Here is a 54,389-nt window from a genome sequence, read left to right as displayed (position 1 = left end):
TGTGCCGGCACTTCTTGCAGGTAATACCGTGGTATTTAAGCCATCAGAGCAGACTCCTTGGACGGGTGAGTTTGCCATGAAGCTTTGGCAACAAGCAGGGTTACCTGACGGTGTGATTAACTTAGTGCAAGGGGCGAAAGAGACAGGGATTGCTCTCGCTGAATCAAAAGGCATTGATGGCCTCTTGTTTACAGGCAGCGCAAATACGGGCCATATTCTCCACCGCCAATTTGCGGGGCAACCCGATAAGATGCTGGCTTTAGAGATGGGGGGTAATAACCCTATGGTTATCTCTGAGCAGTTTGGTGACCTTGATGCGACCGTTTATACCATTATTCAGTCAGCATTTATTAGTGCCGGGCAGCGCTGTACTTGTGCACGTCGTTTGTATGTACCAAGTAGTGAGAAGGGCGACCAATTGTTGGCGAAATTGGTCGAAGCTACGCGCAATATTCGTGTCGACCAACCATTTGCCGAACCTGCTCCATTTATGGGGCCGCAAATCTCTCAAGCCGCCGCTGAGTTTATCTTGAATGCGCAAACCCATCTGCAATCGTTGGGGGGAGAGAGCTTGGTTGAAGCAAAAGGTGGCGAAGCCGCGTTTGTTAGCCCAGGGATTATCGACGTCACCGCTATTGAACAGCTGCCAGATGAAGAATACTTTGGCCCATTACTACAAGTGATTCGTTATCAAGGTTTAGAGCAGGCGGTTGAGCTTGCCAACGATACCCGCTTTGGTTTATCGGCAGGGTTAGTGTCTACCGATGACAGTGAGTGGGAATACTTCGTTGATCATATTCGCGCTGGCATTGTAAATCGAAACCGACAGCTAACTGGAGCCAGTGGCGATGCGCCATTTGGTGGGCCTGGAGCCTCGGGTAACTTGCGCCCAAGTGCTTACTACGCTGCGGATTATTGTGCTTACCCAATGGCTTCGATGGAAGGTTCAGAGACTTTGCTACCCGCGACACTTAGCCCGGGTTTAACACTATAACAGCGAATCATAGTTAACATTTTACTACGTCACAGGTTGAAGGCCATCTCTTCTTAGCCGAGTGAGATGGCCTCTACTATCCTTAATTACACAACAAGAATATTGATACCGATAACAAAACCCAACACCAAGGAGGCGTTATGACGCCAGACCTACTGTTTCAGTCACTCTGGGACGACTACACAGAACGTTTGTGTCCGTCAGCAGGTAATGTTCATCGACTGCTGAAAGAAGATGATCCACTGATCAATGACCATATTGCTCTACGTACTTTCAACCTTGAACCAGTTAACTTATCCGTTTTAGCGACACCTTTTTTACAACTGGGCTATCAAGAAGCAGGTGATTACCTGTTTGAAAGTAAAAAGCTGGTTGCCAAACATTATGAGCATCCTGACCCACGCCAACCAAAAGTGTTCATCAGTGAGCTCAAAGTCGAAGAGTGTTCAGAACAGTTGCAAACCTTGGTGAAAAAGCTTGTGGCTGAAGTGGATGCCTCTCAATTGAAAGGGTTTGATTTCTTGTTTTCGGGAAGGCCTTGGTCGCTCGAGCATCGAGATTACCAATTGTTGGCCGAAGAGAGTGAATATGCCTCTTGGGTTGCCGCGCATGGCTACGGTGCTAATCACTTTACCGTAAGCGTAAATCAGCTTAACCAGTTTGAAGAAGTGCAACAGGTCAATGATCATCTGAGCGCCGCAGGTTTTTTGATTAACCAATCGGGTGGGGAAGTAAAAGGTTCGCCAGAGGTATTGTTAGAACAATCGGCAACCATGGCCGATAAAGTAAAAGTCGACTTCGATGATGGCGTGTATCAAATCCCAGGTGGTTTTTATGAGTTCGCGAAACGCTATCCAATGGCAAATGGAGAACTCTATTCAGGATTTGTCGCAGCATCCGCAGACAAGATATTTGAAAGTACCAACAACTAGATTTTTGCTTTCCACCTAAAAACAAAAAGCCACCCAATGGGTGGCTTTGAAATTTTCTCGATTTCTAATAACTAGAAATTAGCGAGTACCGTAAACAACAATCGTCTTACCGTGAGCAGAGATTAGGTTCTGCTCTTCTAGCATTTTCAAGATACGACCTACTGTTTCACGAGAACAACCAACAATTTGGCCAATCTCTTGACGAGTGATCTTGATTTGCATGCCGTCTGGGTGAGTCATCGCGTCAGGTTGTTTCGCTAGGTTTAGTAGCGTTTGAGCGATACGACCAGTTACGTCTAGGAACGCTAGGTCACCTACTTTTTGGCTTGTCACTTGTAGGCGACGAGCCATCTGAGAAGATAGACGCATCAGGATGTCAGGGTTTACTTGGATAAGCTGACGGAATTTCTTGAATGAGATTTCCGCTACTTCACAAGGAGACTTGGCACGAACCCAAGCTGTACGCTCTTGGTCTTCTTCGAATAGACCAAGTTCACCGATGAAATCACCTTGGTTTAGGTAAGAAAGGATCATTTCCTTACCTTCTTCGTCTTTAATAAGAACCGCTACAGAACCTTTAACGATGTAGTATAAAGTTTCTGCTTTTTCGCCCGCGTGGATCAGCGTGCTTTTTGATGGGTACTTATGAATATGACAGTGTGAAAGGAACCACTCTAATGTTGGGTCGGTTTGAGGTTTACCTAGAACCATAATATCTCACTTCCTCTGCAGGGTACGCTTGCCGCTTTCCATGTTTTAGCTAAGCCCAAATGGGATAGCCAGAATAAGAGCACTTTAGTCATGCTGCAAGCTATCTTGTGTTTCGGTTACAAATAGTATCCTTTTTCCCGAACGATTTCTTGATTTTAATCGGGTCCAAGATGCTATTTTTTAAGCAAAAACGTGCACATGATCACGGTATGAAAAGTAATCGTGTTCTAGCGACTTGGTTTAACCAATTTTTCCGGTTTCGATTAACTGTTGAAGAATCGGTCTTACGATGAGCTCCATGGCGAAACTCATTTTCCCGCCAGGCACTACGAGCGTGTTATGGCGCGACATAAATGAGCCATCTATCATTGCGAGCAAGTACGGATAATCAACGTTTTTGAAGCCGCGCAAACGTATAACAACGAAGCTTTCATCCAAACTCGGGATACCTTTGGCATCTAATGGGTTGGAGGTATCGACAGTTGGCACACGCTGAAAGTTGATATGAGTACGTGAAAACTGCGGGGTGATGTAGTTGAGGTAGTCATCCATTGAACGCACGATCGAATCCATCACCGCTTCACGGGAGTGGCCGCGGTCACGAGTATCACGGACGAATTTTTGAATCCATTCAAGGTTTACAATCGGCACCATGCCAATCAAAAAGTCGACATGCTGCGCTGCGTTAACATCGCCGTCGACCACGCCACCATGTAATCCTTCATAAAACAGTACATCGCTGTTTTCCGGTAGATCTTGCCATGGGGTGAATGTACCGGGCATTTGATTATAAGGCACGGCTTCATCAAAGGTGTGAAGGTAGCGGCGTACTTGGCCTGTGCCATCATTACCGTATTGACGGAAGAACTCAGCAAGCCCAGGGAAGTCATTGGCTTGTGGCCCAAAGTAGCTGATGTGACGCCCTTGCTCGCGCGCTTTACGAATTTCGACATCCATTTCAGGGCGAGTGAATCGGTGGAAGCTATCGCCTTCAACCCATGCAGGTTTAATGTCCATCATATTGAACATTTTGCGGAAGGCTTCAGAAGTAGTCGTGGTACCGGCTCCAGAAGAACCCGTTACCGCTATGATCGGATGTTTTGCTGACATGACAAACCTTGTCTCTAGATAACTTACCTGTTTGGACTGTTATGAGTTAACGGTATAACAGCCTAGAAACAACAATATAACACGGTTTGTTAGATAGCGAGCAGTCGAAATGTGTGCGCAGATCTAGAACTTGGCTTTAACTTGAATGTCGACGGTTTCATGCAGCTCGGAATAGACCACCACCGCTTCACCTGTTTCGATTTGCTTGCGAACTTGCTCTACTTTGCTCTGCAGTGACATTTCTTGCGCGCCGTAATCGGTGCCTTCGCGTAGTACGAATTCGCGAATTAGGTTATCTAATGTTTCTGAATCGATTTGTTGCCAAGGAACAATCATAAATACCTCTTTATTCTATGACGTTTAACCATGGGTAATGGTAGGAGCACTATTATGCCGACTTCAAACACTGATAGTAAGCAGGAAGTGTCTCTTCTAACCAAAAGCGAGGTTTCAAAACAGAACCACTCACAAAGCCGACATGACCGCCTTGCTCAAGTAAACGATAGTCGATGTTATCTGGTAGCACAAATTGTGGGATCACTGCATCCGTCATAAATGGATCGTCTTTGGCGTGAATGATTTGCGTCGGTAAACGGATCTCTTGTAGGCGATGAATACCTGAGCAGCGCTGATAGTAATCTTCGGCATCTTTAAAACCATGCAAAGGTGCGGTGATCAGATCGTCAAACTCGTATAATCGAGTCACACGCTTGATCGACTGATAACTTAAATCCAGTTCGCCTTTTAATAGATGATGCTTGCGCAGTGCGTTGCGTTTTAACGAGTTGAGCAGGTAGGCTTTGTAGAGTTTGGAGAAGCCTTGTTCGATTCGTTCAGAGCATGCTGATAAGTCGAGTGGCGCTGAGACAATCGATGCTGCATCAAGTAGTGGCTCATCCGCGTACTCGGCCAAATAGTTCGCTAGCATATTGCCGCCAAGCGATATACCCACCGCCACTTTCTTTTGCTGTGGAAAGATCTGGTTTAGATATTCTAAAAACAGACGAGCATCTTTCACTTCACCTGAGTGATAAGCACGAGCGAGCTTGTTTGGTTTACCGCTACAGCCGCGAAAGTGCATCATGACCGATAGCCAACCTTGTTTGGCAAACGCATTCATTAAGCCATTGGCATACGGGCTATAAAAGCAGCCTTCTAGGCCATGAAACAAAACAAACAGCGGTTTGTTTTTGGCGGCTTCTGCGTCTTTATTTTCACTCCACGCTAAATCAAGGAAGTCACCATCCGGCGTATCCAAAGTTTGCCAAATCGGTTCAAACAGGGCTTTTTTACGGATAAAGCGCGGCGCGAGAGTTTGTAGGTGTGGGTTGGATAGCCCAGTCGCGGCAGTGAATTGAGTCATGTTTATTGAGGTGGGTCGGTAGGTTCAAAGGGCAAAGCGAAGATATCGTAAAGGTGTTCTCCGCCTAATTGACGACAGTAACGTAGAGTTAGCGCTTCACCAGTGGCATTACTCAACGTAAAGCTGTTCACACAATCCACCAGATCGGATTGTTGCTGCTTTTCGAGCTGGAGTTCAAATTGCAGCGCTTCACGGTACAAGGTGTCTGATAAGTTGAATTTTAGCTTTCGTCTTAACTCACGAAAGCTATTAAGCAGCGATTCCGAACGGCCAAGGCACTCTTCTACCTTATGCCAATCTTGCTCATCAATGGTCACTTGCTGCTCATCAAGCCATTTAAGTAGCAGCAGCAAGTTAACATTACCTTTGAATTGATTTTGTAAGTTCAAGCACGCTTCTTTTACCTCTCGCACACTGTAGTACTGCAAGCTAAATTGCCATAGACGTTCTAGTGTGAGGGAAACTCTTACGTGCTCTATACTCATAAATCGCTGAATTCCTGTTCCATTTGCTCAAGTTCTTCTTGCAGCGCCATCCAATCCATTTCAACTTCTTCAAGTTCAGATTTACTGTTGGCTTGTAGCGCGAGTACCTGATTAAGTTTAGCTTTGTTTTCGGCTTCATACAGAGAGTTATCAGACAATTGCGTCTCTGCATCGGCTAATGATTCACCCAACTTATCCATTTTCTGTTCAAGTTGTGTCAGTTTTTTGCGAATTGGCGCGGTCTGCTTACGAAACTCTGCTTCGCGTCGCTTTTGTTCTTTTTTCGCCGCAGCGCTGTTAGCCGAGTTTTTCTCTGGCTGCTCTGCTTGAGCTTCGCGACGTTCTGCTTTTTGTTGCTCAGTCAGCCATTTATAGTAATCATTTAAATCACCATCGAATGGCGCGACTTGGCGATCATGCACGAGGTAAAGATCATCGGTGGTGGCACGTAGCAAGTAACGGTCGTGCGATACGATTACCATCGCACCTTCAAAGGTTTGCAGCGCCATCGTCAATGCTTGGCGCATATCCAAATCAAGGTGGTTGGTTGGTTCATCGAGCAGCAATAGGTTTGGTTTTTGCCATACCACTAACGCTAATACTAAGCGGGCTTTCTCACCGCCGGAAAACGGCGCTACTTTTTCTAGTGCTTTATCACCGTTAAAACCAAAGCTGCCTAAATAGTTACGCAGTTCTAGTTCGTTCTTGTCTGGGGCAATTTGCATCATGTGTTGCAGTGGGGTTTCTTCTGGGTGCAGCGTTTCTAGCTGATGCTGCGCGAAGTAACCAATTTTGACCCCTTGCGAGTAGGTAAGATCGCCACCTTGCGGCTTTAGCTCACCAGAGAGTAATTTGATTAGAGTCGATTTACCCGCACCATTGCGGCCAAGTAGACCAATGCGACTGCCCGGTACAAGGTTCAAACGGATTTTGTCTAGGATGAGGTTGTCATCGTAACCTGCCGACACGTCATCCATCATGATGATTGGGTTTGGTAGCGTGTCAGGCTCGCGGAACTCGAAGCTAAATGGGTTATCAAACTGCGCAGGTAGCACTTTTTCCATGCGTTCTAGCGCTTTAATACGGCTTTGCGCTTGGCGTGCTTTTGATGCTTTGTAGCGGAAGCGGTCAATATAGCTTTGCATGTGCGCCATTTGTTTCTGCTGCTTTTGGTACTGAGCTTGTTGCAGAATAAGCTTTTGCGCGCGCTGGTCTTCAAACGATGAGTAGTTACCGGTGTATTCGTTAAGCAGTTGGTTCTCAACGTGGATAACGCGATTCACAATTGGATCGAGGAAGTCGCGGTCGTGAGAAATAAGCACCAACGTACCAGGGTAGTTTTGTAGCCAACGTTCTAACCACATTACCGCATCAAGGTCTAAGTGGTTGGTTGGCTCATCGAGCAATAACAGGTCTGAGCGGCAAAGTAGGGCTTGAGCTAGGTTAAGGCGCATACGCCAACCACCTGAGAACTGAGTTAAGTTCCAACCCATCTGAACTTGGCTAAAACCAAGACCATCTAGCAGCTCAGCCGCGCGTGCGCGAATGCTGTAACCACCGATAGTTTCAATTTTGCCATGAATGTCTGCGACTAAAGTGCCGTTGTCGTCTTGTTCTGCTTGTTGCAGTTGACGCTCTAACTCGCGGTACTCGCGATCACCATCTATCACATATTCCAATGCAGCACGCTCTAGTGCTGGGGTCTCCTGTGCAACCCAAGCCATCTCCCAATGAGAGGGTTTGCTAAAATTACCAGCATCGATAGAGAGTTCATCTTTGATCAAGGCGAATAGGGTGGATTTACCACAACCGTTTTTGCCAACAAGGCCTACTTTATCGCCGGGATGAATCGTCGCTGAAGCTTGGTCAAGAAGCGGTTTTCCGCCACGAAGGAGCTGGATGTCAGAGAAGGTAATCATAGTTCTGCTTTATCTTTAATCGTTTCGCCACGCATAGTAGGGGGAATATCTGGAAAAGTCGATCATTGCGTTATTGGTACTAAGCGCGTATAACAAACTGATAACGAAAATAAGGTCTTGTTCTGTTTCACTATTGATAACAGCGATAAAGACTCTCATAAAAAGGCGGATGTTCAAGGAATGATGTCACCTGCTCAAAGTCAGAAAAAAGTGTTAGTTATCTATGCCCACCCGGAGTCTCAAACTTCGGTGGCTAATCAAGTGATGATCAAAAAGATCGAATCTCTTGAACATGTCACTGTGCACGATCTTTACGCCCACTATCCCGATTTCTTTATTGATGTGAATGCTGAACATGAGCGCTTACTGGCTCATGATGTGATCGTATTTCAGCATCCAATGTATCTTTATTCTTGTCCTGCTTTGCTGAAAGAATGGCTTGACCGTGTGTTAGGCAAAGGCTTTGCCTATGGTGACGGTAGCGCGCTAGCCAATAAGTATTGGCGCAGTGTGATTACCACCGGCGGTAATCAAGAGGCATTTGGTGAACACGGCTATAACAAATATCCACTTGAGCAAATCTTACAACCGTTTGAACTGACTGCGGCATTGTGTCGTATGACTTGGATTGAGCCATTAGTGCTCTATTGGGCGCGCAATATTTCGGACGTCGAGCGCTATCAGCATGCCGAAATCTACCGCCAATGGTTGAACAACCCAGTTCCAATGCAAGGAGGACAAGATGGCACTTGAAAGTGACTTCCTCCAAAGCAGTGCAATATTTCTTACTGCAGCCGTAGTTGCGGTGCCCTTGGCTCAGCGCTTGGGCTTAGGTTCCGTTCTTGGTTACCTACTTGCGGGTGTTGCTATTGGCCCATGGGGTTTAGGGCTTATCCGCGATGTGGATGCGATCCTCCATTTCGCTGAGTTTGGCGTGGTGCTGCTGCTGTTTCTGATTGGCCTTGAGCTGAATCCCAAAAAACTGTGGCAAATGCGTGGGCCTATTCTTGGCTTAGGTGGCGCGCAGGTAGTAATTACCACGGCACTGTTATCTTCCGTAGTGAGTTTGCTTGGATTGAGTTGGCAAGTGAGCCTCGTTATCGGTATGGGTTTAGCCCTGTCCTCAACGGCCATTGCATTAAAAGTGATAGAAGAGCAAGGGCTTGCCGGCAGTGAAACCGGACAGTCCGGTTTTGCTGTGTTGCTATTCCAAGACATTGCGGTGATTCCAATGTTGGCTTTGCTGCCATTACTGGCCGGTAATACCTCTGGTAACTGGAATGATGCACTATGGATGCTTGGCGGCGTGATTGGTTTGCTCGTCGGCGGTCATTTCCTGCTAAGGCCACTATTCCGCTATGTAGTGATGAGTGGGGTTCGTGAGCTATTTACCGTTGCCGCGCTGCTGTTAGTGATTGGCATTGCGTTGGTGATGAAGCAACTGGGCCTTTCAATGGCATTAGGCGCTTTCCTTGCCGGTGTGCTGTTAGCTGAAAGTGAATATCGCCATGAGTTAGAGATTGCGATTGAGCCATTTAAAGGGTTACTGCTAGGCCTGTTCTTTATCGCCGTAGGTATGGCGGTCAATTTGGGGTTATTAGCTCATCATCCGTTTACCATTTTGGTGTGCGTGTTTGCGCTTGTGGCGGCAAAGGGGATGGTGTTGTATCTGTTGGCTCGCTTATCTGGCAGTAGACCAAAATCGCGCAGCCGAATGGCGGCTATTTTGAGTCAAGGCGGTGAGTTCGCTTTTGTAATATTTACCGCGGCGCTAAGCCAAGGCATTTTGACGTCAGAGCAGACTGCCTTTCTTTTGGTTGTAGTTAGCTTATCTATGGTGACGACTCCGCTGTTATTGATGGGGCAGAGAAAGTGGTACGCACGCTGGTTGAATGTATCTGATGAGGCCAATCTCGATACTGACATTATCAATAAGCAGCCGAGAGTCATCATTGCTGGCTTTGGTCGTTTTGGTCAGATTGTTGGCCGCTTGATGTATGCCAATAAGATAAAACTGACGGTATTAGAGAGTGACGCGAGCCAAATTCATTTGCTACGTAAATATGGTTATAAAGTGTTTTATGGTGATGCGACCCAGCTTGATTTATTAAGAGCCGCAGGCGCTGATAAGGCAGAGGCCATGGTGCTATGTACGGATTCTCCCGATGAAATCATGCAGATCGTTGATATCTGTAAGCAGCATTTTCCCAACCTAAAACTGATGGCGCGTGCGCGCAGCCGTGTGGAAGCGTACCAATTGCTCAGCCATGGGGTGGATAAATACTCGCGTGAAACCTTCTTAGGCGCATTAGATTTAGGTAAGCAGGTTTTAGTCGAACTTGGTATGCACCCGTATCAAGCCCATCGAGCAGAAGCGCATTTTAGAAAACTCGATAACGCTATGCTTAAAGAGTTATTACCCCAACACAATGAAGATAAACAATTGGCCTTAAGAGCCAAAGAAGCCCGTAAAGAACTGGAAGAGATCTTTGGCCGAGAGATGGAAAACGACCAGCAAGCCAAAAACTTCTGGGATTAGGCGAATAACCCCTTTGAATCAGCCCAATAATGAAGTGAAGTTAATGAAGAAGAGATTTATCGCAGGCGCCAGTTGCCCAAAGTGCAATCAACAAGACACATTACGCTGGTGGATAGAGAATAATATTGAGCTTGTCGAGTGTGTCGACTGTAGCTATCAAGAACAACGCAAACCGCAATCTGTAGAGAAAACTGAACGGGGTGGTGAAGAAATGATCGGGATTTTTAAACCTGATTGATTGAGTTTCATTATTTAATCCCCATAATACCAAGGTTATTGATTTATTCCTGAATGTGTTATTCGGGATCTTAAGCGCCTTGGAGCAATTATGAAAATTGAAAAGAATGTAGTCGTAAGTCTAGCGTACCAAGTGAAACTAGAAGACGGCGTAGTTGTTGACCAATCAACAGCTGAAGCACCTCTAGATTACCTTCACGGTAACAACAACCTAATCACTGGCCTAGAAAAAGAGCTAGAAGGTAAAGTAGCTGGCGACAAATTCTCTGCAACAGTTTCTCCTGAAGAAGCATACGGCGAGCACAACGACGCACTTGTTCAACGCGTGCCTGCTAACGTATTCCAAGGTGTGGATGAAATCGAAGTTGGTATGCGCTTCCTAGCGGACACTGACCAAGGTCCAATCCCTGTAGAAGTAACAGAAGTAGACGGCGACGAAGTTGTTGTAGACGGCAACCACATGCTTGCTGGTCAAACACTGACTTTCGACGTTGAAGTTGTTGCAGTACGTGAAGCGACTGAAGAAGAAATTCAACACGGCCACGTTCACCAAGCTGGCGGTTGTGGTCACGACCACGATCACGAAGGTGGCTGCTGTGGTGGCGAAGGCCACGGTCACGACCACGAAGAGAAAGAAGGCGGCTGCTGCGGTGGCGGCGGTTGCGGTTCTCACTAATATTGAGATTGCCTGAGTTATCAGGTAATTCATGCTAAATTAAAGGCGTTGCTTAGTGCTAAGTGACGCCTTTTTTGTATCCATTGTTTGAGGTTTATATGAGTCATCCTTTTGCGATCGCCATTCATGGTGGTGCTGGCACTATTCTGCGAGAAAACATGAGTGAAGAACTGCAAGCGGCAATTTGCCAAGACCTTCAAACCGCAGTTAATGCGGGTCATCAGTTATTGCAACAAGGCCAAGATGCATTAGAGGCGGCGATCGCTGCGGTGAAAGTGCTAGAAGATTCTCCGCATTTCAACGCGGGTAAAGGCTCAGTGTTAACCCATAAAGAAATGGTCGAGATGGATGCATCTGTTATGCATGGTGCCAACTGCCAAGCAGGTGCTATCGCAGGAGTTAAACATATTAAAAATCCAGTACAACTGGCGTTTGATGTGATGAAGCAATCTGAGCATGTCTTTTTGGTTGGCGAAGGAGCGGAAGAGTTCGCTTTTAAACATGGTCATGAGTTTGTCGAGCAAGACTACTTCTTTACTGACCGTCGTTATGACCAACTGCAACTGATGAAAGCGCGCGGCCAGTTTGCCTTGTCGGAAGCGAAATACAGTGAGTTTCCTGACGATGAAAAGCATGGCACAGTCGGTGCGGTAGCATTAGATCAGTACGGCAACCTAGCAGCAGCCACAAGTACTGGTGGGATTACCAATAAGCAATATGGCCGAGTGGGTGACTCTGCAGTTATTGGTGCGGGTACCTTTGCTGAAAATGGTAATGTCGCCATTTCAGCCACTGGCATGGGTGAATTGTTTATTCGTAAGCAAGTGGCTGGGGACATCGCAGCGCGAATGCGTTACCTAAAAGAGGATGTTGCTACTGCCAGTGAAACTGTGGTGCAAGGTGAGTTAAAACAGCTTGGTGGAGAAGGCGGCGTGATTGCGCTTGATGCTAAAGGAAATATCCATTTTGCTCTCAATTGTTCCGGAATGTATCGCGCATCAATGGATGTCGATGGGCGTACTAGTATAAAAATCTATGCGGAAGATTAAGCCTGATAGCATTAGCGCTTTGTTAAGTTACTCAACGGCTTATTGCTTTGTGACACTTGTATGATTAAAAAATGACTGCAAGTCGCGTCATTCAGTGCTAGAATCCATTTTTAATCAGCAATCAGACTTGGAAAGATGGGAAATAACGTAGTCGTTCTAGGCACCCAATGGGGTGACGAAGGTAAAGGTAAAATCGTAGACCTTTTAACTGAAGATGCAAAATATGTGGTTCGCTACCAAGGCGGTCACAACGCAGGCCACACTCTAGTAATTGACGGTGAAAAAACCGTTCTTCACTTAATTCCATCAGGTATCCTTCGCGATAACGTAAAATGTGTTATCGGTAACGGTGTAGTTCTATCACCTGAAGCTCTACTGAAAGAAATGAAGCCTCTTGAAGAGCGCGGTATCCCTGTACGCGAGCGTCTTTTCATTTCTGAAGCATGTCCTCTAATTCTTCCTTACCACGTTGCTATGGACCAAGCGCGCGAAATCGCTCGCGGTAAAAAAGCAATTGGTACAACGGGTCGTGGTATTGGTCCAGCTTACGAAGATAAAGTGGCTCGTCGCGGCCTACGTGTTGGCGATCTATTTGATAAAGAAGCTTTCGCAGAAAAACTAAAAGAAGTAATGGAATACCATAACTTCCAACTAGTTCACTTCTACAAAGCTGAGCCAGTAAGCTACGAAGAAGTACTTGAGCAAGCAATGGGTTACGCAGATCTACTAACTTCAATGGTTATCGACGTAACTGACGAACTAGATGCAGCACGTAAGCGCGGCGACAAGATCATGTTCGAAGGCGCTCAAGGTACTCTACTAGATATCGACCACGGTACTTACCCGTACGTAACTTCTTCTAACACGACTGCTGGTGGTGTTGCTGCAGGTTCTGGTTTCGGTCCTCGTCACATCGGTTACATCCTTGGTATTGCTAAAGCGTACTGTACTCGTGTTGGTGCTGGTCCATTCCCGACTGAGCTATACGATGGTCTAGATAAGCAAGACCCAGTAGGTAAGCACCTAGGTGACGTTGGTCATGAGTTCGGCGCGACAACTGGTCGTCTACGCCGTACTGGTTGGTTCGATGCTGTTGCTATGCGTCGTGCAATCCAAATCAACTCTGTTACTGGTTTCTGTCTAACTAAACTAGACGTACTAGATGGCCTAGAAGAACTGAAAATCTGTACTGGTTACAAGATGGACGATGGTTCTATCCTAGAAGTTTCGCCAATGGCTGCTGAAGCATTCGAAAAAGCGACGCCTATCTACGAAACTATGCCAGGTTGGTCTGAGAACACATTTGGTGCGAAATCAATTGATGACCTACCAAAGGCAGCACTTGACTACATCAAGCGTATTGAAGAATTGACAGGCGTACCGGTAGACATCATCTCTACAGGTCCAGACCGTAACGAAACAATCATCAAGGTTCACCCATTTAACGCTTAATGATTGATTTCTAAAGATTCTAAAAACCGGCTCAATGAGTCGGTTTTTTTATGCCTGTTTGATGGTGGATTTTTCATCACACTATGGCAAACTGTTGCCAACACGCGGCAAATTTTGTCTAAAGAGTTTGCGTTTATTGCCGATAAAGTTATCAAACCTGCCTAAGTTCCCGTGGCTCATTGCGTCTAACTGGGAAGGGTAGGCCGTCGGAATCAATAAAGAGTGCAGGTATGAAGCTACGAACAGTAGCAGTTTCGTTGATGCTGACATTGAGCTCATCACTGGCCCATGCAAGTGTGGCCGATATTGGTGAGCCGGTGCCCATATACTCCGAAGCTGAACTGATAAAACTGATTGAACAGAATAAACATTTAGAACGAGTAAAGGCAGATAACTGCCAGTTAGTAGAAGATATCGTGGCGCGCGCTACGCGTATTAGCCTACCTGCGTATGAGTTCCTCTACGGAGATATGTTGGCTTGGGGCGTATGTGTTGACCAAGATGTCGAACTCGGTCTTTATTATATGGAAAACGCTGCCCATCAAGGTTTGCCTACGGCGCTTGAACAATTGGGTCGTTATTACTCGCGTGGCACTTTGGTGCAGCAAGATAAAGAGCGTGCGATTCCATACCTTCGTGAGGCGGCAGCAATGGGCAATTTGAATGCCCGTATCCATCTCGCAGAACTCTTACTACGCGACTACGGTAGTCCACTCGATTACGAGGATGCTTATCGCTGGCTGTATAACACGGTCACCGCAGATCAGCGTCAACACAAACGTATTTCCCGTTTGAGGCATGGCTTAGAACAGCGAATGCCCGATAACATCATCGCTCGAGCGAAACGCCGCGATACTTTCTGGTAGCCAATCCAGAGAACATTCAACCTGCACATACAAAAATGCCCAGCACTTGCTGGGCATTTGTTTTATATAAACTCTATTGGGGAGCGAGGTTACTGAACCACTTCACCCGATTCAATCACAGTTTTACGAACCACCTCGGTAAACTCTAGCGCTTCTTTTCGAATCGCTTCTTCATCTACTGTCAGCATTTCGCGGTCTTGCATTAGGATTTTACCGTCGACAATCGAGTGACGAACGTTGCCAGAGTTTGCTGAGTAAACTAAGGCTGAGTATGGGTTGTAAACCGGTACCATATTTGGCGCTTTAGTATCGATAACAATGATATCCGCCAGTTTACCTGCTTCTAATGAACCAACTTTATCTTCCATACGTAGTGCTTTTGCTGCGCCCATGGTTGCCATATCAATCACTTTGATTGGTGGCATGGCTGCGCGGTCTTTATTAACCAGTTTGTGCACTTTCGCCACTTGGTTGAATTCATCAATAGTACTTAGCGTGTTACCTGACATTGGGCCATCAGTACCTAGGCCGATGCGCACGTCTTGGTCATACATTTTCAGCGCTGGTGATACGCCTTTTGCAGATTTGATGTTAGCGCTCATGTTGTGCGCTACACCCATACCGGATTCTTTTACCAACTCGATATCTTGGTCATCGACCAAAATCATGTGCGCGCCAACTAGGTTCTCGTTTAGTGCGCCAATGCTGTTCATGTATTCGACTGGCGACATACCATCAGCACGTTTTGCAATCTTCTCTTCTTCACGGTGAGATTCTGCTAGGTGAATTAACACTGGCACATCTTTCTCTAACGAAAGCTTAGCGATTTTCTGCAACGTTTCAGTGGTGTTAGTATAAGGCGCGTGCGGTGCAAACGCTGGTGTAATACGAGGATGGTCTTTGTATTCTTCAATAAAGTTAAGCGCGTATTGGATGCCTTCATCAGCATTTGCGGCATCAGCAACCGGGAACTTAATCACTGTTTCACCTAGGATGGCACGCATACCAATCTTATCGACCGTCTTAGCAACTTCATCTTCAAAGTAATACATGTCAGCGTAAGTGGTGACACCACCTTTGATCATCTCAACGTTACCTAAGTTGGCGCCGATACGAACCATATCGCGAGAAACTAACTTAGCTTCCAGTGGGAATATGTAGCGATGTAAGCGGTCAGGCACATCATCAGCCAATGAGCGGAACACGGTCATTGAGACGTGAGTATGAGTATTAATGAGTCCTGGCATTACAATATCGCCATCGACATCTAAAGTCTTGTTAGCTTTGTATTGCTTCGCTAGTGACTCATCACCAACGGCTAGGATCTTGTTGTCCTTGACTACTACAGTACCACTCTCATAAACCGTTTTATCTTGGTTCATGGTCAGTACCATTGCGTCTGTGATCATCAAATCGACATTTTCAACAGCGAATGATTGAGCAGAGAAAAGGCCAAGGCTAGCAATCGCAGAGGCGATAAGAGAGCGCTTAATACTCATAGGAAACCTTATTGTTTGAATGGAATAGGAAAACGCCCTGAATATGGCAATTTGCGTGTTACATTGCAAACGTTTGCTTGGGTGTTTGCAAGGAACTGTGATCTAAGTCTTTGGCTGTGAAGCTTTGTATAAAGAGGTGCTAAGTTATGAAAATTACAGCCTTATTTTGGGTTTTTGTAGCGGGTTAACTGTAGCTTAGTTAATGACTCGGATATAATAGCTTTATACCTTCCTTAATTGGGCTTGCTTATGTCAGACCAAATCCAAAACGATCCATTTGCTGATCGTGAATCTAAAAATTATGAGAATCCGATTCCTAGCCGAGAATTCATTTTAGAATTTCTTGAAAAGGCAGGAGTGCCTCTCAATCGCAACGATCTATTTGATGCGCTTCAACTTGATGGCGAGGATCAATATGAAGGATTGCGTCGTCGACTAAGAGCAATGGAGCGAGATGGCCAGTTAGTGTTCACTCGTCGCCAGTGTTATGCCTTACCTGCAAAACTAGAAATGGTTAAAGGCTATGTGATTGGTCACAAAGACGGTCATGGCTGGGTAAGACCAGAAGGAAGTGTCGGTAAAGATAACGACATCGTGCTGCCACACCATCAAATGAAGAACATCATTCATGGTGACTTTGTATTAGTGCAGCCAACGGATAACTCGAAACGAGGTCGTAAGGAAGGCCGTTTAGTTCGTGTGCTAGAAGAGCGTAAGAGCCAGATTGTTGGCCGTTTCTTCCTTGAGTATGGCTACTCATATGTTGTGCCGGATGACTCACGTATTAGCCAAGATATTCTTATCCCTAATGAGCACAAAGGCAGCGCTCGCATGGGTAATGTGGTGGTGATTGAAATTACCGATCGTGGTTCGCGCTCGCGTGGCATGATGGGTAAAGTTATCGAAGTGCTAGGCGAGAACATGGCGCCGGGCATGGAAACACAAATTGCGATTCGTACTCACCAAATCCCCCATGAGTGGCCAGAAGCAGTAGACAAGCAAATCGCAAACCTAGGTGAAGAAGTGCCTGAAGAAGCGAAAGCAGGCCGTGTTGATTTACGTGACTTACCATTAGTCACCATTGATGGTGAAGATGCACGTGACTTTGATGATGCGGTTTACTGTCAAGCGAAGAAGAGCGGTGGCTGGCGCTTATGGGTAGCGATTGCTGATGTAAGTTACTATGTTCGCCCTGATACAGCGCTAGATAAAGAAGCCATCAACCGTGGTAACTCGGTTTATTTCCCATCGCAAGTGGTGCCGATGTTGCCAGAAGTGCTTTCTAATGGCCTGTGTTCACTCAACCCGCAAGTGGATCGCTTGTGTATGGTGTGTGAGATGACCATTTCTGAAAGCGGTAAGCTATCAGGTTATAAACACTATGAAGCGGTAATGAACTCTCACGCTCGTCTCACCTACAACAAAGTAGGCGCGATTTTGGATGGTGATGAAGAGTTACGCCAGCGCTACGAGCCGCTTGTACCGGATCTTGAAGAGCTGCATAAGATGTACAAAGTGCTTAAGCATGCTCGTGATAATCGTGGTGCCATCGAGTTTGAAACGATAGAAACCAAGTTTATCTTTAACGCAGAACGCAAAATTGACCGTATTGAACCGGTTATCCGTAATGATGCACACAAGATTATCGAAGAGTGTATGATTCTGGCGAACATCGCATCTGCTTCTTTGGTTGAAAAAGCCAAAGAGCCAGCCTTGTTCCGTATTCACGAATCGCCGGGTGAACTTCGCCTGCAAGGTTTCCGCGATTTCTTAGGTGAGTTAGGTCTACACCTAAACGGTGGTCTAGAACCATCGCCAACTGACTATGCGGATCTGGTAAAACAAATCGCAGAGCGTCAGGACAAAGAACTGATTCAAACCATGCTGCTACGTTCAATGAAACAGGCAGTGTATAACGCTGACAACTGCGGGCACTTTGGTTTGGCGCTAAAACGCTATGCGCACTTTACTTCACCAATTCGTCGTTACCCTGACTTGTTGCTTCACCGTGCAATCAAATATCTAATTGCCAAAGAGGAAGGTCGTAACCAAGATCGTTGGACACCAACGGGTGGTTTCCATTACTCATTCGATGATATGGATGTGTATGGCGAGCAATGCTCAATGACCGAGCGTCGTGCTGATGATGCAACGCGCGAAGTATCTGATTGGCTCAAATGTGAATACATGCAAGACCATGTTGGCGATGAACTTGATGGCGTGATTGCCAATGTCACTAGTTTTGGCTTCTTTGTTCGTCTAACCGAGCTTCATATTGATGGCTTAGTGCATATTTCATCACTAGCGAATGACTACTACCAGTTTGATCCGATTGGTCAACGACTTATCGGCGAAAGCTTTGGTGCGATTTATCGTTTAGGTGATGCGGTGAAAGTGAAAGTGCTTTCCGTTAACTTAGATGATCGCCAAATTGACTTTGAATTAGTCGAAACAAGTCGTAAGCTACGCGGCAAAGGCAAGACCGCGAAGAAGCGAGCAGCGGAAGCACAGAAAAAAGCCAAAGAGAAAAAGCGCGGTATTAAAGCAAACAAACCGGGTCGCCAGGCTTCACCAAACGTAGAGCCGACTAAACGACCAGATGGTACTCCTGTTGAAAGCAACAATGACGGGAAAGGTAAGAAACCTAAAGTTCGCAAGGCAACTAAGAAGAAGCCAAACAGTCGTCCGAGAAAGACTAAGCGAACTAAAAAGCCATCAGCTGAATAAAGAAACAGGTTAACTAATGAGTAACGAATTTATTTACGGCATTCACGCAGTTAAAGCAGTGCTTGCTCGTGAGCCAGAGCGTTTCATCGAAGCGTTTGTATTGAAAGGTCGTCAAGATGACCGCCTAATGCTAATTCTAAATGAATTGCAGATGGTCGGTGTATCGATCCAGCAAATGGGGCGTAAAGCTCTAGATGACAAAGCACGTGGTACAAACCACCAAGGTATCATCGCACGTGTTAAGCCGGCTAAGCAGCTTAATGAAAATGACCTAGATGACATTATCGCTAAGCATGAGTCCCCACTTCTGCTAGTGCTCGATGGTGTGACTGATCCGCATAACTTAGGCGCTTGCTTACGTAACGCAGATGCTGCGGGTGTTGCTGCGGTTATCGTACCAAAAGATAAGTCAGCACCTATGACAGCGACGGTAAGTAAAGTCGCGTGTGGTGCAGCTGAAACTGTGCCACTGGTTCGTGTAACTAACTTGGCGCGTACAATGCGTGCATTGCAAGATCAGGGCATTTGGTTTGTGGGTACGGCAGGTGAAGCAACACATGATATATATCAAGCTAAGCTGACTGGCCCGCTAGCTATCGTGATGGGCGCTGAAGGTGACGGTATGCGTCGTCTAACTCGTGAAACGTGTGATGACCTGATTAAAATCCCAATGGCGGGTAGCGTATCGAGCTTAAATGTATCGGTAGCATCGGGAGTGTGTTTATTTGAAGCGGTTCGCCAACGTCTCGCGAAATAATCAACAATCCCTCTCTATATATAGTTACAACGCAGGCTGATTGTTCAGCCTGCGTTTTGTTTTTATATCACTGCGTATATGAGCGTCGGGACTAATACTCAGATTAATGCATGAGAGTGGAAAATCCTTCGTTTATTTTCTGCTCAGACCTTGCAGATAAAACTGTGATCTGTATAATGCAGCGCACTGGTTAAGCCAGTTGTGAACCAATGAGCGGCGAGGAGCCGATTTATCTTATTGATATGTCGGGTAATGTAGACTCAGCTTATGTTCGCGGTTAATACAATTAGCTATCTTTTCTTCGGAAAAACTATCCCCAAAGGTGACTTTGGTATGTAGGGATAGTTAATCGAAAATTAACTGACAATGCGTCCTAATCTTGGATGCTACGGTTTCACATAAATCAATCGGCATTCTCTCGTCTTGTACGGGTTTGAGTGGCGATATTGTTTGTGTAATTTTTAATTATTGGAGCTCTGTCTCATGCAGAACCAACGTATCCGTATCCGCCTAAAAGCATTCGATTACAAACTAATCGACGCTTCTACAGCGGAAATCGTTGAAACAGCTAAGCGCACAGGCGCACAGGTTCGTGGTCCAATCCCACTACCTACTCGTAAAGAGCGTTTCACAGTTCTTATCTCTCCACACGTTAACAAAGATGCACGTGACCAGTACGAAATCCGTACTCACAAGCGTTTAATCGACATCGTTGAGCCAACAGACAAAACTGTTGATGCACTGATGCGTCTAGACCTTGCAGCGGGCGTTGACGTTCAAATTAGCCTAGGTTAAGGGAGATTAGAATAATGATTGGTCTAATCGGTCGTAAAGTGGGCATGACCCGCGTATTTACTGAAGAAGGCGTTTCTATCCCAGTAACTGTTGTTGAAGTAGAAGCTAACCGTGTATCTCAAGTTAAAACTCTTGAGACTGATGGTTACGCAGCTATCCAGGTTACTGCTGGTTCAAAGAAAGCTAGCCGTGTAAACAAAGCAGAAGCAGGTCACTTTGCTAAAGCTGGTGTTGAAGCTGGTCGCGGTCTTTGGGAATTCCGTCTAGAAAACGGCGAAGAGTTCGCAGTTGGCGCTGAGCTAACAGTTGAACTATTCAACGAAACTAAGAAAGTAGACGTTACTGGTACATCTAAGGGTAAAGGTTTCCAAGGCGCTGTTAAGCGTTGGAACTTCCGTACTCAAGATATGACTCACGGTAACTCATTGTCTCACCGTGCTCCTGGTTCTATTGGCCAATGTCAAACTCCAGGTCGCGTATTTAAAGGCAAGAAAATGGCAGGTCACATGGGTGCTGAGCGTGTAACGACTCAAAACCTAGAGATCGTACGTGTTGACGCTGAGCGCAATCTGCTTCTTATTAAAGGTGCAGTACCAGGCTCAACAGGCGGCAACGTGATCGTTAAACCAGCTGTTAAAGCATAACGTCTCAGGAGTAAGTAATGGAACTAATGGTTAAAGGTGCTGATGCACTAACTGTTTCCGAAACTACTTTCGGACGTGAGTTTAACGAAGCTCTTGTACACCAAGTAGTTGTTGCGTTTGCAGCAGGTGCTCGTCAAGGTACACGCGCTCAAAAAACACGTTCAGAAGTTTCTGGCGGTGGCGCTAAGCCATGGCGTCAAAAAGGTACTGGCCGTGCACGTGCTGGTACAATTCGTAGCCCAATCTGGCGTACAGGTGGTGTTACTTTTGCTGCGAAACCACAAGATCACAGCCAAAAAGTAAACAAGAAAATGTACCGCGGTGCTATGAAGAGCATTCTTTCTGAGCTAGTTCGTCAAGAGCGTCTAATCGTTGTTGATAACTTCTCTGTAGAAGCACCAAAGACTAAAGAGCTTGTAGCTAAGCTTAAAGAGCTTGAGCTAACTGACGCGCTAATCGTGACTAGCGAAGTAGATGAGAATCTATTCCTAGCAGCTCGTAACCTATACAAAGTTGACGCACGTGACGTTGCTGGTATCGACCCAGTTTCACTAATCGCGTTCGACAAAGTTGTAATTACTGCTGAAGCAGTTAAGCAAGTTGAGGAGATGCTAGCATGATCACTGAAGAGCGTATCCTAAAAGTTCTACGTGCTCCGCACATCTCTGAAAAAGCAACTATGGCAGCTGAGAAAGCGAACACTATCGTTTTCAAAGTAGCTAAAGATGCAACTAAAAAAGAGATCAAAGCAGCTGTAGAAAAGCTTTTTGAAGTTGAAGTTAAGTCTGTAAATACTCTTATCACTAAGGGTAAGACCAAACGTCAAGGTCTACGCCAGGGTCGCCGCAGCGACGTTAAGAAAGCGTACGTTACTTTGGCTGAAGGTCAAGATCTTGACTTTGTTGGCGGCGCGGAATAACAGGAGTAGTTGAGAAATGGCTATTGTTAAATGTAAGCCGACTTCGGCTGGTCGTCGTCACGTTGTTAAAGTTGTAAACGCTGACCTACACAAAGGTAAGCCTTACGCACCACTTCTAGAGAAAAACTCTAAGAACGGTGGTCGTAACAACAACGGTCGCATCACAGTACGTCACATCGGCGGTGGTCACAAGCACCACTACCGTGTAATTGACTTCAAACGTACTAAAGACGGTATCCCAGCGAAAGTTGAGCGTCTAGAATACGATCCAAACCGTAGCGCGAACATCGCACTTGTGCTGTACGCAGACGGTGAGCGTCGTTACATCCTTGCACCTAAAGGTGTTGTAGCTGGTGATGCTATCCAGTCTGGTGCAGACGCACCTATCAAAGCTGGTAACGCACTTCCAATGCGTAACATCCCAGTAGGTTCAACTGTACACAACGTTGAACTTAAGCCTGGTAAAGGTGGTCAGCTAGCTCGTTCGGCTGGTGCATATGCTCAAATCGTTGCTCGCGACGGTTCATATGTAACTATCCGTCTACGTTCTGGCGAAATGCGCAAAGTTCTTTCTGAAGGTCGTGCAACGATCGGTGAAGTTGGTAACTCTGAGCACATGCTACGTGAACTTGGTAAAGCTGGTGCTAACCGCTGGCGCGGTGTTCGTCCAACCGTTCGCGGTGTGGTAATGAACCCAGTTGATCACCCACACGGTGGTGGTGAAGGTCGTACATCAGGCGGTCGTCACCCAGTATCACCTTGGGGTATGCCTACTAAAGGCTTCAAGACTCGTAAGAACAAACGCACTGACAAGTACATCGTACGTCGTCGTAACAAGTAATCTATATAAAGAGGAATCGCCATGCCACGTTCTCTCAAGAAAGGTCCATTTATTGACCTACACTTGCTGAAGAAGGTAGAGAAAGCGGTGGAAAGCGGAGACAAAAAGCCTATTAAGACTTGGTCCCGTCGCTCAATGATCATCCCTACGATGATCGGTTTGACCATCGCTGTCCATAATGGTCGTCAGCACGTACCAGTTTTCGTTACCGAAGAAATGATCGGTCACAAACTGGGTGAATTCGCACCAACTCGTACTTACCGCGGTCACGCTGCGGATAAGAAAGCTAAGAAGCGTTAAGGAGTAGATGATGGAAGCATTAGCTAAACATAACTTTGCTCGCATTTCGCCTCAGAAAGCTCGCTTAGTTGCAGATCAAATTCGTGGTAAATCAGTTGACCAAGCTCTAGAAATCTTGACTTTCAGCAACAAAAAAGCTGCTGAGCTAATCAAGAAAGTTCTTGAGTCAGCTATCGCGAACGCGGAGCACAACGAAGGTGCAGATATCGACGATCTTAATGTCGCTAAAATCTTCGTAGATGAAGGCCCTATCATGAAGCGTATTATGCCTCGTGCTAAAGGCCGTGCGGACCGTATCTTGAAGCGTTCAAGCCACATCACTGTTGTTGTAGCAGACGCTTAAGACTAGGAGAGTAAGCAATGGGTCAGAAAGTACATCCAAATGGTATTCGTCTTGGCATCGTTAAGCCTTGGAATGCTACATGGTTTGCTAACACCAAAGATTTCGCTGACAACCTAGACGGCGACTTCAAGGTACGTCAGTTCCTTACAAGCGAACTGAAAAAAGCGTCACTATCACGCATCGTTATCGAACGTCCTGCTAAGAGCATCCGTGTGACTATTCACACTGCTCGTCCAGGCGTTGTAATCGGTAAGAAAGGTGAAGACGTTGAGAAGCTACGCACAGCTGTAGCTAAAATTGCAGGTGTACCAGCGCAAATTAACATCGCTGAAGTACGTAAGCCTGAACTAGATGCGCAACTTGTTGGTGACAGCATCGCGTCTCAGCTAGAGCGTCGTGTGATGTTCCGTCGTGCTATGAAGCGCGCGGTACAAAACGCAATGCGTCTAGGTGCTAAAGGTATCAAAGTGGAAGTAAGCGGTCGTCTAGGCGGCGCTGAAATCGCACGTTCAGAGTGGTACCGTGAAGGCCGTGTGCCTCTACACACTCTACGTGCTGACATTGATTACGCAACTTCTTCGGCTCACACTCAATACGGTGTGATCGGCATCAAGACTTGGATCTTCAAAGGTGAGATCCTAGGCGGCATGCCAGCAGCTAACGCTGTAGAGCCTAAAGGCGATAAGCCTAAGAAGCAGCGCAAAGGCCGTAAGTAAGGAGTCGACAGATGCTACAACCTAAACGTACTAAGTTCCGTAAGGTTCAGACTGGTCGTAACCGTGGTCTAGCTAAAGGTACTGATGTAAGCTTCGGCGAATTCGGTCTTAAAGCTGTTGGCCGTGGTCGTCTAACTGCTCGTCAAATTGAAGCGGCACGTCGTGCAATGACACGTCACGTTAAGCGTCAAGGTAAAATCTGGATCCGTGTGTTCCCAGACAAACCAATCACAGAAAAACCACTTGAAGTTCGTCAAGGTAAGGGTAAAGGTAACGTTGAGTACTGGGTAGCCCAAATCCAACCTGGTAAGGTTATGTACGAAATGGGTGGTGTACCTGAAGAATTGGCACGTGAAGCGTTCCGCCTAGCGGCTCGTAAACTGCCATTCAAGACTACATTTGTAACTAAGCAGGTGATGTGATGAAAGCACAAGATCTACGCGAAAAAAGCGTTGAAGAGCTTAATGCAGAGCTTTTGAATTTGCTACGTGAACAGTTCAACTTGCGCATGCAAGCTGCAACTGGTCAACTACAGCAAACTCACACTCTGAAAGCTGTACGCCGTGATATCGCACGTGTGAAAACTGTTTTGACTGAGAAGGCAGGCGCATAATGAGCGAACAAAAACGTACTCAACAAGGTCGTGTTGTTAGCGACAAGATGGACAAGTCTATCGTTGTTGCTATCGAGCGCATGGTTAAACACCCAATTTACGGTAAATACGTAAAGCGCACGACAAAAGTACACGCACATGACGAGAACAACGAATGTGGCCTAGGCGACAAAGTTGAAATCGCAGAGTGTCGTCCACTGTCTAAGACTAAGTCTTGGACTTTGGTAAAAGTTGTAGAAAAGGCGAAGATTTAATCTTCACTCTTCTATAATAAAGCGGCTCCAAAAATTATTTTGGAGCCGTTTATTTTTTGACTACCCAATTAAAAAAAAGGGTGGTACAATTCGCGTCCCTTTTAAAGAGGCAGCCCGACCCGTGAGGGTCTAGTTTTTTTTATATTTAGCGGAGCACTAACATGATCCAAATGCAAAGTATGCTGGACGCAGCTGATAACTCAGGCGCTCGCAGCGTAATGTGTATTAAGGTTCTGGGTGGCTCTCACCGCCGTTATGCACATATCGGTGACATCATCAAAGTTACTGTTAAGGAAGCAATTCCTCGCGGTAAAGTTAAAAAAGGTGATGTACTGAAGGCGGTGGTAGTTCGCACCCGTAAAGGCGTACGTCGTCCAGACGGTTCTGTCATTCGCTTCGACCGTAATGCTTGCGTACTGTTAAATGACAATACTGAGCAACCAATCGGTACACGTATCTTTGGTCCTGTGACTCGCGAACTTCGTGGCGATAAGTTCATGAAGATCGTTTCACTGGCTCCAGAAGTTCTGTAAGGAGCACGTAAGATGGCAGCTAAAATCCGTCGTAACGACGAAGTAATCGTTCTTGCTGGTAAAGATAAAGGCAAGAAAGGTAAAGTAACTAAGGTCCTAGCAACTGGTAAAGTTATCGTTGAAGGCATCAACCTTGTTAAGAAACACCAAAAGCCGGTTCCGGCTCTAGGTCAACAAGGTGGTATCGTTGAGCAAGAAGCAGCAATTGATGTTTCTAACGTAGCGATCTTCAACACAGCTACTGGTAAAGCTGACCGTATCGGTTTCCGCATTGAAGACGGCAAGAAAGTTCGTTTCTTCAAGTCTAACGGCGAAACCGTTTCTAACTAATTAGAAGTAATTTGGAGTTCTACTATGGCGAAACTGCATGATTACTACAAGTCGTCTGTAGTCGCTGATCTGACCAAACAGTTCAGCTACACAAGCGTCATGCAAGTCCCTAGAATCGAGAAAATCACCCTAAACATGGGTGTTGGTGAAGCAATCAACGATAAGAAACTGCTAGAAAACGCAGCTGCTGATATGGCAACGATCTCTGGTCAAAAGCCACTTATCACTAAAGCTCGCAAATCTGTTGCTGGTTTCAAAATCCGTGAAGGCTACCCTATCGGTTGTAAAGTAACCCTACGTGGCGAACGTATGTGGGATTTTCTTGAGCGTTTGATTAACATCGCTCTACCACGTGTACGTGACTTCCGTGGTGTTAGCGCTAAGTCTTTTGACGGACGCGGTAACTACAGCATGGGCGTTCGCGAGCAAATCATCTTCCCGGAAATCGACTTTGATAAAGTTGATCGAGTGCGCGGTCTTGATATCACTATCACGACGTCTGCTGGCACTGATGAGGAAGGCCGTGCTCTGCTGGCTGCCTTTAACTTCCCATTCCGTAAGTAAGGTGAAGGGTTACTGTTATGGCTAAAAATTCTATGAAGGCACGCGAAGCTAAGCGTGCAAAACTTGTAGCTAAGTTCGCTGAAAAGCGTGCTGCGCTAAAAGTTATCATCAGCGATGTAAACGCATCTGAAGAAGATCGTTGGAACGCAGTTCTTAAACTGCAATCTCTTCCACGTGATTCAAGTGCATCTCGTCAGCGCAACCGTTGCAACCAAACTGGTCGTCCACACGGTTACCTACGTAAGTTCGGTCTAAGCCGTATCAAAGTTCGTGAAGCTTGCATGAAAGGCGAGATTCCTGGACTTCGTAAGGCTAGCTGGTAATTGCCACTTAATCATTTGGAGTAAAGTTTATGAGCATGCAAGATCCGATTTCGGATATGCTGACCCGCGTTCGTAACGGTCAGGCAGCAAACAAAGTTGCTGTTAAAATGCCTTCTTCAAAGCTTAAAGTTGCAATCGCTGCACTACTAAAAGCTGAAGGTTACATCACAGATTTCGCTGTTGAAGGCGAAGTAAAACCTGAGCTAGAAGTTACTCTTAAGTACTTCCAAGCTAAACCAGTAATTGAGCAACTAAAACGTGTTTCACGTCCTGGTCTGCGCGTCTACAAAAACAAAGACTCGCTACCAACAGTGATGGGCGGTTTGGGTATTGCTATCGTTTCTACTTCCAAGGGTCTGATGTCAGACCGTGCTGCACGTAAAGCAGGTCTTGGCGGTGAAATCATCTGCTACGTAGCATAATAAGGAGTAGAACATGTCTCGTGTTGCTAAAGCACCTGTCGCTATTCCAGCTGGCGTAGAGGTGAAACTAAACGGCCAAGAAATCACTGTAAAAGGTGCTAAAGGCGAACTTTCTCGCGTTCTTAACGACGCAGTAGTTATCGCTCAGGAAGATAACAACCTAACTTTCGGTCCTAAAGAAGGTGTTGTAAACGCATGGGCACAAGCTGGTACAGCTCGCGCTCTAGTTAACAACATGGTTGTTGGTGTTACTGAAGGCTTTACTAAGAAGCTAACCCTTAAAGGTGTTGGTTACCGTGCTGCTATGAAAGGCAACGCTGTAGGCCTAACACTAGGCTTCTCTCACCCAGTTGAGCACGAGTTGCCAGCGGGTATTAAAGCTGAATGTCCAAGCCAAACTGAAATTGTTATCACTGGTTGTGACAAACAACTAGTTGGTCAAGTTGCGGCTGACATTCGTTCTTACCGTGCTCCTGAGCCTTACAAAGGCAAAGGTGTTCGTTACGCAGATGAAAATGTGCGTACTAAAGAAGCTAAGAAGAAGTAAGGTATCACTATGGATAAGAAAGCATCTCGCATCCGTCGTGCTACACGTGCACGTCGTAAGATTGCAGAACTTGGTGCAACTCGCCTGGTAGTACACCGTACTCCTCGCCATGTTTACGCACAAGTTATCGCGGCAAACGGCTCTGAGGTTATCGCAGCTGCTTCTACTGTAGAAAAAGCGATCCGTGAGCAAGTTAAGAACACTGGTAACGTTGATGCAGCTAAAGCAGTTGGTAAAGCTGTTGCTGAGCGCGCTCTTGAAAAAGGCGTAGCTTCTGTTGCATTTGATCGTTCTGGTTTCCAATACCACGGTCGAGTAGCGGCGCTAGCAGAATCTGCTCGCGAAGCTGGTCTGAAATTCTAAGGTAGGGTTGGAAGATGGCTAAAGAACAACAACAAGCTAATGATTTGCAAGAAAAGCTGATCGCAGTTAACCGTGTATCTAAGACGGTTAAAGGTGGTCGAATCATGAGCTTCACTGCACTAACTGTAGTTGGTGACGGTAACGGTCGTGTAGGTTTCGGTTACGGCAAAGCTCGTGAAGTACCTGCAGCGATTCAAAAAGCAATGGAAAAAGCGCGTCGTAACATGACTACGATCGCTCTTAACGAAGGCACTCTTCACCACCCGGTGAAAGGTCGTCATTCGGGCTCTAAAGTTTACATGCAGCCTGCTGCTGAAGGTACTGGTGTTATCGCAGGTGGTGCGATGCGTGCAGTACTAGAAGTTGCTGGTGTACACAACGTACTATCTAAAGCATACGGTTCTACGAACCCTATCAACATCGTTCGTGCTACGATCGATGCACTAGGTAGCATGAAGTCGCCAGAAATGGTTGCTGCTAAACGTGGTCTAACTGTTGAAGCTATTTCGGAGTAAGAACACCATGGCAACTATTAAAGTAACTCAAACTAAGAGCTCAATTGGTCGTCTACCTAAGCACAAAGCGTGTCTTAAAGGTCTAGGCCTTCGTAAAATCAACCACACAGTAGAACTTGAAGATACTCCGTGCGTACGCGGTATGATCAACAAGGTTTACTACATGGTTAAAGTTGAGGAGTAATCAGAATGCGTTTGAATACTCTATCACCGGCTGCGGGCTCTAAGCCTTCTGCGAAGCGCGTAGGTCGTGGTATCGGTTCTGGCCTTGGTAAAACAGGTGGCCGCGGTCACAAAGGCCAAAAGTCACGTTCTGGCGGTTCAGTTCGTCCAGGTTTTGAAGGCGGTCAGATGCCTCTAAAACAACGTCTACCTAAATTCGGTTTCACTTCTCGTAAGAGCCTAGTGTCTGCTGAAGTTCGTCTAGCTGAGCTAGCGAAAGTAGAAGGTGACGTAGTAGATCTAAACAGCCTAAAAGCTGCTAACATCATCACTAAGAACATCGAATTTGTTAAAGTTGTTCTTTCTGGTGAAATCAGCAAAGCTGTGACTGTTAAAGGTCTACGTGTGACTAAAGGCGCTAAAGCTGCAATCGAAGCTGCAGGCGGTAAAATCGAAGAATAATCTTCGTAGGAAAGGTACAGATGGCTAAAAAACCAGGACAAGATTTTAGTAGTGCGAAAAATGGATTGGCGGAGTTAAAATCGCGCCTATTGTTTGTATTAGGTGCACTTTTAGTATTCCGTGCAGGTTCTTTCGTACCACTCCCTGGTATTGACGCTGCTGTACTTGCCGATTTGTTCGAACAGCAAAAAGGTACCATCGTTGAAATGTTTAACATGTTCTCCGGTGGTGCTCTTGAGCGTGCATCTATTTTAGCGTTGGGCATCATGCCGTATATTTCGGCTTCGATTGTTGTCCAACTGCTAACAGTAGTTCACCCAGCGTTAGCTGAACTCAAAAAAGAGGGTGAAGCAGGCCGTCGTAAGATCAGCCAATATACACGCTACGGCACGCTTGTACTTGCAACATTCCAAGCTATTGGTATTGCAACAGGCTTACCAAACATGGTCGATAATTTGGTGGTTATACCCCAAACCATGTTTACGCTACTTGCTACCGTAAGTTTAGTAACCGGCACCATGTTCCTAATGTGGTTAGGTGAACAAATTACAGAGCGCGGAATTGGTAACGGTATTTCGTTACTTATCTTTGCAGGTATTGTTGCTGGATTGCCTTCGGCAATCGGTCAAACAATCGAGCAAGCGCGTCAAGGTGAATTGCATGTACTTCTTCTGCTGTTGATTGGTGTACTTGCTTTTGCAGTTATCTACTTCGTTGTATTCATGGAGCGTGGTCAACGTCGAATCGTTGTAAACTACGCGAAGCGTCAACAAGGTCGTAAGGTATTTGCTGCACAAAGCACTCACTTGCCACTTAAAATTAATATGGCAGGTGTTATTCCAGCAATCTTCGCATCAAGTATTATCCTGTTCCCAGGAACACTGGCTCAATGGTTTGGTCAGAATGGTGAGAGCAGCGCGTTCGGTTGGTTAACTGACGTGTCTTTGGCTCTTAGCCCAGGTCAACCGTTGTATGTAATGCTTTATGCAGCAGCGATTATATTCTTCTGCTTCTTCTACACGGCGTTGGTTTTCAACCCGCGTGAAACAGCAGATAATCTGAAGAAGTCTGGTGCTTTCGTACCCGGCATCCGCCCCGGCGAGCAGACAGCGAAATACATTGATAAAGTGATGACACGATTAACTCTAGCGGGTGCGTTGTACATTACCTTTATCTGTCTGATCCCAGAGTTCATGATGGTCGCGTGGAACGTTCGTTTCTACTTTGGCGGCACATCACTACTAATCGTAGTGGTAGTAATCATGGATTTCATGGCACAGGTACAGACTCATCTGATGTCTCAACAGTATGATTCTGTGTTGAAAAAAGCGAATCTGAAAGGCTATGGCCGTTAATACGGCGGTAGACTCAGATTTCATTTACGGAGTTTAGCAATGAAAGTTCGTGCTTCCGTTAAAAAAATCTGTCGTAACTGTAAAGTTATCAAGCGTAACGGTGTCGTTCGCGTGATTTGCAGTGAGCCAAAGCACAAGCAGCGCCAAGGCTAATCAGCAGAAATTTTTACTTGAAATGTAAGGTAGTGTCGAGTATATTCCTCGGCCTACCTTTTGCGTGCAAAAGAAGTAGTATCCCGCAACGTATCCATAACGGGCTTTGTTGCGGCTAATTCTTTTAAGAAACACTAATGGAGTGAATAATGGCCCGTATAGCAGGCATTAACATTCCTGATCAAAAACACGCTGTAATCGCACTAACTGCGATCTACGGCATCGGTAAGACTCGCTCTCAAGCTATCCTAGCTGAAGTGGGTATTGCTGAAGATGTTAAGATCAGTGAACTATCTGATGAACAGATCGATCAACTGCGTGATGGTGTAGCTAAGTACACTGTAGAAGGTGATCTACGTCGTGAAGTATCTATGAACATCAAGCGTCTTATGGACCTTGGCTGTTACCGTGGTCTTCGTCATCGTCGCAGTCTACCACTACGTGGACAGCGTACTAAAACCAACGCTCGCACCCGTAAGGGTCCGCGTAAGCCGATCAAGAAATAATCGGGAAGGTAGAGTACAATGGCTAAACAACCAACTCGCGCGCGTAAACGCGTTCGCAAACAAGTTGCAGACGGTGTTGCGCACATCCATGCTTCTTTTAACAACACAATCGTAACCATTACTGACCGTCAAGGTAACGCTCTTGCATGGGCTACTGCAGGTGGTTCAGGTTTCCGTGGTTCTCGTAAGTCTACTCCGTTCGCTGCACAGGTTGCTGCTGAGCGTTGTGCTGAAATGGCTAAAGAGTACGGTCTTAAGAACTTGGAAGTTATGGTTAAGGGTCCTGGTCCAGGTCGTGAATCTACTGTTCGCGCACTGAACGCAGCTGGTTTCCGTATCACGAACATCGTTGATGCGACTCCAATCCCTCATAACGGTTGTCGTCCACCTAAGAAACGTCGCGTATAACGTTTCTAGGACTATTGGAGAAGAATCATGGCAAGATATTTGGGTCCTAAGCTGAAGCTTAGCCGTCGTGAAGGCACTGACTTATTCCTTAAGTCTGGTGTTCGTGCGATCGATACCAAGTGTAAAATTGATAACGCACCAGGTGTACACGGCGCTCGTCGCGGTCGTCTATCTGAGTATGGCGTTCAGCTTCGTGAGAAGCAAAAAGTTCGTCGTATGTACGGCGTTCTAGAAAAACAATTCCGTAACTACTACAAAGATGCTGCACGTCTTAAAGGCAACACAGGTGAAAACCTGCTTCAGCTTCTTGAAGGTCGTCTTGATAACGTAGTTTACCGCATGGGCTTTGGCGCAACTCGCGCAGAAGCACGTCAGCTAGTTAGCCATAAAGCTATCCTAGTTAACGGTAAAGTTGTAAACGTTCCTTCTTTCAAAGTAGCGGCTAACGACGTTGTTTCTATTCGTGAGAAAGCTAAACAGCAATCTCGCATTAAAGCGGCTCTAGAAGTTGCTGAACAACGTGAAAAACCAACTTGGATTGAAGTAGATACTAGCAAGATGGAAGGTACATTCAAGCGTATGCCTGAGCGTTCTGATCTATCTGCTGACATCAACGAACAATTGATCGTCGAGCTTTACTCTAAGTAAGGTTTAAACTAAAGAGAGGACACAATGCAGGGTTCTGTAACAGAATTTCTTAAGCCACGTCTTGTTGACATCGAACAGATCAGCACGACTCACGCAAAAGTAACTCTTGAGCCGTTAGAGCGTGGTTTTGGCCATACTCTTGGTAACGCACTTCGTCGCATTCTACTATCTTCTATGCCGGGTTGTGCCGTAACTGAAGTAGAGATTGAAGGCGTATTACACGAATACAGCACTAAAGAAGGCGTTCAGGAAGATATTCTTGAAATTCTTCTAAACCTTAAAGGTTTGGCTGTTCGCGTTGCTGAAGGCAAAGATGAAGTATTCATTACACTGAACAAATCAGGTTCGGGCCCTGTGGTTGCAGGTGACATCACCCATGATGGTGATGTAGAGATCGCTAACCCAGAACACGTTATTTGTCACCTAACGGATGACAACGCTGAGATCGCTATGCGTATCAAGGTTGAACGTGGTCGCGGTTACGTTCCAGCTTCTGCTCGTATCCATACTGAAGAAGATGAGCGTCCTATTGGTCGCCTACTGGTTGATGCAACATACAGCCCAGTAGACAAGATTGCTTACTCTGTTGACGCGGCTCGTGTAGAGCAACGTACAGACCTAGACAAGCTGATCATCGACATGGAAACGAACGGTACTCTAGACCCTGAGGAAGCTATCCGTCGCGCAGCTACTATCCTAGCTGAACAATTGGATGCGTTCGTAGATCTTCGTGATGTACGTGTACCTGAGGAGAAGGAAGAGAAGCCAGAATTCGATCCGATCCTACTGCGTCCTGTAGACGATCTTGAACTAACAGTTCGCTCTGCTAACTGTCTGAAAGCAGAAGCGATTCACTACATCGGTGATCTTGTACAGCGCACTGAGGTTGAGCTACTTAAAACGCCTAACCTTGGTAAAAAATCTCTTACTGAGATTAAAGACGTACTTGCATCACGTGGTCTTTCTCTGGGCATGCGCCTAGAAAACTGGCCACCAGCGTCTATCGCTGAAGATTAATCGATACTAGTTAGAAGGATTAGGTCATGCGCCATCGTAAGAGTGGTCGTCAACTCAACCGCAACAGCTCACATCGCAAAGCGATGTTCAGCAACATGGCTAGCTCTCTAGTACGTCATGAAGTTATCAAGACTACATTGCCAAAAGCAAAAGAGCTACGTCGCGTAGTTGAGCCTTTGATTACACTAGCTAAGACTGACAGCGTTGCTAACCGTCGTCTAGCATTTGCACGTACTCGTGACAACGAAGTAGTTGCAAAACTATTTAACGAACTAGGTCCACGTTTTGCTGCTCGTCAGGGCGGCTACACACGTATCCTAAAAGCTGGCTTCCGTGCTGGTGATAAAGCTCCAATGGCTTACATTGAGCTTGTAGATCGCCCAGCTGCTGAAGAAGCTGCTGAGTAATCTCAGAAGTTCGTAAAGAACGGAAAAGCCGAGCGTTAGCTCGGCTTTTTTGTGTCTGTTATATAGATAAGATACTAGCTTGCCGGTTGCCATAACTGGTTCAGAGAACCTAGCAATCCTTCACTCGCCCCTCCATCTCCTAAGTATTGTAATATCAAAGGCGCAAATTGACTGATCATTGATGGGTCTAAGCCGACTTTACTAAACGCGCTTTGTACTGCGTCCATACTTTCAATACCACCGAGTAGATTTTGCGCACGTGATAGCTGCGACAAGCCAGGGACTAATGAGCTTAGTTCATCACTGTATTCTGGTGAGAGCTGATTTCCGGCGAGAGCAAGTAAAGCTCCTGTGCCTGAAGCTGCTTGGTCACCTGAGATAGATAACTGGTCACTCAATAGACTGGTTAACGGAGACTGGTTAGTAGATGAAAGTGAGTCACTCACCATATCGGTAAGACCTTTGGTGGTATCAGAATCTTTTAGTAAGTCGCCAAAAGCGAGGCTGTGTGAGCTGAATAGAGCGAGGCTTAAGCTAAGTAGCGCTTTGTTCATTGTTTTCTCCTTTTATAGTTTGTCTGTTTAGCTTAGACAAAAAAAGCGACGCAAGAGCGTCGCTTTAAAACTATTTGAGAGAAAGCTCAATTATAGGATGTCTAGAAGTTCTACTTCGAAGACAAGTGCTGCGTATGGAGGGATAGCAGCGCCAGCGCCACGCTCACCGTACGCTAGGTCTTGTGGGATGTATAGTTTCCACTTAGAACCTACAGGCATTAGTTGAAGTGCTTCAACCCAACCTTTGATAACGCCAGTTACTGGGAACTCAGCAGGTTGACCGCGAGATACAGAGCTGTCGAATACAGTACCGTCAGTTAGCTCACCGTGGTAATGAACGCGAACTTGCTTGTCAGAAGTTGGGATTTCACCAGTACCTTCAGTGATCACTTCGTATTGAAGGCCAGATTCTAGAACGGTTACTTCTGAACGTAGAGCGTTGTCTTTTAGGAACGCTTCGCCGTCAGCTGCTGCTGCTTTTGCTGCTTCAGCTTGAGCTGCTTGTGCACGAGTGTGAAGCTCTTGTAGTGCGTTGTTGATTTCATCAACTTCGATTGCTGGCATTTCGCCAACTAGTGCAGTTGCGATACCTGCAGCGATAGCGTCAACGTTTAGACCTTCAAGACCAGAACCTGCTAGTTGCTGACCCATCTGTAGACCAATACCGTAGCTTGCTTTTTGCTCTACAGTTTCAAATTTAACTTCAGACATGGTGTCTCTCTTTAATCGGTGTATAAAGAGGTACAGGATACCAGTAATAAAGATAGGATGAAACGTTGCACCGTTTGATGAATCAATGTCATGGCAATGTGGGACAGCGATCTTATTTTTAAGCCTTAAACCGCAGTTTTGACCGAACCATTACTTTCCAAGACGAAATTTTCTATACTCGGAAAGGTTAGATTTTTATACTTGTTGTCAGAGATGTTTGGAGACATGTTGCAATGAACCGCCGGAAGAAAAAGACACAACAAGTCGATTATGTCGAGTTAATTAAGCACAAGTGGTCTTCGATAGATTGGAAGCAGTTAAAAACACAAGCGCAGCAGAAATGGTCAACGCTACCTAAAGTGCACCAACGCGCATTGATGGTGTTAGTTCCTGTGGTATTACTTTTAGTGCTTATTCCGTTTCCAGAGTCTAGTAGCGAACAAGAACAGCCTCAAGCTGAGGCGACTCAACGGGTTGAGATTGCGATAAACACCCAGAGTTTAAGTGAGCAAGGCGAGAAGAAGCAGCATGAGTTGCAATCTGAGCAGTGGCAAGAATATCAGGTCAAGTCTGGTGATACGCTTGCGCAGGTATTTCGCGCCAATGAACTACCTATGAAAGATTTAAATGCACTGGTTAAGGTTGAGGGCTCAGATAAGCCTTTAAGTAATATTCGAGCCGGCCAACTTGTGCGTTTCAAACTTGCTAAAGATGGCAAGCTAGACATATTGCAGTTGGAGAAGTCATCTTCATCTGTTATGTTTTTTAGATTATCTGATGGTGGTTTTGGCCGAAGTAAGTAGCTACTTACTACTTTGCTTGGCTCTTATAAAGAGTTGTCTGAACGGAATCAGAGGCAAAATGATGAGTGCAATTCCTAATGCGGTGAGTAGATCAGGAATTTCATCAAACCACCACACACCGAACAATCCGACAAAGATAAGCCCCGAGTATTCAGCCAATGCAATTTGGCCTGCCGGGGCTTTTTTATATGCCTTAACAGCGCAGCCATTGTAGAGCAAAATCAGCATTGCGCTCGCACCCACTAGCGCTATCTGGTCGATGCTGATGGGTTGCCAATCGAGTAACGCTAATAGTCCCGATACAGGCAGCGACAGCAATGACGTCCAAAATAGTGTGGTGACGATGGGCTGCTTCTGCGGGATCTTACGAGCCAAAATGTTAAACAGTGCTAACGTAGTCGCTGTACCTAGCGCAAATAACCCAGCCCAGTGGAACTGAGAAGGGCGCAGCACAATCAATACGCCGCAAAAGCCGATGATGGTACCGATAACTTTGCCTAACGGTGGTACTTCCTTTAGTAGCCATATCGATAATGGCAACATAATCAGGGGAGCGGCGTAGATGATTGCATTGGCGGTCGCTAGAGGTAAGTGAGTAATCGCTACCATTAAGCAGCCACTGCCAATGATGATCAGGATTGACCTTGTTGCGGTTAGATAAGGTGCTGTTAACGCTCGCTGCGGTTTTGATTGATGCAACCAAATAGGAGAGATCAGCAGTACCGACAAAAATTGGCGTACAAAAATATACTGATAAGGTGAAATGCCGCCGTGCAATAGTTTGACTGCGACATCAGATAACGACGCAGAGAGATTCCCAATGACCAGCAATATGACGCCTATGGAAACTGCACTTATGTTCACCCGCGATTTGCTCGCTTCATATCAATGTGGGGAATATCATCTTCTAAGTACATGTCTGAGGTTTTAACAAAACCATGTTTAACGTAGAAATCATGTAGGTGTTGCTGCGCGCCAATTTCAATCTCGCAGTTAGGCCAAAGGGTTTCACATTGATGAATGGCTTGTTCGAGAAGTTGATGGCCCACACCATCACCGCGGCACTGCATTGCAGATGCTACTCGTCCAATACTCACTGAAGGGTAACTGATCCCTTTACCTAATAGACGCGCACAAGCGACCAGCTGTTCGCCTTGGTATCCAAGTAGATTCAAGTATGTCTTTGCCATCGAGTTCAGGGTACGGGCAGGTTTGCTCAACGACAAATACATCAACCCGTAGTTGAAGTAATTGATATAACTCGGTCGAGGTTAGTTGTGAAAAAGGTAAGGTCTTCCATTCAATCATATTGCTAACTGCTTGTTTATTATTCATTTCAAAACAAGGTAGCAGTTATTTATAATGGGTGCATTAACCTTTGTTAATTCGGTTCTTTATTCGGCTTAAGCTGATTGATGAAATACCAAGGTATGCCGCGATATGGTAGTCGTTCAATCGTTGTTCTAAATCAGGGAACTGTTGGCAGAACAATTCATAGCGTTGCTCGGGCGTGTAGAGCAGCATAAAGCGCTCTTTTTGTTCTTTGTAAATCAGTTGAGTCTCTACCAGTTTTAAATATATGGGATGACTTTCCTCCCGCCACTGCAGTAACACTTTAATTGGTAAGCAAATGATATGGCACTCTGTGAGCGTTTCAATTAGGTAAGGTGAGCCTTGCTGCTTTATCACCGCCTCTAAACCAAGTACCCAATCTTTTTCCCAGTAAAACTCCTTGCTAAATGACTTACCCTCTTGGGTGAGATAACTGGCTTGGCACAAACCATGGACGATAAAGTAGATGGATTCGAGCGCATTGCCTTGTTCAACCAAAATCTGCCGAGTTGGAAGTTGTAGTTCAGATGCATGCTGGCTAATTTGCTCAATTTCATCCGCGTTAAAGCCATGCTCTTCAAGGTGGTGGATAAGCGTCGTGTCCATAAATGTATTTCTATAACCCAGATAAATAAAAAGCCGCTATATTAATAGCGGCTTTAACGTGTTTAGGGAAGTCGATTATTTCTGTAAATCGATTTGGTATACCGCGAAACCAACATCGTCTGTCGCAACGCGTTTCATTGGGTATTGGCCTTTCTCTTCAATAAACTTCGCTGCTTTTTCACTTGGCGAGGTTTCAAAGCGAATGTCTAACTTAGTCTCAGACTGAATTGGTGCGAAAGACCAGTTGTTGTCTGCGCTAGGCTGGAATTCACCTTTTTCATTACTTACGCGAGTGATGTACGACGCGATAACTGAGCGGTTTTCATCAGGAGAATCAAACGCAACGAACTCAGCACCAGTACCTGGGAACTTGTTGCTGTAAGCTCGGTAGTTGTTAGTTGCGATGATGAAGTCTTGCTTCATATCGATTGGCTTACCTTGGTAAGTCAGGTTTACGATACGTTCAGCTTTTTCATCCAGTACTTTACAGTCACCATCGTATTTCGCCGGTTGAGTAACATCGATTTGGTAGTTAAGACCGTCAATAACATCGAAGTTATAAGTACGGAAACCATCCCAGTTGATTAGGCTCTGTGGCGCAGTACTGTTGACATCAATCTGCTTAAACTGGCCTGCTGTACACTCCAACCACTCTTTAACTTCTTTACCGCTAACCTTCATTGCTACTAGCGTGTTCGGGTATAAGTAAAGGTCTGCGGCGTTACGGAATGTTAATTGGCCTGATTCCACTTCAGTAAAGCCCGATGGGTCATCTTTGCGGCCGCCTGCTTTGAAAGGGGCTGCAGCTGAAAGTACAGGAATGTCTGCAAGGTCTGGGTCGCCTTGGATAAAGCGTTCCACGTAATCTTTTTGTGCCAGGTTAACAATCTGCACTGTAGGGTCATCTTGCACAAGTGCTAAGAAGCTGTACATCACATCGTTGGCTTTACCAATTGGTTGGTTAACGAAATCGCGAGTACCTTTGTGGTCAGCTTCTAAAGCTTTAACCATATCTTTATCGGCTTCAGCTAAAGACTTCTTGTTTACTTTGTCGTAAATCGGACGCGCTTCAGATTGGCCTTTCACCACAACCCATTTTCCATCTTGTTCTTTTAGCTCTAGGTCGATAACACCAACGTGGCTACCCCAGCGACCAGGCATGACAGATGCAACGCCATTGATCGTCCCATTTTGGTTATCCACACCTTGGATATTGTCGAAACCTTTACCTGGGAAGACCGCGTGAGAGTGACCAAATGCAATCGCATCGATACCTTCTACTTCCGATAGGTAGTAAGTAGAGTTTTCTGAACCTTGCTTGTATGGATCAGATGAGACGCCAGAGTGAGGGATCGCAACGATCACATCTGCGCCTTCTTTCTTCATTTGAGGAACGAGTTCTTCTGCCGTCTCTTTGATGTCTTTGGCGAAGACTTTACCTTCTAGATTTTTCTTATCCCACACCATGATTTGTGGTGGAACAAAGCCAATGTAACCCACTTTGATTTCATGAGCTTCACCATCCACATCTTTAAAGGTGTGAGACTTAATAATGTAAGGCTTGAAGTAATGCTTGCCCGTCTCTTGGTCGAACACGTTCGCGCTGACGTAAGGGAAATCGGCATCATTGATGGTTTCCGCTAAGAACTCTAAACCATAGTTGAATTCGTGGTTACCAATGTTACCGACATCGTAGTTAAGCTGGTTCATTGCTTTGTATACAGGGTGAACTTCGCCAACTTTAATACCTTTATCGGCCATGTAGTCGCCCATCGGGCTACCTTGGATGAGGTCGCCATTGTCAACTAACACGCTGTTTTCTACTTCAGCGCGAGCTTCCTTCACTAGAGTCGCAGTGCGGGTTAGACCAATTTTCAGTGACGGCTTGTCTTTGTAGTAGTCGTAATCCATCACGTTGGTGTGAATATCTGTTGTTTCAACGATACGTAGCTTAATCGTATCTGCCATAGCCGGTCCGGCCATGGTCAACATGCCGCCTAATACAGCAAGAGATAGAGGTTTCACTGCAACTTTCATTGTTTAGCTCCGGTAGAGTAAGTTAATCGCGGGTTAATGTAGCAAAACATTGTGAAACAACGATTTTACTACACATTAAAGTGTGAAGTAGAGCAATTACTTAACGCCATTCTGTCGTAGATATCTCAATGTCGTTCAATCTTTAACCGCGAAATTATATTTGCTTATCAATAAATCGTATAAAAAATGAAATTTTAGAATTTCAGGTAATATATCTAGAAGGTCATAATGCATACATTCACATGGAAGGAATGCAATATGGCGAGCAAGGATAAGGTGGCGCCGTTTCCCGTCAGCCACCGTCGCACAAACCAAAATAAAGACGAACATCGCCCAACGTATACAGGCACGAGTCAACTGCGCCACGGAGAAGTCGCGTTAGTTGGAGCAGGCCCTGGCGATGCTGAGTTACTCACTATTAAAGCGCTGAGATTCTTACAACAAGCGGATGTCGTGTTGTACGACTACCTTGTATCCGATGATATTTTAGCACTTATCCCAGATGACACGATCTTAGTTTGTGTCGGTAAACGCGCTGGTCATCACAGTGTTCCACAAGAAAAAACCAATCAGCTATTAGTCGATTTTGCTAAGCAGGGCCACCGCGTTGTTCGTGTGAAAGGAGGAGATCCTTTTGTGTTTGGCCGTGGGGGTGAAGAGCTAGAAGTATTAGCCGATGCTGGTGTCAGCTTTCAAGTTATCCCTGGTATTACCGCTGCAGCAGGAGCAACGGCTTATGCCGGTATTCCACTTACGCATCGTGATTATGCTCAGTCGGCCATGTTCATTACAGGTCATTTAAAAGCTGAAAGTGATGAAGTGGATTGGTCGACCATGGCGCGTGGCCAACAAACCTTAGTGATTTATATGGGCTTGATGAAATCCGAATACATTCAATCTCAACTGCTTGAATTCGGCCGCCAGCCATCCACACCTATTGCCATCATTGAGCGTGGCACGCAAAGCACACAGAAAGTATTTACTGGCCAACTCTCTCAGTTAGCAGAGTTGGCTAAAGATGCGCAATCGCCTTCCTTGATAGTGATAGGGGAAGTGGTCGCATTATCGAACAAGCTGCAATGGTTCAACCAAGCAGATAGCACAACAGAACAACGTCATTACGCATAAGTAATTAGTCAGAATGCTCCAAGGAGCGGCAAAGGAAGCACCAACATGGACCAAGAACGTTTAACCCACCTCAAACAGCTAGAGGCAGAGAGTATTCACATTATTCGTGAAGTGGCTGCTGAGTTTGATAATCCGGTAATGATGTATTCAATCGGTAAAGACTCATCGGTGATGTTGCACCTCGCAAGGAAAGCCTTTTACCCAGGGAAAATCCCGTTCCCTCTATTGCATGTCGATACCGACTGGAAGTTCAAACAGATGATCGAGTTCCGCGACAAAACAGCGGAAAAGTATGGCTTTGAGCTTTTGGTACATAAGAACCCAGAAGGTCTAGCAATGGGATGTAGCCCATTTGTCCATGGCTCATCTAAGCACACCGACATTATGAAGACTCAAGGTCTAAAGCAAGCGCTCAACAAATATGGCTTTGATGCGGCATTTGGTGGTGCTCGTCGTGATGAAGAGAAGTCTCGTGCGAAAGAGCGCGTCTATTCATTCCGCGATAAGAACCATACATGGGATCCGAAAAACCAGCGTCCTGAGCTTTGGAAAACCTACAACGGCCAAATCAATAAAGGCGAGAGTATTCGTGTGTTCCCATTATCAAACTGGACTGAGTTAGATATTTGGCAATACATCTACCTAGAGAACATTGAGATTGTCCCTCTATACCTGGCGAAGAAGCGTCCGGTTGTGGAACGTGATGGCATGCTAATCATGGTTGATGATGACCGTATGAAGCTTGAGCCGGGTGAAGTGATTGAAGAGAAGAGTGTTCGCTTTCGTACCCTTGGTTGTTACCCACTGACAGGGGCGATTGAATCTGAAGCAAGCACGTTAACAGAAATCATCGAAGAGATGTTAGTCGCGACATCAAGTGAACGACAAGGCCGAGCGATCGACCATGATCAGTCAGGATCGATGGAGCTTAAAAAGCGCCAAGGCTATTTCTAATTTAGGATCTAAGGAAAGAACATGAACAGTGCAGTAGAAGCTCAGTTAGCAGAGCTAGGTATCGAAGGTTACCTCAAGCAACACCAATATAAATCATTACTTAGATTCCTGACTTGTGGCTCAGTCGATGATGGCAAAAGTACGTTGATCGGTCGCTTGCTCCATGACTCAAAACAAATTTATGAAGATCAACTAGCAGCGGTTCACTCTGATAGCCAACGCGTAGGTACAACGGGTGAGCGACCAGACCTAGCCTTGCTAGTGGATGGTTTACAAGCTGAGCGTGAACAGGGCATTACTATTGATGTGGCTTACCGTTATTTCTCGACTCAGAAACGTAAGTTCATCATTGCCGATACCCCAGGGCATGAGCAGTACACGCGAAACATGGCGACCGGCGCATCGACGTGTGATCTGGCAGTGATCTTGATTGATGCTCGTAAAGGCGTATTGGATCAAACCCGCCGCCATTCATTTATCTCTAACCTACTTGGTCTTAAGCACTTTGTGGTTGCGGTAAACAAAATGGATCTTGTTGATTACTCACAGCAGCGTTTTGAGCAGATTCGCGATGAATACCTTGAGTTCTCGAAAAACCTACGCGGTGAGATTGATATTCAGATCCTGCCTATTTCGGCATTAGAAGGCGATAACGTGGTTGAGCCGGGTCAGAACATGACGTGGTTTGAAGGTCAACCGTTACTAGAGATCTTGGAAGGCGTGAATGTTAACCAAGAGAAAGAGGTGGGTGAGTTCCGCTTCCCTGTGCAATACGTTAACCGCCCTAATCTCGATTTCCGAGGTTTCGCCGGTACGATTGCCTCTGGCGCAATTAACGTAGGGGATTCTGTTTCAGCGCTTCCTTCAGGTAAAAGCTCTAAAGTTGCTCGCATCGTGACTTTTGATGGTGATATCGATACCGCATATGCAGGCCAGGCGGTGACGCTAACTTTGGAAGATGAGATTGACGTAAGCCGTGGCGATTTACTGGTGCTAGATAGTGCTCAAGTAGAATCAAGTAATCACCTGCTTGCAGACGTAGTATGGATGACAGAGCAACCACTTCAACCGGGTCGTGAGTACGACATCAAGATTGCCGGTAAGAAGACGGTTGGCCGTTTAGAGGCTGTTCGTCACCAATACGACATCAATAACCTATCAACCAGCAGTGCAGTCGAACTGCCGCTCAACGGTATTGGTTTGTGTGAGTGGAGCTTAACGGAGTCTGTAGCGATTGATAGCTACGTTAACTGTCAAGATACGGGCGGCTTTGTCGTCATTGACCGCCTATCAAACGTGACAGTCGGCGCTGGTCTAGTTCGCGAGAGTCTGAGCCAAATTGAGCGTCAAGCAGGTGATGTTTCTGCATTTGAATTAGAGCTTAATGCACTGGTTCGTAAGCACTTCCCACATTGGGAAGCAAAAGACATCAGTCAGTTACTTAAGTAGCTCATCATTTGCGTTCGCAAGATTGATTTGATGGAGTAGGGAAGCGTTATGTGGCAACAAGGAGTGGTGTTAGCAATCTTGCTTGGCATAGTGACATGCCTTGTTGTTACACGTATAAAACCGAGTTTCATTTTTGCTGGAGCGGCGTTTATCGCCTTCATGGCAGGAATGATAGAGTTGACAGATGTCGCGACCAATTTCACCAATTCATCGCTACTTACTCTAGTGCTATTGATCCTTGCATCATGTGCACTAGAGAAAACCCTGTTGATCAGTTGGGTAAGCCGTAGTTTATCGACGGGTAAATTAGGCAGCGTCGTTGCCAAGATGGGCATCTCGACAGCGCTGCTTTCTTCTTTTACTAACAATACCGCAGTCGTGGTTTCGTTGATTGGTGCGATTAAGCGTAACCAACAACATGCACCTTCAAAACTGCTTATCCCTCTCTCTTATGCGGCGATCTTAGGTGGCACACTGACCTTGATCGGCACATCAACCAACTTGATCATTAATAGCTTTGTAGAAGATGCTGGGCTACCAAGTCTTGGCTTTTTTACTCCAACAATGATCGGTTTGTCGGTGCTGTTCGGTGGTATGTTGATCCTGATTCCGCTCAGTTACCTACTGCCGAATTATGAAGATCAATCGCAAGATGATTTGCCGTATTTTCTTGAAGCGCGAGTTGAGCCAGGATCGCCTCTAGTTGGGCGCAGCATCAGTGAAAACAATCTACGTGCATTACGTAAGTTGTTTCTAGCCGAAGTGATCCGAGATGGGAAAACCATGCCATCGGTTGACCCTGATTTTGTACTCAAAGCCAAAGACCGCCTACTGTTTTGTGGTGACATTGAAAGTGTCGCGACTTTACAAGAAATCCAAGGTTTAACCTTATTTGGTCAGCATCACCTGAATGGGCAGAGCTTTATTGAAGTGGTAGTGAGCTCGTCTGCGAGTTTTTGTAACAAAACTCTGAAAACTAGCCACTTTCGTGATCGCTTTGATGCTGTCGTCGTCGCGATTCGCCGCGGCCATGAAAGGTTAGAAGGGGGCTTGGGGAATATCATTCTCAACGCTGGTGATACCTTGGTGCTCGTTCCCGGTAAACGTTTTGAGGCTGAGCGCCGTGCTCATCGCAAAGAGTTCGTATTAATAAATGACCTTGATTCGAGTGCCAAACTCGATCTGAACAAATCCAGTATGGTGCTACTCGGTTTCACCACTGTAATTGCATTGGCGCTATTAGAGCTAGTTCCTCTCATTAAAGGCTTGGCCGTCTTTTTGTTGGCTTCTTTGTTTCTGGGTATCGTCCAACTGGGTGAACTGCGTCGCCGCTTTCCAATCGACATCGTGGTGATTGTGGGCTCAGCGCTATCTATTGCTCAACTGATGTTGTCTTCTGGCTTATCGGTCAAACTCGGCCAAATGTTCATGGAGACATTCAACGGCTGGGGAGTATTTGGCGCGCTGGTGGCCACCTACTTACTTACTTTGATTTTGACTGAGTTAGTGACGAATAACGCCGCCGCCGCTTTAGCATTTCCTATTGGCTACAGTATGGCCATTGGCTACGGAGTTGATCCAATGCCATTTATCATGGCAGTGCTGTTTGGTGCCAGTGCCAGCTTTATCTCTCCTTATGGTTATCAAACCAACTTGCTGGTTTACAGCGTGGGTAACTATAAGCTGACTGACTATGTAAGAGTCGGTATTCCTATTTCGATCGTGTACTCAGTGCTGGTTTTAGCGTTGATTCCACTTTTCTTCCCGTATTAAAAGGACAGTAGTAATGACAACGGATACTGTGACAAAAGATGAAAACATTGTTTGGCATCAGCACAGCGTCGATAAGGCGTTTCGTGCCAAGCTCAAACAGCAAAAGCCAGTCGTATTATGGTTTACTGGCTTATCGGGTGCCGGTAAATCGACGGTAGCGGGTGCGCTAGAGAATAAACTTGCAGAGCAGGGGTACCACACTTACTTGCTCGATGGTGATAATGTTCGTCATGGTCTTTGCAGTGATTTAGGCTTCTCAGAACAAGACCGCCGCGAGAATATTCGTCGTATCGGTGAATTGTCTAAGTTAATGGCAGATGCGGGCTTGATTGTTCTCTCTGCGTTTATTTCTCCACACCGAGCTGAGCGTCAATTAGTACGTGAAATGCTGCCAGAAGGAGAGTTCCTCGAGGTGTTCGTTAATGCGTCATTAGATGTATGTGAACAGCGTGACCCGAAAGGCTTATATAAGAAAGCACGAGCGGGGGAAATTCCTAATTTCACCGGTATTGATTCAGAATACGAAGCGCCACTTGCGCCAGAGATTGATCTTCCTGCTGGTGAGCAACCAATTGAAGTTTTGGTTGAGCAGTGTGTCGAAGTGTTAAAGCAAAAAGGAATTATCCAGTAATTCCGCTTTGTACAGCTTATAGAGCTTTTGGGTTGTCATGATCTAAAAGCCCTGTACGGTGAGCAATATTTGCTTTGGGTTACCTATGATCCAAAAGCTATCTCACCTGCACAAACGAAAAAGGCTTCCGATGAGGAAGCCTTTTTTCATGCGATTCAGATTACTCGAAGCAAATCTCGATAAAGGCATTACCCCATTGCGAGCTAAACGGCATGATGATGATTGCGCCTTCACATTTGTGGCGAATCGTATGGCCTTTACCTGATACAACAACCGGTGTAGCCATATCAAAATCGAAGCCACTTTCTGCCAAAATACGTTTTGCACCACCTGTTACCATATTGGTGATTTCACCCACCATATCTGTAACTTCGTCGTTGAGGCCGTTTGGACGCTCACCCAACATATTCTGCATGATTTCTAGCGCGAGGTTTTCATCGAAAGTGATCGACATAGAGCCGCGAGTTTGCGGGCCTACCATCCCGATAAGGCCAGATACATCACCACGTGCGATTTCATCTTTCTTAACACGAGGTTTCTGTGGCTTCAGTTCCAGAGAAGCCATCGTTTTTAAAACGTTCATTAATGAAGCTAAAAACGGGTTAACAAATTCAGCGCGCATAATTTTCTTCTATATCTTTTATTCTTTAATTTCAGATGAACATGAGTGACAAACACCATGCGATTCAATGACATGGTTAGAGATCGTAAAGCCATGTTTTTCTGCATTACTAGCCAACAAGGCTACCAAACTATCATCTTGCAGTTCAATAACGTTGCCGCATTTGTCACAAATTAGCAGATGTGAGTAATGTTTATGAGCATTACAAGAGCAGCACTGAATGAAGCTATTGGTTGACTCCACACGATGAATAAAGCCTTGCTCTAGCAAAAAATCCAACGCGCGGTACACGGTTGGTGGTTTTGCTTGCGGTTCACTGGCTTTTAATTCTTCTAGTAGCTCATACGCGCTGGATGCTTTTGGGCTAGCGCAAATGAGTTCAAATACTCGTTTTCGTTGAGGCGTTAGCCGAACGCCTCGTGCTGCACATATATCTTCTATTTGCTTAATTAGCTCTAGGTCCAAACTCACCACCATAACTATTGGACTTTGTTAATAATATACCATTTAACAATGAATCGCGTTCATCATTAGTTGATTTATGAGTAGACCATCAATACTTTCGAGTTCGATGAGGGTGAATCGGGTCGCTGTTCGGTCAGATCGTATAACTTACCTTATTTGGTCAAAAAACGATACCAAGAAGATTAATTGGCACACATCTTTGGAAGATATTACAATGTTCGGCTTATATTTGTTTGGCTAAAGCCGCCTCATTAGACTGGAATTCAGACTCATGACTCACTTGTGCAAGTTCTCTGTCGCTCCAATGCTCGATTGGACTGACCGTCACTGTCGTTACTTTCACCGTTTATTATCAAGCGAAACATTGCTTTATACCGAAATGGTGACCACTGGAGCTATCATTCATGGTAAAGGTGACTTCCTTGCATACAACCAAGAAGAGCATCCCTTGGCGCTGCAATTGGGTGGTTCTAACCCTCAAGACCTTGCGACTTGTGCCAAGTTAGCGGCTGAACGTGGCTATGATGAAATTAACCTAAACGTAGGTTGCCCATCAGACCGAGTGCAAAATGGTCGCTTTGGTGCTTGCTTAATGGCAGAGCCTCAGCTGGTGGCGGATTGTGTTTCAGCCATGAAAGATGTCGTCGATATTCCTGTTACTGTCAAAACTCGTATTGGTATTGATGATCAAGATTCTTATGAGTTCCTGACAGACTTTGTTTCTACAGTCTCGGAAAAAGCGGGCTGTGAGCAGTTTACTATTCACGCTCGTAAAGCGTGGCTGTCTGGTTTGAGTCCAAAGGAAAACCGCGAGATTCCACCGCTTGATTACCCACGCGCATACCAGTTGAAGAAAGATTTTTCTCACTTAGTGATTGCTGTAAATGGTGGGGTAAAAACTCTTGAAGAGACTAAAGAGCACTTACAGCACCTTGATGGCGTGATGGTTGGCCGTGAAGCTTACCAAAACCCTTACATCTTGGCCGAAGTGGATCAGCAAATTTACGGCTTAGACAAGCCAGTGAAAAAGCGTAAACAAGTGGTCGAAGAAATGTACCCGTACATCGAGCAACAACTGTCGAATGGTGCTTATCTAGGTCATATTACTCGTCATATGTTGGGTATATTCCAAGGTATGCCGGGTGCTCGTCAATGGCGTCGTTATATTAGTGAAAATGCACATAAGCCAGGTTCGGGTATCGAAGTGGTTGCCGCTGCACTAGCAAAAATCCCACAAGAATTAGATGTGTAAATTTTACCAACTAAGTTGGTGAATTTTACCTAAGCTCTGTATTTAAACGCTCCCTAGTTAGGGGGCGTTTTTTGTTTGAGCTAGTAATATCAGTGGCTTAGATCGACATTGAGAACTTGGCATGCTTTCTGCGATAACAAGGAAAACAAAGGAGAAAAGCTATGTTTGAGTTAATCTTTATTTTGGTCTTCGTCGCGACGTTATTAGTAACGGGCATTACACTAGCGACAGTGTTTGGCGCAGCAGCTGTAGCATTAGTAGTGATGGTGTTGCTAGGGATGGTAAGTGCGGTACTAAATATTCTACCTTGGATAATTGTGATCGCATTGGGATACTGGTTCTTTAAAAACTTCGTCTATTGTTCACGATAGATAGCTAAGCGAACAGAATGTGGTACTATCTTGTGCAGATAAACCGAGTTATTCAGTTCAGGAGCTAACAACAGATGAACAAGCCAGCATTAGCGCTAATGACGACTGCAGCATTGTCGATGGGTTCGACAGTCGCGATGGCAGAATCCTCCATCTCTGGTGATGTGGGTGCAGATATGTGGTTTGCTGATACTAAGATAGACGAGCACCGCCGTGGCGATGCATCGGCGCCAACATTCTACTTCTCATTGGAGCACGAGCTAGCATACGTTCCTGATTTTAGCTTCCGTTACACCAGTGTTGATGCTGATTACGCAGGTTTTGATAAGTACGACTACACGTTTTACTACAAAATCCTAGAGCGTGAACTAATGACCTTCGATGCGGGTGTCATGCTAACGCAGTACACTAATAGCCACTACCGCACTAAAGAGTCAGCGACACCCGTTTATAACTTCGATGAAACGACGTTTAACTGGTATGCGTATGCTGAGATCCATGTGCCAGATACTAACTTCGACATCATCGGCCAGTTCGATTTTAGTAACAGCAGTGGCATCAAGAGTGCAGATGTTATGACCGGTGTACAATACAAAATTGGTCTAGGAAATGGTGATCTTGCTTTACGTGGTGGTTACCGAGTAATTGATTTGGAGTTCACAGACCTTGCTGAACAATCACCAAGTACTAACCAGTCATTTGTGTTTGTAAATGGCTTCTTCTTAGGCGCTGAATACAACTTCTAAGCCTTGAAGTTACCTGAATTTTTAGAACGTCGCTTTTTAAAGCGGCGTTTTTTTATACCTTTTTTTTATATCATTATCCCTTTATTCGCAATTTATTGCTCATGAGCCATGCTTGGTATTAATAGCTTTAATTATAAAAATGAGCATGGAAGCAATGACTATTAATGAACTAAGAAACTTGTATCGAGAAAACAAGTTGGTTGAGGCGATTATTGAGCCGTCTGCAGAGGAAGGGCTTTGGGTCGTGGAGTTTCGGCATTCCCAAGGGGGCTTCGTTATCCTCACTGACGCCCATGGTGAAGAGTGCCATTACGGTGATCTAGATATGGCCTCAAAATGCGCCATGGCGGTCGGGTTTAATCAGGTGCGCGTAGAGAATGAACGCTAATCTGTGAAGGGGATGAGTCTGGTTCTTTAATTCAAAAAGTTATAAAACATTCACTTCTATTCTTTCTTGTTATTAAAGAGAGTGGTTAATCTATCATCACGCAATGAACAGGGATGTCGAGACCATGTCTTTAAATAAGAAAGAGTCCTCAAGCAATGTAGAGCTCTCTCAAGGAAATACACCAGAATTACCATCAGTTGCTAGCCCTATCAATGACCAACAACTGGGTCAGCTGCAACAAACCGTTAATGGTTTGTCTTCTCAGCAGCTTGCTTGGGTCAGTGGTTACTTCTGGGGGTTGGCTCAAAATCAACCATCTGCAGCGGCAGCGCCTATTAATCAGGCTGCGGCGGCTGTTGCGGCCAAACCAGCGGGTAAGCTCAGCATTATTTTTGCTTCACAAACCGGCAATGCGAAAGGTGTGGCTGAAGCGTTAGAGCAAGAAGCTAAAGCGCTTGGTATAGACGCTCAGTTATTTGATGCTAGCGACTATAAAGGTAAGAGCCTCGCTAAAGAGACGCACGTTATTGTTGTGGCTTCAACCAATGGTGAAGGTGAAGCGCCAGATAACGCCATTGAGCTGCATGAGTTCTTACAATCGAAGAAAGCGCCAAAACTACCTAACCTGCAATATGGTGTCATTGGTTTAGGCGATTCCAGTTACGAGTTCTTCTGTCAGACTGGTAAAGACTTTGATGCCTTCTTATCTAAACTGGGTGCAACTCCGTTTATTGATCGCGTTGACCTTGATGTTGACTACGAAGCGCCAGCAGCAGAGTGGCGTGCCAAAGCATTAGAGATTGCGAAAGAAGCACTGGCCTCCGGCACTGAGGCTGATGTTGTTCAGCTACCTGTTGGTCAAGCTGCGCCGGGTCATTCGCAATACAACAAACAAAATCCTTATACCGCCACTTTACTGACCAGCCAAAAGATTACTGGCCGTGACTCTGGTAAAGATGTTCGCCATATCGAGATTGATCTCGATGAATCAGGAATTACCTACCAACCGGGCGATGCACTGGGCGTCTGGTATGAAAACAGCTCTGAGTTAGCCAATGTTATTTTGGCAAAAGTTGGGCTTTCTGGCGTTGAAAGTATCGAAGTTGATGGTGAAAGCCTCTCTATTCATAGTGCATTGGTTTCTAAGTTCGAGATCACCACTTCTAATCCTCAGCTTGTTACTAAATACGCCGAGCTATCAGGTAGTAAGAAGCTACAAAAGCTGGTGGAAGATAAAGATAAGCTGCGCGAATACGCGGGTAACACTCAACTTGTCGATGTGCTGGCTGAAAAGAAAACCAAGCTATCAGCTGAAGATCTGGTTGGTTTATTGCGCCGCCTAACTCCTCGTCTTTACTCTATCGCTTCCGCTCAATCTGAAGTAGATGAAGAAGTACATTTAACGGTTGGTGTGGTGGAGTATCAAAAAGGCGAAGAGACTCGCTTTGGTGGTGCATCTAGTTTCCTCTCTCATCGCTTAGAAGAAGGCGGTGATGTGAAAGTGTTTATTGAAAACAACAATAACTTCAAATTGCCTCAAGATGACAACTTGCCCGTCATCATGATTGGGCCAGGTACAGGTATTGCGCCTTTCCGTAGCTTTATTCAAGAACGTGATAACAGAGATGCGGAAGGTAAAAACTGGTTGTTCTTTGGCGATCGTACCTTTACTCAAGATTTCCTCTACCAAGTGGAATGGCAGAAGTACCTTAAATCCGGTTTGTTGACCCAATTAGATGTTGCGTTTAGTCGTGACCAGCAAGAGAAAGTCTATGTGCAGCACCGTATTCTTGAACATGGCAAACAAGTTTGGCAGTGGATTCAAGAGGGCGCCTATATATATGTATGTGGTGATGCGACTCGCATGGCAAAAGATGTTAACGATGCACTAGTGACTGTGGCTGAGCAACATGGTGGCTTAGAGAAAGAAAAAGCAGAAGAGTTTGTAAATAATCTGCGCAAGGAAAAACGTTACCAAAGGGATGTGTACTAATGAGCAAAGAACAACAAGAAGTACTCGGTGAAGTGCTGGGCCCTTTGGCTGACAATGAGCGATTAAAGCGAGAGAGTAATTTCTTACGCGGAACCATTGAACAAAATCTGCAAGACCGAATCACAGGTGGTTTTACCGCAGACAACTTCCAGCTAATTCGTTTCCACGGTATGTACCAGCAGGATGACCGTGATATTCGTAATGAGCGAACTAAGCAAAAGCTTGAACCACTGCATAATGTCATGCTGCGTGCCCGTATGCCCGGTGGTGTGATTAAGCCAGATCAGTGGTTAGCTATCGATAAGTTTGCTGAAGAGCATTCTATGTATGGCAGTATTCGCCTGACGACTCGTCAAACATTTCAGTTTCACGGCGTACTAAAGCCAAATATTAAGCTGATGCACCAAACATTAAATAGTATTGGCATTGATTCGATTGCGACTGCGGGTGACGTTAACCGAAACGTACTTTGTACTACTAACCCTGTTGAGTCAGAGCTTCACCAAGAAGCGTATGAGTGGGCGGCAAAGATCAGTGAACATCTGCTGCCGAAAACTCGTGCCTATGCTGAAATCTGGTTAGATGGTGAAAAGGTTGAAACAACAGATGAAGAGCCAATCTTAGGCAGTAACTATCTACCTCGTAAATTCAAAACGACGGTTGTGATTCCACCGCAAAACGATGTGGACGTTCATGCCAATGACCTTAACTTTGTCGCCATAGCAAAAGATGGAAAGCTCGTTGGCTTTAACGTTTTAGTCGGTGGTGGCTTGGCAATGACCCACGGTGATACTTCAACCTATGCCCGTCGCGCAGATGACTTCGGTTATGTACCGCTAGCAAAAACACTCGATGTAGCGGCGGCGGTAGTCACCACTCAACGAGATTGGGGTAACCGCTCTAACCGTAAAAATGCCAAGACCAAATACACGTTAGATCGTGTGGGTATCGATGTATTTAAAGCGGAAGTGGAAAAGCGTGCAGGCATTAAGTTTGAAGAAAGCCGTCCTTATGAGTTTACTGAACGTGGTGATCGCATCGGTTGGGTTGAAGGGATTGATGGTAAGCACCATTTAGCGCTATTTATTGAAAATGGCCGAATTCTGGATTTCCCTAACAAGCCATTAAAAACCGGCATGGCTGAAATTGCGAAAGTACATAAAGGTGACTTCCGCATGACGGCCAACCAAAATTTGATTGTTGCGGGTGTTCCCACTGATCAGAAAGAGCTGATTGAAAAGCTAGCGCGCCAACATGGCTTAATGTCAGATGAAGTCAGTGAGCAGCGTAAGAACTCAATGGCGTGTGTGGCATTTCCAACTTGTCCACTTGCCATGGCTGAAGCAGAACGTTTCTTACCAAGTTTCGTAACAGACGTTGAAGACATTTTGGCAAAGCATGGCTTAGCCAAAGAAGACAATATCATCTTACGAGTAACTGGTTGTCCGAACGGTTGTGGCCGAGCGATGTTGGCTGAGATTGGTTTGGTCGGTAAAGCCCCAGGTCGTTATAACTTGCATCTAGGTGGTAACCGCGCGGGTACGCGAATTCCTAAGATGTATAAAGAGAACATCACTGACAAGCAAATACTAGAAGAGATTGATTTGCTGGTGGGGAGTTGGTCTAAAGAGCGCAATGACGGTGAGTGTTTTGGTGATTTCGTAATACGTGCGGGTATTGTAGAAGAGGTATTCGTATCTAAGAGGGATTTGCATGCTTGATTCAACCACGAAAAAACCAGACCTTAAGGCGCTACTCTCTTTAACTAAAACTGAGCAGATTTTACATCTAACAGAAATTAACTTGCAGTTAGAGGCAATGACGGCGCAAGAAAGAGTCACTTGGGCACTAGAGAATCTGGATGGACAGCCTGCTGTATCATCTAGCTTTGGTGTACAAGCCGCGGTGATGCTTCATCTAGTCACGCAAGCTAAAGCCGATATCCCTGTGATCTTGACTGATACCGGATACCTATTTCCAGAAACGTATCAGTTCATTGAGCAGCTGAGTGAAAAGCTCACCTTGAATCTCAAAGTCTATCGAGCTAAGCAAAGCTCAGTGTGGCAAGAGGCGGTATATGGCAAATTGTGGGAACAAGGTATAGAGGGCATTGAAAAATACAACAAGCTAAATAAAGTCGAACCAATGCGAAGAGCATTAGATGAGCTTGAGGTAGGTACATGGTTTTCTGGTTTAAGAAGAGAGCAATCTCAATCAAGAGCGAGTTTGCCAATCCTTTCGATACAAAATGGAGTGTTTAAGTTTCTGCCTGTTATCGATTGGACTAATAAAGATGTTCACTATTACCTAGAACAACACGGTTTGCCTTATCACCCTTTGAGAGAAGAGGGATACCTATCTGTCGGTGATACTCATACGACTAAAAAGTGGGAACCGGGTATGACAGAGGAAGAAACGCGATTTTTTGGTTTAAAGCGTGAATGTGGCCTTCATGAAGATGACGGAGAACAACACGGTTCTGGCATTTAAAGCAGATTTATCCTCTAAAGGGCTGTCTTATACAGCCCTTTTTTATGCCTCAAATAACTAATTGTGGATAACTTTGTGGGTATTTTGTTGGTTGTTATTGGGTAAAGTTGAATAAATAAGGCTTTGAATGATAAATCACCATCTAAACCTTATTTTTGCAATTTTTTCAAAATAACGCTTGCTAACGTGACCGCGATCTCTATAATGCCTCCTCGTCGACAGGGCAAGGGCTCACAAGAGTTTGAAGCCAGTCAGACAGGCCAGAAACAAAAATGAAATAATTTTCAAAAAGTGTTTGACACAGAAGATTATCTCGATAGAATGGCCGCCTCTTCCGAAGTGATGTGAGTCACAAAGAAGAAAGCTCTTTAACAATATAAACCTATCAATCTGTGTGGGCACTCGTTGATGATAATCCAATTAGAAGCTTAGGCTTCAAATTAGGTTTCAATGATACGAAGTGACCATTGAGTCGAAAGACTCAGCACAGTCAATTCAAACATTACTTTATGTAATGTTCAGTATTCATTGAGCCGAACAAAATCTTAAATTGAAGAGTTTGATCATGGCTCAGATTGAACGCTGGCGGCAGGCCTAACACATGCAAGTCGAGCGGAAACGAGTTAAC

General features: G+C 45.5%; 66 protein-coding genes, 1 rRNA gene and 1 pseudogene (1 of these 68 running past the window's edge). 53 read left to right on the top strand and 15 right to left on the bottom strand.

Features of this window, described 5'->3' with window-relative positions:
* Window positions 1-994 carry the 3' portion of a succinylglutamate-semialdehyde dehydrogenase gene (astD, locus tag MU515_RS08485; protein ID WP_260259990.1) on the top strand. Its footprint begins 464 nt before the window's first position, so the window shows 994 of its 1,458 coding nt (coding positions 465-1,458); the start codon falls outside the window, past its left edge; its stop codon occupies window positions 992-994.
* A 140-nt stretch (window positions 995-1,134) separates the two neighbouring features.
* Complete coding sequence (locus MU515_RS08480) at window positions 1,135-1,926, top strand: DUF1338 domain-containing protein (protein ID WP_260259989.1); 792 nt, start codon at window positions 1,135-1,137, stop codon at window positions 1,924-1,926.
* Window positions 1,927-2,004: 78 nt separating this feature from the next.
* Here MU515_RS08480 and crp read toward each other — a convergent pair whose 3' ends face one another.
* The 6 genes from crp to MU515_RS08450 all read right to left on the bottom strand — a co-directional run bounded on the left by crp (window position 2,005) and on the right by MU515_RS08450 (window position 7,514).
* Complete coding sequence (gene crp, locus MU515_RS08475; RefSeq protein ID WP_005597159.1) at window positions 2,005-2,637, bottom strand: cAMP-activated global transcriptional regulator CRP; 633 nt, start codon at window positions 2,635-2,637, stop codon at window positions 2,005-2,007.
* Between the two features lie 240 nt (window positions 2,638-2,877).
* The gene (locus MU515_RS08470) at window positions 2,878-3,747 is read right to left on the bottom strand and encodes a phosphoribulokinase (protein WP_260259988.1); all 870 of its coding nucleotides are present in this window, start codon (window positions 3,745-3,747) and stop codon (window positions 2,878-2,880) included.
* A 123-nt stretch (window positions 3,748-3,870) separates the two neighbouring features.
* Window positions 3,871-4,083 (bottom strand): YheU family protein, encoded by a 213-nt coding sequence (locus MU515_RS08465; RefSeq protein WP_260259987.1) that lies wholly within the window; start codon window positions 4,081-4,083, stop codon window positions 3,871-3,873.
* 52 nt (window positions 4,084-4,135) lie between these two features.
* Window positions 4,136-5,110: a hydrolase gene (locus MU515_RS08460; protein WP_260259986.1), complete on the bottom strand. Its 975-nt coding sequence runs from the start codon at window positions 5,108-5,110 to the stop codon at window positions 4,136-4,138.
* A gap of 2 nt (window positions 5,111-5,112) precedes the next feature.
* On the bottom strand, window positions 5,113-5,595 hold the full coding sequence (locus MU515_RS08455; protein WP_260259985.1) for a TIGR02444 family protein: 483 nt from the start codon (window positions 5,593-5,595) through the stop codon (window positions 5,113-5,115).
* The gene (locus MU515_RS08450; RefSeq protein WP_260259984.1) at window positions 5,592-7,514 is read right to left on the bottom strand and encodes an ABC transporter ATP-binding protein; all 1,923 of its coding nucleotides are present in this window, start codon (window positions 7,512-7,514) and stop codon (window positions 5,592-5,594) included. The genes MU515_RS08455 and MU515_RS08450 overlap by 4 nt, the downstream gene beginning before the upstream one ends.
* A 180-nt stretch (window positions 7,515-7,694) precedes the next feature.
* Between MU515_RS08450 and kefG the strand changes: the two genes are divergently transcribed.
* The 7 genes from kefG (at window position 7,695) to motX (ending at window position 14,333) form a co-directional block, all read left to right on the top strand.
* Window positions 7,695-8,267: a glutathione-regulated potassium-efflux system ancillary protein KefG gene (gene kefG, locus MU515_RS08445; RefSeq protein ID WP_260260166.1), complete on the top strand. Its 573-nt coding sequence runs from the start codon at window positions 7,695-7,697 to the stop codon at window positions 8,265-8,267.
* The gene (gene kefB / locus MU515_RS08440) at window positions 8,257-10,053 is read left to right on the top strand and encodes a glutathione-regulated potassium-efflux system protein KefB (RefSeq protein ID WP_260259983.1); all 1,797 of its coding nucleotides are present in this window, start codon (window positions 8,257-8,259) and stop codon (window positions 10,051-10,053) included. The genes kefG and kefB overlap by 11 nt, the downstream gene beginning before the upstream one ends.
* 43 nt (window positions 10,054-10,096) lie before the next feature.
* Window positions 10,097-10,291: a YheV family putative zinc ribbon protein gene (locus MU515_RS08435; RefSeq protein ID WP_260259982.1), complete on the top strand. Its 195-nt coding sequence runs from the start codon at window positions 10,097-10,099 to the stop codon at window positions 10,289-10,291.
* 90 nt (window positions 10,292-10,381) lie between these two features.
* Window positions 10,382-10,966 carry a peptidylprolyl isomerase gene (slyD, locus tag MU515_RS08430; RefSeq protein ID WP_260259981.1) on the top strand — a complete coding sequence of 195 codons (585 nt, stop codon included), beginning with the start codon at window positions 10,382-10,384 and terminating at the stop codon, window positions 10,964-10,966.
* A gap of 98 nt (window positions 10,967-11,064) precedes the next feature.
* Window positions 11,065-12,015: an isoaspartyl peptidase/L-asparaginase family protein gene (locus tag MU515_RS08425; RefSeq protein ID WP_260259980.1), complete on the top strand. Its 951-nt coding sequence runs from the start codon at window positions 11,065-11,067 to the stop codon at window positions 12,013-12,015.
* 135 nt (window positions 12,016-12,150) lie between these two features.
* A complete protein-coding gene (locus MU515_RS08420; protein WP_260259979.1) occupies window positions 12,151-13,467 on the top strand; it encodes an adenylosuccinate synthase in 1,317 nt (438 codons plus the stop codon).
* Between the two features lie 230 nt (window positions 13,468-13,697).
* Window positions 13,698-14,333: a flagellar protein MotX gene (gene motX, locus MU515_RS08415; RefSeq protein WP_260259978.1), complete on the top strand. Its 636-nt coding sequence runs from the start codon at window positions 13,698-13,700 to the stop codon at window positions 14,331-14,333.
* Window positions 14,334-14,422: 89 nt separating this feature from the next.
* On the opposite strand, the gene MU515_RS08410 is transcribed toward motX, so the two are convergent.
* Entirely contained in the window at window positions 14,423-15,832 is a 1,410-nt protein-coding gene (locus MU515_RS08410) for an amidohydrolase (RefSeq protein WP_260259977.1), read from the bottom strand.
* 249 nt (window positions 15,833-16,081) lie between these two features.
* Between MU515_RS08410 and rnr the strand changes: the two genes are divergently transcribed.
* The 30 genes from rnr to rplQ all read left to right on the top strand — a co-directional run bounded on the left by rnr (window position 16,082) and on the right by rplQ (window position 33,456).
* The gene (gene rnr / locus MU515_RS08405; RefSeq protein ID WP_260259976.1) at window positions 16,082-18,559 is read left to right on the top strand and encodes a ribonuclease R; all 2,478 of its coding nucleotides are present in this window, start codon (window positions 16,082-16,084) and stop codon (window positions 18,557-18,559) included.
* A gap of 16 nt (window positions 18,560-18,575) precedes the next feature.
* Complete coding sequence (gene rlmB, locus MU515_RS08400; protein ID WP_260259975.1) at window positions 18,576-19,316, top strand: 23S rRNA (guanosine(2251)-2'-O)-methyltransferase RlmB; 741 nt, start codon at window positions 18,576-18,578, stop codon at window positions 19,314-19,316.
* A 483-nt stretch (window positions 19,317-19,799) separates the two neighbouring features.
* Window positions 19,800-20,111 carry a 30S ribosomal protein S10 gene (gene rpsJ / locus MU515_RS08395; RefSeq protein ID WP_001181007.1) on the top strand — a complete coding sequence of 104 codons (312 nt, stop codon included), beginning with the start codon at window positions 19,800-19,802 and terminating at the stop codon, window positions 20,109-20,111.
* Between the two features lie 14 nt (window positions 20,112-20,125).
* Window positions 20,126-20,755, top strand: coding sequence for a 50S ribosomal protein L3 (rplC, locus tag MU515_RS08390; protein WP_260259974.1), 630 nt, complete (start codon window positions 20,126-20,128; stop codon window positions 20,753-20,755).
* A gap of 17 nt (window positions 20,756-20,772) precedes the next feature.
* Window positions 20,773-21,375 (top strand): 50S ribosomal protein L4, encoded by a 603-nt coding sequence (gene rplD, locus MU515_RS08385; RefSeq protein WP_260259973.1) that lies wholly within the window; start codon window positions 20,773-20,775, stop codon window positions 21,373-21,375.
* A complete protein-coding gene (gene rplW / locus MU515_RS08380) occupies window positions 21,372-21,674 on the top strand; it encodes a 50S ribosomal protein L23 (RefSeq protein ID WP_164647215.1) in 303 nt (100 codons plus the stop codon). The genes rplD and rplW overlap by 4 nt, the downstream gene beginning before the upstream one ends.
* Window positions 21,675-21,690: 16 nt before the next feature.
* Complete coding sequence (rplB, locus tag MU515_RS08375; RefSeq protein WP_260259972.1) at window positions 21,691-22,515, top strand: 50S ribosomal protein L2; 825 nt, start codon at window positions 21,691-21,693, stop codon at window positions 22,513-22,515.
* A gap of 21 nt (window positions 22,516-22,536) precedes the next feature.
* A complete protein-coding gene (gene rpsS / locus MU515_RS08370) occupies window positions 22,537-22,815 on the top strand; it encodes a 30S ribosomal protein S19 (RefSeq protein WP_005435078.1) in 279 nt (92 codons plus the stop codon).
* 10 nt (window positions 22,816-22,825) lie between these two features.
* Window positions 22,826-23,158, top strand: coding sequence for a 50S ribosomal protein L22 (gene rplV / locus MU515_RS08365; RefSeq protein WP_260259971.1), 333 nt, complete (start codon window positions 22,826-22,828; stop codon window positions 23,156-23,158).
* Window positions 23,159-23,175: 17 nt separating this feature from the next.
* The gene (gene rpsC / locus MU515_RS08360; RefSeq protein ID WP_004410461.1) at window positions 23,176-23,874 is read left to right on the top strand and encodes a 30S ribosomal protein S3; all 699 of its coding nucleotides are present in this window, start codon (window positions 23,176-23,178) and stop codon (window positions 23,872-23,874) included.
* Between the two features lie 11 nt (window positions 23,875-23,885).
* The gene (gene rplP / locus MU515_RS08355; protein WP_005379577.1) at window positions 23,886-24,296 is read left to right on the top strand and encodes a 50S ribosomal protein L16; all 411 of its coding nucleotides are present in this window, start codon (window positions 23,886-23,888) and stop codon (window positions 24,294-24,296) included.
* On the top strand, window positions 24,296-24,487 hold the full coding sequence (gene rpmC, locus MU515_RS08350; RefSeq protein WP_004410456.1) for a 50S ribosomal protein L29: 192 nt from the start codon (window positions 24,296-24,298) through the stop codon (window positions 24,485-24,487). The genes rplP and rpmC overlap by 1 nt, the downstream gene beginning before the upstream one ends.
* Complete coding sequence (gene rpsQ, locus MU515_RS08345) at window positions 24,487-24,741, top strand: 30S ribosomal protein S17 (RefSeq protein WP_260259970.1); 255 nt, start codon at window positions 24,487-24,489, stop codon at window positions 24,739-24,741. The genes rpmC and rpsQ overlap by 1 nt, the downstream gene beginning before the upstream one ends.
* A gap of 161 nt (window positions 24,742-24,902) precedes the next feature.
* On the top strand, window positions 24,903-25,274 hold the full coding sequence (gene rplN / locus MU515_RS08340; protein ID WP_053410103.1) for a 50S ribosomal protein L14: 372 nt from the start codon (window positions 24,903-24,905) through the stop codon (window positions 25,272-25,274).
* A gap of 12 nt (window positions 25,275-25,286) precedes the next feature.
* Window positions 25,287-25,604, top strand: a complete 318-nt coding sequence (rplX, locus tag MU515_RS08335; RefSeq protein ID WP_260259969.1) for a 50S ribosomal protein L24 — start codon at window positions 25,287-25,289, stop codon at window positions 25,602-25,604.
* A gap of 24 nt (window positions 25,605-25,628) precedes the next feature.
* A complete protein-coding gene (gene rplE / locus MU515_RS08330; RefSeq protein ID WP_260259968.1) occupies window positions 25,629-26,168 on the top strand; it encodes a 50S ribosomal protein L5 in 540 nt (179 codons plus the stop codon).
* 17 nt (window positions 26,169-26,185) lie between these two features.
* Complete coding sequence (gene rpsN / locus MU515_RS08325; RefSeq protein ID WP_260259967.1) at window positions 26,186-26,491, top strand: 30S ribosomal protein S14; 306 nt, start codon at window positions 26,186-26,188, stop codon at window positions 26,489-26,491.
* Between the two features lie 29 nt (window positions 26,492-26,520).
* Complete coding sequence (rpsH, locus tag MU515_RS08320) at window positions 26,521-26,913, top strand: 30S ribosomal protein S8 (RefSeq protein WP_260259966.1); 393 nt, start codon at window positions 26,521-26,523, stop codon at window positions 26,911-26,913.
* 13 nt (window positions 26,914-26,926) lie between these two features.
* Entirely contained in the window at window positions 26,927-27,460 is a 534-nt protein-coding gene (gene rplF / locus MU515_RS08315; RefSeq protein WP_260259965.1) for a 50S ribosomal protein L6, read from the top strand.
* 9 nt (window positions 27,461-27,469) lie between these two features.
* A complete protein-coding gene (gene rplR / locus MU515_RS08310) occupies window positions 27,470-27,823 on the top strand; it encodes a 50S ribosomal protein L18 (RefSeq protein ID WP_004738784.1) in 354 nt (117 codons plus the stop codon).
* 14 nt (window positions 27,824-27,837) lie between these two features.
* Window positions 27,838-28,338 carry a 30S ribosomal protein S5 gene (gene rpsE / locus MU515_RS08305; protein ID WP_260259964.1) on the top strand — a complete coding sequence of 167 codons (501 nt, stop codon included), beginning with the start codon at window positions 27,838-27,840 and terminating at the stop codon, window positions 28,336-28,338.
* Between the two features lie 7 nt (window positions 28,339-28,345).
* Window positions 28,346-28,522, top strand: coding sequence for a 50S ribosomal protein L30 (rpmD, locus tag MU515_RS08300; protein ID WP_004410429.1), 177 nt, complete (start codon window positions 28,346-28,348; stop codon window positions 28,520-28,522).
* 5 nt (window positions 28,523-28,527) lie between these two features.
* On the top strand, window positions 28,528-28,962 hold the full coding sequence (rplO, locus tag MU515_RS08295; protein WP_260259963.1) for a 50S ribosomal protein L15: 435 nt from the start codon (window positions 28,528-28,530) through the stop codon (window positions 28,960-28,962).
* Window positions 28,963-28,982: 20 nt separating this feature from the next.
* Complete coding sequence (gene secY / locus MU515_RS08290; protein WP_260259962.1) at window positions 28,983-30,317, top strand: preprotein translocase subunit SecY; 1,335 nt, start codon at window positions 28,983-28,985, stop codon at window positions 30,315-30,317.
* Between the two features lie 39 nt (window positions 30,318-30,356).
* Window positions 30,357-30,470 carry a 50S ribosomal protein L36 gene (rpmJ, locus tag MU515_RS08285; RefSeq protein WP_000868186.1) on the top strand — a complete coding sequence of 38 codons (114 nt, stop codon included), beginning with the start codon at window positions 30,357-30,359 and terminating at the stop codon, window positions 30,468-30,470.
* A gap of 149 nt (window positions 30,471-30,619) precedes the next feature.
* Window positions 30,620-30,976 carry a 30S ribosomal protein S13 gene (gene rpsM / locus MU515_RS08280; protein ID WP_164647230.1) on the top strand — a complete coding sequence of 119 codons (357 nt, stop codon included), beginning with the start codon at window positions 30,620-30,622 and terminating at the stop codon, window positions 30,974-30,976.
* A gap of 18 nt (window positions 30,977-30,994) precedes the next feature.
* Window positions 30,995-31,384 carry a 30S ribosomal protein S11 gene (rpsK, locus tag MU515_RS08275; RefSeq protein ID WP_001118870.1) on the top strand — a complete coding sequence of 130 codons (390 nt, stop codon included), beginning with the start codon at window positions 30,995-30,997 and terminating at the stop codon, window positions 31,382-31,384.
* Between the two features lie 27 nt (window positions 31,385-31,411).
* Complete coding sequence (gene rpsD / locus MU515_RS08270) at window positions 31,412-32,032, top strand: 30S ribosomal protein S4 (RefSeq protein ID WP_260259961.1); 621 nt, start codon at window positions 31,412-31,414, stop codon at window positions 32,030-32,032.
* 24 nt (window positions 32,033-32,056) lie between these two features.
* Complete coding sequence (locus MU515_RS08265; RefSeq protein WP_260259960.1) at window positions 32,057-33,049, top strand: DNA-directed RNA polymerase subunit alpha; 993 nt, start codon at window positions 32,057-32,059, stop codon at window positions 33,047-33,049.
* A 26-nt stretch (window positions 33,050-33,075) separates the two neighbouring features.
* Window positions 33,076-33,456 (top strand): 50S ribosomal protein L17, encoded by a 381-nt coding sequence (rplQ, locus tag MU515_RS08260; RefSeq protein ID WP_005383141.1) that lies wholly within the window; start codon window positions 33,076-33,078, stop codon window positions 33,454-33,456.
* 74 nt (window positions 33,457-33,530) lie between these two features.
* Here rplQ and MU515_RS08255 read toward each other — a convergent pair whose 3' ends face one another.
* Together MU515_RS08255 and bamJ are read right to left on the bottom strand one after the other, a co-directional pair.
* Window positions 33,531-34,010, bottom strand: a complete 480-nt coding sequence (locus MU515_RS08255) for a DUF2780 domain-containing protein (protein WP_260259959.1) — start codon at window positions 34,008-34,010, stop codon at window positions 33,531-33,533.
* A gap of 90 nt (window positions 34,011-34,100) precedes the next feature.
* Window positions 34,101-34,721 carry a BamJ family beta-barrel-assembly machinery protein gene (gene bamJ, locus MU515_RS08250; RefSeq protein WP_260259958.1) on the bottom strand — a complete coding sequence of 207 codons (621 nt, stop codon included), beginning with the start codon at window positions 34,719-34,721 and terminating at the stop codon, window positions 34,101-34,103.
* Between the two features lie 233 nt (window positions 34,722-34,954).
* On the opposite strand from bamJ, the gene MU515_RS08245 reads away from it, so the two are divergent.
* Window positions 34,955-35,524 carry a LysM-like peptidoglycan-binding domain-containing protein gene (locus tag MU515_RS08245; protein ID WP_260259957.1) on the top strand — a complete coding sequence of 190 codons (570 nt, stop codon included), beginning with the start codon at window positions 34,955-34,957 and terminating at the stop codon, window positions 35,522-35,524.
* On the opposite strand, the gene MU515_RS08240 is transcribed toward MU515_RS08245, so the two are convergent.
* From MU515_RS08240 to cpdB, 4 genes and pseudogenes are all read right to left on the bottom strand, one after another.
* Window positions 35,525-36,382, bottom strand: coding sequence for a DMT family transporter (locus MU515_RS08240; protein WP_260260165.1), 858 nt, complete (start codon window positions 36,380-36,382; stop codon window positions 35,525-35,527).
* 2 nt (window positions 36,383-36,384) lie between these two features.
* A pseudogene (locus MU515_RS08235) lies at window positions 36,385-36,832 on the bottom strand (GNAT family N-acetyltransferase).
* Window positions 36,833-36,895: 63 nt separating this feature from the next.
* Window positions 36,896-37,462 carry a Crp/Fnr family transcriptional regulator gene (locus tag MU515_RS08230; protein WP_260259956.1) on the bottom strand — a complete coding sequence of 189 codons (567 nt, stop codon included), beginning with the start codon at window positions 37,460-37,462 and terminating at the stop codon, window positions 36,896-36,898.
* A 75-nt stretch (window positions 37,463-37,537) separates the two neighbouring features.
* Window positions 37,538-39,499 carry a 2',3'-cyclic-nucleotide 2'-phosphodiesterase gene (cpdB, locus tag MU515_RS08225; protein ID WP_260259955.1) on the bottom strand — a complete coding sequence of 654 codons (1,962 nt, stop codon included), beginning with the start codon at window positions 39,497-39,499 and terminating at the stop codon, window positions 37,538-37,540.
* A 258-nt stretch (window positions 39,500-39,757) separates the two neighbouring features.
* Between cpdB and cobA the strand changes: the two genes are divergently transcribed.
* From cobA to cysC, 5 genes are read left to right on the top strand one after another with little or no spacing between them, the layout of a single operon-like run.
* Window positions 39,758-40,627, top strand: coding sequence for a uroporphyrinogen-III C-methyltransferase (gene cobA / locus MU515_RS08220; protein WP_260259954.1), 870 nt, complete (start codon window positions 39,758-39,760; stop codon window positions 40,625-40,627).
* Window positions 40,628-40,630: 3 nt separating this feature from the next.
* On the top strand, window positions 40,631-41,581 hold the full coding sequence (cysD, locus tag MU515_RS08215) for a sulfate adenylyltransferase subunit CysD (RefSeq protein ID WP_260260164.1): 951 nt from the start codon (window positions 40,631-40,633) through the stop codon (window positions 41,579-41,581).
* Window positions 41,582-41,602: 21 nt separating this feature from the next.
* Window positions 41,603-43,030: a sulfate adenylyltransferase subunit CysN gene (gene cysN / locus MU515_RS08210; protein ID WP_260259953.1), complete on the top strand. Its 1,428-nt coding sequence runs from the start codon at window positions 41,603-41,605 to the stop codon at window positions 43,028-43,030.
* Window positions 43,031-43,078: 48 nt separating this feature from the next.
* Window positions 43,079-44,803, top strand: a complete 1,725-nt coding sequence (locus tag MU515_RS08205) for an SLC13 family permease (RefSeq protein WP_260259952.1) — start codon at window positions 43,079-43,081, stop codon at window positions 44,801-44,803.
* Window positions 44,804-44,816: 13 nt separating this feature from the next.
* Window positions 44,817-45,434 carry an adenylyl-sulfate kinase gene (cysC, locus tag MU515_RS08200; RefSeq protein WP_260259951.1) on the top strand — a complete coding sequence of 206 codons (618 nt, stop codon included), beginning with the start codon at window positions 44,817-44,819 and terminating at the stop codon, window positions 45,432-45,434.
* Window positions 45,435-45,594: 160 nt separating this feature from the next.
* Here the strand turns inward: cysC and MU515_RS08195 are convergent, their stop codons facing one another.
* Both MU515_RS08195 and zur read right to left on the bottom strand, forming a co-directional pair.
* On the bottom strand, window positions 45,595-46,056 hold the full coding sequence (locus tag MU515_RS08195) for a chemotaxis protein CheX (protein WP_260259950.1): 462 nt from the start codon (window positions 46,054-46,056) through the stop codon (window positions 45,595-45,597).
* An 18-nt stretch (window positions 46,057-46,074) separates the two neighbouring features.
* The gene (gene zur / locus MU515_RS08190) at window positions 46,075-46,533 is read right to left on the bottom strand and encodes a zinc uptake transcriptional repressor Zur (RefSeq protein ID WP_260259949.1); all 459 of its coding nucleotides are present in this window, start codon (window positions 46,531-46,533) and stop codon (window positions 46,075-46,077) included.
* Between the two features lie 259 nt (window positions 46,534-46,792).
* Here zur and dusA point away from each other — a divergent pair, with 259 nt between their 5' ends.
* From dusA to MU515_RS08150, 8 genes are all read left to right on the top strand, one after another.
* Window positions 46,793-47,773: a tRNA dihydrouridine(20/20a) synthase DusA gene (dusA, locus tag MU515_RS08185; protein ID WP_260259948.1), complete on the top strand. Its 981-nt coding sequence runs from the start codon at window positions 46,793-46,795 to the stop codon at window positions 47,771-47,773.
* Window positions 47,774-47,934: 161 nt separating this feature from the next.
* On the top strand, window positions 47,935-48,144 hold the full coding sequence (gene pspG / locus MU515_RS08180) for an envelope stress response protein PspG (RefSeq protein WP_260259947.1): 210 nt from the start codon (window positions 47,935-47,937) through the stop codon (window positions 48,142-48,144).
* A gap of 74 nt (window positions 48,145-48,218) precedes the next feature.
* On the top strand, window positions 48,219-48,890 hold the full coding sequence (locus tag MU515_RS08175) for a TIGR04219 family outer membrane beta-barrel protein (RefSeq protein ID WP_260259946.1): 672 nt from the start codon (window positions 48,219-48,221) through the stop codon (window positions 48,888-48,890).
* Between the two features lie 154 nt (window positions 48,891-49,044).
* Window positions 49,045-49,278 (top strand): hypothetical protein, encoded by a 234-nt coding sequence (locus MU515_RS08170; RefSeq protein WP_260259945.1) that lies wholly within the window; start codon window positions 49,045-49,047, stop codon window positions 49,276-49,278.
* A 103-nt stretch (window positions 49,279-49,381) separates the two neighbouring features.
* Window positions 49,382-51,271, top strand: a complete 1,890-nt coding sequence (locus MU515_RS08165; RefSeq protein WP_432816138.1) for an assimilatory sulfite reductase (NADPH) flavoprotein subunit — start codon at window positions 49,382-49,384, stop codon at window positions 51,269-51,271.
* Window positions 51,271-52,992, top strand: coding sequence for an assimilatory sulfite reductase (NADPH) hemoprotein subunit (cysI, locus tag MU515_RS08160; RefSeq protein WP_260259943.1), 1,722 nt, complete (start codon window positions 51,271-51,273; stop codon window positions 52,990-52,992). Before MU515_RS08165 ends, cysI begins: the two co-directional genes overlap by 1 nt.
* A complete protein-coding gene (locus MU515_RS08155) occupies window positions 52,985-53,761 on the top strand; it encodes a phosphoadenylyl-sulfate reductase (RefSeq protein ID WP_260259942.1) in 777 nt (258 codons plus the stop codon). The genes cysI and MU515_RS08155 overlap by 8 nt, the downstream gene beginning before the upstream one ends.
* A 547-nt stretch (window positions 53,762-54,308) precedes the next feature.
* Window positions 54,309-54,389: ribosomal RNA gene (locus tag MU515_RS08150) — 16S ribosomal RNA — on the top strand; the annotation flags it as partial.

Origin of the sequence: Vibrio intestinalis (assembly GCF_025195085.2) — a bacterium.
GTDB classification, from domain to species: Bacteria; Pseudomonadota; Gammaproteobacteria; order Enterobacterales; family Vibrionaceae; genus Vibrio; species Vibrio intestinalis.
This window is presented reverse-complemented; position numbering and strand designations above follow the sequence as displayed.

Excerpts from the sequence above, each read along its gene's own strand:
- kefB (WP_260259983.1), top strand. The coding sequence starts at position 8,257 with ATGGCACTTGAAAGTGACTTCCTCCAAAGCAGTGCAATATTTCTTACT.
- MU515_RS08170 (WP_260259945.1), top strand. The coding sequence starts at position 49,045 with ATGACTATTAATGAACTAAGAAACTTGTATCGAGAAAACAAGTTGGTT.
- MU515_RS08165 (WP_432816138.1), top strand. The coding sequence starts at position 49,382 with ATGAACAGGGATGTCGAGACCATGTCTTTAAATAAGAAAGAGTCCTCA.
- MU515_RS08465 (WP_260259987.1), bottom strand. The coding sequence starts at position 4,083 with ATGATTGTTCCTTGGCAACAAATCGATTCAGAAACATTAGATAACCTA.
- rpsN (WP_260259967.1), top strand. The coding sequence starts at position 26,186 with ATGGCTAAAAATTCTATGAAGGCACGCGAAGCTAAGCGTGCAAAACTT.
- MU515_RS08435 (WP_260259982.1), top strand. The coding sequence starts at position 10,097 with ATGAAGAAGAGATTTATCGCAGGCGCCAGTTGCCCAAAGTGCAATCAA.
- rplV (WP_260259971.1), top strand. The coding sequence starts at position 22,826 with ATGGAAGCATTAGCTAAACATAACTTTGCTCGCATTTCGCCTCAGAAA.
- MU515_RS08195 (WP_260259950.1), bottom strand. The coding sequence starts at position 46,056 with ATGCGCGCTGAATTTGTTAACCCGTTTTTAGCTTCATTAATGAACGTT.
- rplD (WP_260259973.1), top strand. The coding sequence starts at position 20,773 with ATGGAACTAATGGTTAAAGGTGCTGATGCACTAACTGTTTCCGAAACT.
- pspG (WP_260259947.1), top strand. The coding sequence starts at position 47,935 with ATGTTTGAGTTAATCTTTATTTTGGTCTTCGTCGCGACGTTATTAGTA.
- motX (WP_260259978.1), top strand. The coding sequence starts at position 13,698 with ATGAAGCTACGAACAGTAGCAGTTTCGTTGATGCTGACATTGAGCTCA.
- rplN (WP_053410103.1), top strand. The coding sequence starts at position 24,903 with ATGATCCAAATGCAAAGTATGCTGGACGCAGCTGATAACTCAGGCGCT.
- MU515_RS08205 (WP_260259952.1), top strand. The coding sequence starts at position 43,079 with ATGTGGCAACAAGGAGTGGTGTTAGCAATCTTGCTTGGCATAGTGACA.
- cpdB (WP_260259955.1), bottom strand. The coding sequence starts at position 39,499 with ATGAAAGTTGCAGTGAAACCTCTATCTCTTGCTGTATTAGGCGGCATG.
- zur (WP_260259949.1), bottom strand. The coding sequence starts at position 46,533 with ATGGTGGTGAGTTTGGACCTAGAGCTAATTAAGCAAATAGAAGATATA.
- rpmJ (WP_000868186.1), top strand. The coding sequence starts at position 30,357 with ATGAAAGTTCGTGCTTCCGTTAAAAAAATCTGTCGTAACTGTAAAGTT.
- MU515_RS08470 (WP_260259988.1), bottom strand. The coding sequence starts at position 3,747 with ATGTCAGCAAAACATCCGATCATAGCGGTAACGGGTTCTTCTGGAGCC.
- MU515_RS08245 (WP_260259957.1), top strand. The coding sequence starts at position 34,955 with ATGAACCGCCGGAAGAAAAAGACACAACAAGTCGATTATGTCGAGTTA.
- rplO (WP_260259963.1), top strand. The coding sequence starts at position 28,528 with ATGCGTTTGAATACTCTATCACCGGCTGCGGGCTCTAAGCCTTCTGCG.
- rpmC (WP_004410456.1), top strand. The coding sequence starts at position 24,296 with ATGAAAGCACAAGATCTACGCGAAAAAAGCGTTGAAGAGCTTAATGCA.
- rpsK (WP_001118870.1), top strand. The coding sequence starts at position 30,995 with ATGGCTAAACAACCAACTCGCGCGCGTAAACGCGTTCGCAAACAAGTT.
- MU515_RS08255 (WP_260259959.1), bottom strand. The coding sequence starts at position 34,010 with ATGAACAAAGCGCTACTTAGCTTAAGCCTCGCTCTATTCAGCTCACAC.
- dusA (WP_260259948.1), top strand. The coding sequence starts at position 46,793 with ATGACTCACTTGTGCAAGTTCTCTGTCGCTCCAATGCTCGATTGGACT.
- secY (WP_260259962.1), top strand. The coding sequence starts at position 28,983 with ATGGCTAAAAAACCAGGACAAGATTTTAGTAGTGCGAAAAATGGATTG.
- cysI (WP_260259943.1), top strand. The coding sequence starts at position 51,271 with ATGAGCAAAGAACAACAAGAAGTACTCGGTGAAGTGCTGGGCCCTTTG.
- MU515_RS08265 (WP_260259960.1), top strand. The coding sequence starts at position 32,057 with ATGCAGGGTTCTGTAACAGAATTTCTTAAGCCACGTCTTGTTGACATC.
- MU515_RS08455 (WP_260259985.1), bottom strand. The coding sequence starts at position 5,595 with ATGAGTATAGAGCACGTAAGAGTTTCCCTCACACTAGAACGTCTATGG.
- MU515_RS08155 (WP_260259942.1), top strand. The coding sequence starts at position 52,985 with ATGCTTGATTCAACCACGAAAAAACCAGACCTTAAGGCGCTACTCTCT.
- MU515_RS08480 (WP_260259989.1), top strand. The coding sequence starts at position 1,135 with ATGACGCCAGACCTACTGTTTCAGTCACTCTGGGACGACTACACAGAA.
- rpsJ (WP_001181007.1), top strand. The coding sequence starts at position 19,800 with ATGCAGAACCAACGTATCCGTATCCGCCTAAAAGCATTCGATTACAAA.
- rplR (WP_004738784.1), top strand. The coding sequence starts at position 27,470 with ATGGATAAGAAAGCATCTCGCATCCGTCGTGCTACACGTGCACGTCGT.
- cysN (WP_260259953.1), top strand. The coding sequence starts at position 41,603 with ATGAACAGTGCAGTAGAAGCTCAGTTAGCAGAGCTAGGTATCGAAGGT.
- rplF (WP_260259965.1), top strand. The coding sequence starts at position 26,927 with ATGTCTCGTGTTGCTAAAGCACCTGTCGCTATTCCAGCTGGCGTAGAG.
- rplP (WP_005379577.1), top strand. The coding sequence starts at position 23,886 with ATGCTACAACCTAAACGTACTAAGTTCCGTAAGGTTCAGACTGGTCGT.
- kefG (WP_260260166.1), top strand. The coding sequence starts at position 7,695 with ATGATGTCACCTGCTCAAAGTCAGAAAAAAGTGTTAGTTATCTATGCC.
- MU515_RS08410 (WP_260259977.1), bottom strand. The coding sequence starts at position 15,832 with ATGAGTATTAAGCGCTCTCTTATCGCCTCTGCGATTGCTAGCCTTGGC.
- MU515_RS08425 (WP_260259980.1), top strand. The coding sequence starts at position 11,065 with ATGAGTCATCCTTTTGCGATCGCCATTCATGGTGGTGCTGGCACTATT.
- rpsS (WP_005435078.1), top strand. The coding sequence starts at position 22,537 with ATGCCACGTTCTCTCAAGAAAGGTCCATTTATTGACCTACACTTGCTG.
- rplC (WP_260259974.1), top strand. The coding sequence starts at position 20,126 with ATGATTGGTCTAATCGGTCGTAAAGTGGGCATGACCCGCGTATTTACT.
- rplQ (WP_005383141.1), top strand. The coding sequence starts at position 33,076 with ATGCGCCATCGTAAGAGTGGTCGTCAACTCAACCGCAACAGCTCACAT.
- MU515_RS08175 (WP_260259946.1), top strand. The coding sequence starts at position 48,219 with ATGAACAAGCCAGCATTAGCGCTAATGACGACTGCAGCATTGTCGATG.
- rplE (WP_260259968.1), top strand. The coding sequence starts at position 25,629 with ATGGCGAAACTGCATGATTACTACAAGTCGTCTGTAGTCGCTGATCTG.
- rpsH (WP_260259966.1), top strand. The coding sequence starts at position 26,521 with ATGAGCATGCAAGATCCGATTTCGGATATGCTGACCCGCGTTCGTAAC.
- MU515_RS08420 (WP_260259979.1), top strand. The coding sequence starts at position 12,151 with ATGGGAAATAACGTAGTCGTTCTAGGCACCCAATGGGGTGACGAAGGT.
- slyD (WP_260259981.1), top strand. The coding sequence starts at position 10,382 with ATGAAAATTGAAAAGAATGTAGTCGTAAGTCTAGCGTACCAAGTGAAA.
- MU515_RS08230 (WP_260259956.1), bottom strand. The coding sequence starts at position 37,462 with ATGGACACGACGCTTATCCACCACCTTGAAGAGCATGGCTTTAACGCG.
- rpmD (WP_004410429.1), top strand. The coding sequence starts at position 28,346 with ATGGCAACTATTAAAGTAACTCAAACTAAGAGCTCAATTGGTCGTCTA.
- crp (WP_005597159.1), bottom strand. The coding sequence starts at position 2,637 with ATGGTTCTAGGTAAACCTCAAACCGACCCAACATTAGAGTGGTTCCTT.
- MU515_RS08460 (WP_260259986.1), bottom strand. The coding sequence starts at position 5,110 with ATGACTCAATTCACTGCCGCGACTGGGCTATCCAACCCACACCTACAA.
- MU515_RS08450 (WP_260259984.1), bottom strand. The coding sequence starts at position 7,514 with ATGATTACCTTCTCTGACATCCAGCTCCTTCGTGGCGGAAAACCGCTT.
- rpsM (WP_164647230.1), top strand. The coding sequence starts at position 30,620 with ATGGCCCGTATAGCAGGCATTAACATTCCTGATCAAAAACACGCTGTA.
- rpsE (WP_260259964.1), top strand. The coding sequence starts at position 27,838 with ATGGCTAAAGAACAACAACAAGCTAATGATTTGCAAGAAAAGCTGATC.
- bamJ (WP_260259958.1), bottom strand. The coding sequence starts at position 34,721 with ATGTCTGAAGTTAAATTTGAAACTGTAGAGCAAAAAGCAAGCTACGGT.
- rpsC (WP_004410461.1), top strand. The coding sequence starts at position 23,176 with ATGGGTCAGAAAGTACATCCAAATGGTATTCGTCTTGGCATCGTTAAG.
- rplX (WP_260259969.1), top strand. The coding sequence starts at position 25,287 with ATGGCAGCTAAAATCCGTCGTAACGACGAAGTAATCGTTCTTGCTGGT.
- rplW (WP_164647215.1), top strand. The coding sequence starts at position 21,372 with ATGATCACTGAAGAGCGTATCCTAAAAGTTCTACGTGCTCCGCACATC.
- rplB (WP_260259972.1), top strand. The coding sequence starts at position 21,691 with ATGGCTATTGTTAAATGTAAGCCGACTTCGGCTGGTCGTCGTCACGTT.
- rpsD (WP_260259961.1), top strand. The coding sequence starts at position 31,412 with ATGGCAAGATATTTGGGTCCTAAGCTGAAGCTTAGCCGTCGTGAAGGC.
- cobA (WP_260259954.1), top strand. The coding sequence starts at position 39,758 with ATGGCGAGCAAGGATAAGGTGGCGCCGTTTCCCGTCAGCCACCGTCGC.
- cysC (WP_260259951.1), top strand. The coding sequence starts at position 44,817 with ATGACAACGGATACTGTGACAAAAGATGAAAACATTGTTTGGCATCAG.
- rpsQ (WP_260259970.1), top strand. The coding sequence starts at position 24,487 with ATGAGCGAACAAAAACGTACTCAACAAGGTCGTGTTGTTAGCGACAAG.
- rnr (WP_260259976.1), top strand. The coding sequence starts at position 16,082 with ATGTCAGACCAAATCCAAAACGATCCATTTGCTGATCGTGAATCTAAA.
- rlmB (WP_260259975.1), top strand. The coding sequence starts at position 18,576 with ATGAGTAACGAATTTATTTACGGCATTCACGCAGTTAAAGCAGTGCTT.